General features: G+C 64.0%; 36 protein-coding genes (1 of these 36 cut by a window edge). 16 read left to right on the plus strand and 20 right to left on the minus strand.

Features of this window, described 5'->3' with window-relative positions; genetic code table 11:
- The 9 genes from KPL81_RS20340 to uxuA form a co-directional block, all read left to right on the plus strand.
- Positions 1–46 carry the 3' end of a TRAP transporter large permease gene (locus tag KPL81_RS20340; protein ID WP_219793675.1) on the plus strand. Its footprint begins 1244 nt before the window's first position, so only the last 46 of its 1290 coding nucleotides appear in the window; its start codon lies beyond the left edge, outside the window; it ends in the stop codon at positions 44–46.
- 33 nt (positions 47–79) lie between these two features.
- Complete coding sequence (gene uxaC / locus KPL81_RS20345) at positions 80–1501, plus strand: glucuronate isomerase (protein WP_219793676.1); 1422 nt, start codon at positions 80–82, stop codon at positions 1499–1501.
- Positions 1502–1590: 89 nt separating this feature from the next.
- On the plus strand, positions 1591–2802 hold the full coding sequence (manD, locus tag KPL81_RS20350; protein WP_219793677.1) for a D-mannonate dehydratase ManD: 1212 nt from the start codon (positions 1591–1593) through the stop codon (positions 2800–2802).
- 13 nt (positions 2803–2815) lie between these two features.
- Positions 2816–3847, plus strand: coding sequence for a zinc-binding alcohol dehydrogenase family protein (locus KPL81_RS20355; RefSeq protein WP_219793678.1), 1032 nt, complete (start codon positions 2816–2818; stop codon positions 3845–3847).
- 86 nt (positions 3848–3933) lie between these two features.
- Entirely contained in the window at positions 3934–4902 is a 969-nt protein-coding gene (locus KPL81_RS20360) for a TRAP transporter substrate-binding protein (RefSeq protein WP_209477099.1), read from the plus strand.
- 142 nt (positions 4903–5044) lie between these two features.
- Entirely contained in the window at positions 5045–5569 is a 525-nt protein-coding gene (locus KPL81_RS20365) for a TRAP transporter small permease (protein WP_240549420.1), read from the plus strand.
- Positions 5560–6840 (plus strand): TRAP transporter large permease, encoded by a 1281-nt coding sequence (locus KPL81_RS20370; protein ID WP_209477102.1) that lies wholly within the window; start codon positions 5560–5562, stop codon positions 6838–6840. The genes KPL81_RS20365 and KPL81_RS20370 overlap by 10 nt, the downstream gene beginning before the upstream one ends.
- 47 nt (positions 6841–6887) lie before the next feature.
- Positions 6888–8360: a mannitol dehydrogenase family protein gene (locus tag KPL81_RS20375; protein ID WP_219793680.1), complete on the plus strand. Its 1473-nt coding sequence runs from the start codon at positions 6888–6890 to the stop codon at positions 8358–8360.
- A gap of 16 nt (positions 8361–8376) precedes the next feature.
- Complete coding sequence (gene uxuA / locus KPL81_RS20380; RefSeq protein ID WP_219793681.1) at positions 8377–9552, plus strand: mannonate dehydratase; 1176 nt, start codon at positions 8377–8379, stop codon at positions 9550–9552.
- A 160-nt stretch (positions 9553–9712) separates the two neighbouring features.
- On the opposite strand, the gene KPL81_RS20385 is transcribed toward uxuA, so the two are convergent.
- The 16 genes from KPL81_RS20385 to KPL81_RS20460 form a co-directional block, all read right to left on the minus strand.
- Positions 9713–10516, minus strand: coding sequence for a hypothetical protein (locus KPL81_RS20385; protein WP_219793682.1), 804 nt, complete (start codon positions 10514–10516; stop codon positions 9713–9715).
- Positions 10517–10526: 10 nt separating this feature from the next.
- The gene (locus tag KPL81_RS20390; protein WP_219793683.1) at positions 10527–10925 is read right to left on the minus strand and encodes a hypothetical protein; all 399 of its coding nucleotides are present in this window, start codon (positions 10923–10925) and stop codon (positions 10527–10529) included.
- On the minus strand, positions 10922–11608 hold the full coding sequence (locus KPL81_RS20395; protein ID WP_219793684.1) for an SEL1-like repeat protein: 687 nt from the start codon (positions 11606–11608) through the stop codon (positions 10922–10924). The genes KPL81_RS20390 and KPL81_RS20395 overlap by 4 nt, the downstream gene beginning before the upstream one ends.
- 18 nt (positions 11609–11626) lie before the next feature.
- Positions 11627–12622 (minus strand): tetratricopeptide repeat protein, encoded by a 996-nt coding sequence (locus KPL81_RS20400; protein WP_219793685.1) that lies wholly within the window; start codon positions 12620–12622, stop codon positions 11627–11629.
- Positions 12622–13530 (minus strand): tetratricopeptide repeat protein, encoded by a 909-nt coding sequence (locus KPL81_RS20405; RefSeq protein WP_219793686.1) that lies wholly within the window; start codon positions 13528–13530, stop codon positions 12622–12624. The genes KPL81_RS20400 and KPL81_RS20405 overlap by 1 nt, the downstream gene beginning before the upstream one ends.
- 84 nt (positions 13531–13614) lie before the next feature.
- Positions 13615–14580 carry a tetratricopeptide repeat protein gene (locus tag KPL81_RS20410; protein WP_219793687.1) on the minus strand — a complete coding sequence of 322 codons (966 nt, stop codon included), beginning with the start codon at positions 14578–14580 and terminating at the stop codon, positions 13615–13617.
- Between the two features lie 17 nt (positions 14581–14597).
- Complete coding sequence (locus KPL81_RS20415) at positions 14598–15563, minus strand: tetratricopeptide repeat protein (RefSeq protein ID WP_219793688.1); 966 nt, start codon at positions 15561–15563, stop codon at positions 14598–14600.
- A 16-nt stretch (positions 15564–15579) separates the two neighbouring features.
- On the minus strand, positions 15580–18873 hold the full coding sequence (locus tag KPL81_RS20420) for a hypothetical protein (protein WP_219793689.1): 3294 nt from the start codon (positions 18871–18873) through the stop codon (positions 15580–15582).
- Entirely contained in the window at positions 18870–19721 is an 852-nt protein-coding gene (locus KPL81_RS20425; RefSeq protein ID WP_219793690.1) for a DUF4123 domain-containing protein, read from the minus strand. Before KPL81_RS20425 ends, KPL81_RS20420 begins: the two co-directional genes overlap by 4 nt.
- Positions 19706–21802 (minus strand): type VI secretion system Vgr family protein, encoded by a 2097-nt coding sequence (locus KPL81_RS20430; RefSeq protein WP_219793691.1) that lies wholly within the window; start codon positions 21800–21802, stop codon positions 19706–19708. The genes KPL81_RS20425 and KPL81_RS20430 overlap by 16 nt, the downstream gene beginning before the upstream one ends.
- A gap of 241 nt (positions 21803–22043) precedes the next feature.
- Positions 22044–22562: an Hcp family type VI secretion system effector gene (locus tag KPL81_RS20435; protein ID WP_209477115.1), complete on the minus strand. Its 519-nt coding sequence runs from the start codon at positions 22560–22562 to the stop codon at positions 22044–22046.
- Between the two features lie 267 nt (positions 22563–22829).
- Positions 22830–24407, minus strand: a complete 1578-nt coding sequence (locus KPL81_RS20440) for an aldehyde dehydrogenase (NADP(+)) (RefSeq protein ID WP_219793692.1) — start codon at positions 24405–24407, stop codon at positions 22830–22832.
- Between the two features lie 19 nt (positions 24408–24426).
- Entirely contained in the window at positions 24427–25413 is a 987-nt protein-coding gene (gene araD1 / locus KPL81_RS20445; RefSeq protein ID WP_219793693.1) for an AraD1 family protein, read from the minus strand.
- Between the two features lie 27 nt (positions 25414–25440).
- Positions 25441–26742, minus strand: a complete 1302-nt coding sequence (locus KPL81_RS20450; protein WP_219793694.1) for a TRAP transporter large permease — start codon at positions 26740–26742, stop codon at positions 25441–25443.
- Complete coding sequence (locus KPL81_RS20455) at positions 26742–27338, minus strand: TRAP transporter small permease subunit (RefSeq protein WP_219793695.1); 597 nt, start codon at positions 27336–27338, stop codon at positions 26742–26744. Before KPL81_RS20455 ends, KPL81_RS20450 begins: the two co-directional genes overlap by 1 nt.
- 68 nt (positions 27339–27406) lie before the next feature.
- Positions 27407–28426: a TRAP transporter substrate-binding protein gene (locus KPL81_RS20460; protein ID WP_219793696.1), complete on the minus strand. Its 1020-nt coding sequence runs from the start codon at positions 28424–28426 to the stop codon at positions 27407–27409.
- 136 nt (positions 28427–28562) lie between these two features.
- Between KPL81_RS20460 and KPL81_RS20465 the strand changes: the two genes are divergently transcribed.
- The gene (locus tag KPL81_RS20465) at positions 28563–29489 is read left to right on the plus strand and encodes a Gfo/Idh/MocA family protein (RefSeq protein WP_219793697.1); all 927 of its coding nucleotides are present in this window, start codon (positions 28563–28565) and stop codon (positions 29487–29489) included.
- A 12-nt stretch (positions 29490–29501) separates the two neighbouring features.
- On the opposite strand, the gene KPL81_RS20470 is transcribed toward KPL81_RS20465, so the two are convergent.
- Positions 29502–30458 (minus strand): LysR family transcriptional regulator, encoded by a 957-nt coding sequence (locus KPL81_RS20470; protein WP_209477123.1) that lies wholly within the window; start codon positions 30456–30458, stop codon positions 29502–29504.
- A gap of 157 nt (positions 30459–30615) precedes the next feature.
- Here KPL81_RS20470 and KPL81_RS20475 point away from each other — a divergent pair, with 157 nt between their 5' ends.
- From KPL81_RS20475 to KPL81_RS20500, 6 genes are all read left to right on the plus strand, one after another.
- Positions 30616–31842, plus strand: a complete 1227-nt coding sequence (locus KPL81_RS20475; RefSeq protein WP_219793698.1) for an aldose epimerase family protein — start codon at positions 30616–30618, stop codon at positions 31840–31842.
- Positions 31843–31894: 52 nt separating this feature from the next.
- Positions 31895–32890 (plus strand): arabinose ABC transporter substrate-binding protein, encoded by a 996-nt coding sequence (locus tag KPL81_RS20480; protein ID WP_209477127.1) that lies wholly within the window; start codon positions 31895–31897, stop codon positions 32888–32890.
- Between the two features lie 2 nt (positions 32891–32892).
- Positions 32893–34386 carry an L-arabinose ABC transporter ATP-binding protein AraG gene (gene araG, locus KPL81_RS20485; protein ID WP_219793699.1) on the plus strand — a complete coding sequence of 498 codons (1494 nt, stop codon included), beginning with the start codon at positions 32893–32895 and terminating at the stop codon, positions 34384–34386.
- Between the two features lie 68 nt (positions 34387–34454).
- Positions 34455–35465 carry an L-arabinose ABC transporter permease AraH gene (araH, locus tag KPL81_RS20490; RefSeq protein ID WP_219793700.1) on the plus strand — a complete coding sequence of 337 codons (1011 nt, stop codon included), beginning with the start codon at positions 34455–34457 and terminating at the stop codon, positions 35463–35465.
- A gap of 24 nt (positions 35466–35489) precedes the next feature.
- The gene (locus KPL81_RS20495; RefSeq protein ID WP_209477133.1) at positions 35490–37235 is read left to right on the plus strand and encodes an IlvD/Edd family dehydratase; all 1746 of its coding nucleotides are present in this window, start codon (positions 35490–35492) and stop codon (positions 37233–37235) included.
- Positions 37232–38146: an SMP-30/gluconolactonase/LRE family protein gene (locus KPL81_RS20500; protein WP_240549421.1), complete on the plus strand. Its 915-nt coding sequence runs from the start codon at positions 37232–37234 to the stop codon at positions 38144–38146. Before KPL81_RS20495 ends, KPL81_RS20500 begins: the two co-directional genes overlap by 4 nt.
- Here the strand turns inward: KPL81_RS20500 and KPL81_RS20505 are convergent.
- The 3 genes from KPL81_RS20505 to KPL81_RS20515 all read right to left on the minus strand — a co-directional run.
- On the minus strand, positions 38136–38915 hold the full coding sequence (locus tag KPL81_RS20505; RefSeq protein ID WP_209477135.1) for a FadR/GntR family transcriptional regulator: 780 nt from the start codon (positions 38913–38915) through the stop codon (positions 38136–38138). The two genes, KPL81_RS20500 and KPL81_RS20505, sit on opposite strands and share 11 nt — an antisense overlap.
- A gap of 126 nt (positions 38916–39041) precedes the next feature.
- A complete protein-coding gene (locus KPL81_RS20510) occupies positions 39042–40211 on the minus strand; it encodes a fumarylacetoacetate hydrolase family protein (protein WP_219793701.1) in 1170 nt (389 codons plus the stop codon).
- A 3-nt stretch (positions 40212–40214) separates the two neighbouring features.
- A partial coding sequence (locus KPL81_RS20515; RefSeq protein ID WP_219793702.1) for an aldehyde dehydrogenase family protein occupies positions 40215–41160 on the minus strand: 946 nt, incomplete at its 5' end.

Consider the following 41160-nt stretch of genomic DNA (forward strand, 5'->3'; position numbering starts at 1 on the left):
CTTCCCCGACATCGTGCTGTTCCTGCCCAACCTGCTGATGGGTTGAAGTTCGAACGAGCCAAGATAAATGGAGGGTTCAATGGCCTTCACCGACAACATCGCGTTCATGGGGCCGGATTTTCTGCTCGAGAACGAGCCGGCGCGACGGCTCTACCACGAGCATGCCGCGGCCATGCCGATCTGCGACTACCACTCGCACTTGAGCCCGGAGGAGATCGCCGGCGACGTGTGCTTCGACAACCTCACCCAGCTGTGGCTCAAGGGCGACCATTACAAGTGGCGGGCGATGCGCATCGCCGGCATCGACGAGCAGCGCATCACAGGCGATGCCAGCGACCGTGAGCGATTCCAGGCCTGGGCGGAGACGGTGCCGCACTGCCTCGGCAACCCTCTCTATCACTGGACCCACCTGGAGCTGCGCCATCCGCTGGGCATCGAGGATACGCTGCTCTCGCCGGCCACCGCCGAGGAGATCTGGACCGCCGCCCGCGAGCGCCTGGCTACTCCCCGGCTGAGCGCCCAGGGCATCCTCGAGCGCTTCCATGTGCGCACCGTCTGCACCACCGACGACCCAGTCGACGATCTCGCGCTGCACCGCCGGCACGTTGAGAGCGGGGCGACGCCCGCCATGCTGCCGACGTTCCGCGCCGATGCCGTGCTCAAGATCGCTGAGCCCGGTTTCGCCGATTACCTCGGCGAGCTTGAGGCGGCCAGCGGGGTGGACATCCGCGGCTACGACGACCTGCTCGCCGCGCTGTACCAGCGCCTCGAGCACTTCGCCGCCCATGGCTGCTGCCTCTCCGACCACAGCCTGGAAAAGCCGGTGTTCGTCACGCCGCCGAGCACGGCCGAACTCGACCGGCTGATCGAGCGCCGCCGCCAGGGCAGGGCGCTCAGCAGCGACGAGAGCGCCGCCTTCACCAGCGCGGTGCTGCTATGGCTGGGGCGCGAGTACGCCCGCCGCGGCTGGGTGATGCAGCTGCATCTCGGCGCGCTGCGTAGCCTGAGCCAGCGCGGCCTGGCCGAAATCGGCGCCAACAGCGGCTTCGACGCCATCGGCGACGTGACCTACGCTGAGCCGCTGGCGGCGATTCTGGATGCGCTGGACCGCGACCGGGCATTGCCGCGCACGGTGGTCTACAACCTCAACCCCCGCGACAACGAGATGCTGGCTAGCCTGGTTGGTTCGTTCGCCAGTGACGGCATTCCCGGCAAGCTACAGTTCGGCGCCGCCTGGTGGTTCAACGACCAGCGCGATGGCATCGAGCGCCAGCTCGTCACCCAGATGAACTTCGGCCTGTTGCGCCATTTCGTCGGCATGCTTACCGATTCACGCAGCCTGCTGTCGTTCTCCCGCCACGACTACTTCCGCCGCATCTTCTGCCAGATGCTCGGCGCGCAGATCCAGCGCGGCGAGCTGCCCGGCGATCTCGATCGCATCGGTGAGCTGGTGCGGGCGGTGTGCTACGACAACGTGCAGCGCTATCTCTTCGAGCGATGAACCGAGCGCTATGCCAAGCCCCTAGGACCAAGCCCTGATGCCGAGCTTCTAATCCCAAGCCCTTATCCCATGACAGCGACGGAACACTCATGAAAATCAGCGACGCCTATGTGATCGTCACCTCGCCGGGGCGTAACTTCGTCACCCTCAAGATCGTCACCGAGTCGGGTACCTACGGCATCGGCGACGCCACCCTCAACGGCCGTGAGATGGCAGTAGTGGCCTATCTCGAGGAGCATGTCATTCCAGCCTTGATCGGGCGTGATGCCAGCCGCATCGAGGATATCTGGCACTACCTCTATCGCGGGGCGTACTGGCGCCGGGGGCCGGTGACCATGGCGGCGGTGTCGGCGGTTGACCTGGCGCTGTGGGACATCAAGGCCAAGGCGGCCTGCATGCCGCTCTATCAGCTGCTCGGCGGCAGGAGCCGCGAGCGGGTGATGACCTACGCCCACTGCACCGGACGCGACATCGAGGGCTGTCTCGCCGAGGTGGAGAAGCACGTCAAGCTCGGCTATCGGGCGGTACGGGTGCAGGCCGGCGTACCCGGCATTCCTACCATCTACGGCGTAGCCAAGAACGCGGGCGAGCGCTACGAGCCGGCGGATGCCGAGCTGCCCGCCGAGCACGTGTGGAGCACCGAGAAGTACCTCAACCACGTGCCCAAGCTGTTCGCCGCGGTGCGCGAGCGCTTCGGCGACGAACTACACGTGCTGCACGACGTGCACCATCGCCTCACGCCCATCGAGGCGGCACGCCTGGGCAAGGCGGTGGAGCCCTATCACCTGTTCTGGCTGGAGGACTGCGTGCCGGCCGAGAACCAGGAGAGCTTCCGCCTGATTCGCCAGCACACTACCACGCCGCTGGCGGTGGGGGAGGTGTTCAACTCGATCCACGACTACCGCGAGCTGCTCGAGAACCAGTGGATCGATTACATCCGCACGCCGCTCTCCCACGGCGGCGGCATCACTCACGTGCGTCGCATCGCCGACCTGGCCGGGCTCTATCACGTGCGCACCGGCTTCCATGGGCCGACCGATCTCTCGCCGGTGTGCCTGGGCGCGGCTATCCACTTCGACACCTGGGTGCCCAACTTCGGCATCCAGGAGCATATGCCCCATACGTCCGAGACCGACGCCGTTTTTCCCCACGACTACCGCTTCGAGGATGGCCATTTCCTCGTCGGCGAGGCGCCGGGCCATGGCGTCGACATCGACGAGGCCTTGGCCAAGCAATATCCCTATAAGCGCGCCAGCCTGCCGGTCAACCGGCTGGAGGACGGCACCCTGTGGCACTGGTAAGGAGAAAGCACCGATGAAAGCCTTTCAGGTAAACGCGCCGCTGGATTACACCATCGCCGAGGTCGAGGTGCCCCGTGCCGCTGTCGGCGAGGTACTGGTGAAGGTGGCCTTCGCCGGCATCTGCGGGTCCGATATGCACATCATCCATGGCGACAACGCCTTCGTGCGTTTTCCGCGCATCACCGGCCACGAGTTCGCCGGCACGGTCGAGGCGCTCGGGGAGGGCGCCGAAGGCATCGAGATCGGCGACAGGGTGTGCATCGACCCGGTGATCAGCTGCGGCAAGTGCTATCCGTGCCGTATCGGCCGCCCCAACGTGTGCAGCGCGCTGCAGGTGATCGGCGTGCACCGTGATGGCGGCTTCGAAGAGTGGGTCAACGTGCCCGTCGGCAACGTTCATCGCCTGCCCGAGGGGCTGGGGCTGGAAGCCGGTGCGCTGGTGGAGCCCTACTCGATTGCTGCCAACGTGCTGGAGCGGATGCTGCCGCTGCGCGGCGACCGCCTGCTGGTCTATGGCGCGGGCGTAATCGGCCTGACAATCCTGCAGATGGCCCGTGCTCAGGGCATCGAGGACATCACCGTAGTCGATCTGATCGACGAGCGCTTGACCACGGCTCGCGAACTCGGCGCCACGCGCACCTGGCACGGCAAGGAGGATATCGAGGGCGCGGTGAGCGAGCTGACTGGCGGAGAGGGCATCCCGCTGATAGCCGATGCCGCCTGCGTGCCGGCATTGCTGCCGCAAATGCTGCGCATCGCCTCGCCGGCGGGGCGTATCGGCCTGCTCGGCTTCAATCCCACTCCCAGCGACCTGGTACAGCTGGAAGTAATCAAGAAGGAGCTGACGCTGGTCGGCTCGCGGCTCAACAACCGCAAGTTTCCGGATGTGCTCGACCGCATGGCCTCCGGACGTCTCGATCCGTTGGCGCTGGTCAGCCATCGCCTGCCCTTCGACGAGATGCCGGGAGCCATCGACATGCTCGATCACCATCCCGAAAGGGCTCGCAAGGTGCTTATCGACATAAGCGTCGATATCGGTACCTGAGCCAGTATGACGCAACAGCCGCATCGCAATGATGCGATGCACATAACAGCAACAACAGCCAGTACAGCAAAGACAGGAGTTACGCCATGATCAAACGACTCGTCACAGGCGCCGTCCTCGGCACGGCGCTGATCGCAAGCCAGGCCACCCTGGCCGCCGACGTTACGCTGAAATTCGGTCACTTGGCCAATGAGCAGAACATCTGGCACCAGGCCGCCGTGAAGTTCAAGGAGGAGGTAGAAGCCAACTCCGATGGCCGCATCGAGGTACAGCTCTACCCCAACGAGCAGCTCGGCGCCGAGATGGATGTAATCAACAGCATTCAGCTCGGCACCGCCGACATGACCATCACCGGCGAGAGCCTGCAGAACTGGGCGCCCAAGGCGGCGATGATGGCGGTGCCCTACGCCTTCCGCGATTCCGAGCATTTGCGTCAGGCAGTCGAGGGCGAGATCGGCGAGCAGATCGAGGCGCAGATCACCGAACGTACCAACCTGGTGCCGCTTGCCTGGTTCGAGCGCGGGCCGCGCCACCTGACCTCCAACCGTCCCATCACTCAGCCGGATGAGCTGGATGGCATGCGTCTGCGGGTACCCAACGTACCGTTGTTCGTCGACACCTGGGAGGCGCTGGGTGCGCGGCCCACGCCGATGGCCTTCAGCGAGGTATTCACCGCTTTGCAGCAGAACGTGATCGATGGGCAGGAGAATCCGTTGAGCCTGATCGAGAGCGCCAGCTTCTATGAGGTGCAGGACTACGTGAACCTGACCGGCCATGTGCGTAGCTGGATCTATGTAGTGATCGGCCGCAACCAGCTCGAGAGCATGCCCGAAGAGCTGCAGCAGGTCGTGCGCGATGCGGCCCAGGAGATGCAGACCTACCAGGCCGAGCTGTTCGAAGAAGATCAGCAGCGCCTGGAGCAGGCTCTTCAGGAGCGCGGCATGGAACTTGTCGAGGTCGACACCGAGGCGTTTGCCGACAAGGCGCGCCCGGCCGTCGAGGAAGCGTTGTCCGAAGAGCAGCGCGTCCTGTTCGACGCAATCCAGGACCTGTAAACCCTAGGGGCGTGGCGGTGAGCCACGCCCGTTTTCCATGCTTGACGGGGGCACGCTCTCCCAGAGGTTGATTATGGATTCCCCTGAAGGACAGTCGCAGGCGGAGGCTCCGGACTCGCGGCAGGTGCCTAGCCTGGATGCAATGAGTGAGGTCCCGAAGCTCGGGGGAGCGATCGGGCGCGTGATAGGGTGGATTGATACGCTGTTCATCGTCCTGGCCAACCTGGCGCTGGTGGCGATTGCTGCCACGGTAATGCTGCAGATATCCGGCCGCCTGTTCCTGCCTTATTCGCCGGCCTGGACCGAGGAGCTCTCGCGCTACCTGTTCATCTACATGGTGGCGCTTTCGTCCGGGGTCGCAATTCGACGCAATCGGCATGTCAACGTCGAGCTCTTCCATCATCGGCTGGGGCTGCAGGCACGTGCGGGTTATCAAGCCTTGATCAACCTGATGATCGGTGCCTTCGCCGGCATTCTGCTGCCCTATGCCTGGCTATATGCCCAGAATGGGGCATGGCAGACATCGCCCACCCTGAAGGTCCCGATGCTTTACATCTTCTTCTCCACCGTCGTGCTCTATGCACTGGTGCTGTTCTATAGCGTTGTCGGCGTCATCGAGGGACTGATGGCCATGCAGCGCAAGCCGGAGACTGGCTCATGGAAGTGATCGTGCTTTTCAGTGTCTTTCTGGTATTGCTGGTCGTGGGCATGCCGATCGCTTTCGCACTGGGTATTTCCTCGCTCGCCTATCTGCTGCTCGAAGGCATTTCGCTCACGATCGTGCCGCAACGGATGTATGCCGGCATCGATACCTTCGTTCTTCTGTGCATCCCGGGGTTCGTGCTGGCGGGCAACCTGATGAACGTGGGTAACATCACCGAACATATCGTACGCTTCTGCAATGCCTTGATGGGCCACATTCGCGGTGGCCTGGGGCTGGCCAATGTCGGCGGCTCGATGATCTTCGGCGGTATCTCGGGCACGGCCGTGGCCGATGCCGCCAGTATCGGCTCGGTGATGATTCCGGGGATGGCCAAGTCGGGTTACGACAAGCCGTTCGCTGCCGCAGTGACGGCGGCATCCTCAACCATTGGCCCGATTATTCCGCCCAGCGTGCCGATGATCATCGTCGGCTCGCTGGCCGGCGTTTCGGTCGGTCGAATGTTCCTGGCAGGTGCCGTTCCCGGGCTGCTGCTGGGGGTGGCAATGATGATCACCGTCTACCTACTGTCGGTGCGGCGGAGGTATCCCAAGGAGCGCCGTGCCAGCCTGCGCGAGCTGCTGCGCGAGGGGCGTACCGCCTTCTGGGCGTTGTTGATGACCGCGATCATCCTCTACGGCATCATCGGCGGCTTCTTCACGCCCACCGAGGCTTCCATCGTCGCCAGCCTCTATGCGCTGGTGGTGGGGATGTATGTCTACAAGGGGCTGACCTGGCGCAAGCTGCCGGCGATTCTCACCGACACGGTGCTGACCTCGTCTGGCCTGTTGCTGTTGGTGGGCCTGGCCAACCTGTTCGGCTGGATCCTGACCAGTCAGCAAATCCCACAAATGGTAGCCGCCGGGATCCTGACGATCAGCGAGAATCCAATCATCGTCATCCTGATTCTCAACCTGATCCTTTTGTTCGTTGGCGCCTTCATGGAGACGATCGCTGCGTTGATCATCCTGTTCCCGGCGCTGCTGGGCGTGGCCACCGGCATCGGTATGGACCCGATTCATTTTGCCGTCATGGCGGTGCTCAACCTGATGATCGGCCTGACGACGCCGCCCGTGGGCGTGTGTCTGTTCGTCGTCTCGGGCATCGGCAATCTTCAGATGCTCAGTGTTGCTCGTGCCATCGTGCCGTTTCTGGCGTGCAATCTGATCGTATTGCTGCTTGTCTCTTACGTCCCGGCTTTCTCGCTCTGGCTGCCCAACCTGCTGATGGGCAAGTAGGCGCCCAGACCTGGCGGACCTGTATTCAGTGACGAAAAGGATGAATCATGTCTACAACTCGCTTCGCGGCTGCCGCTCAAGAAGGACAAGTATCGATCGTGCACCTTGGCCTGGGCGCGTTTCATCGTGCCCACCAGGCGGTCTACCTGGAGCGCTATCGGCAGCGTAGCGGCGACGCCACCTGGGGGGTGAGCAGCGCCAACCTGCGCGGCGGCGTAGCACTGGTCGATGCGCTGCGCAACGCCGGCTATCACTATCATGTCGCCGAATACGCCGACCGCGACCATGTCACCCTGCGCGCGATCGGCGTGATCGAGGAAGCCCTGTTCAGCGGTCGCGATGACGGCGACCAGTGGGGGAGGGACCTCGAGGCGTTGCTGGTGCGGATGGCCTCGCCCGAGACGCGCCTCGTTACCCTCACGGTGACCGAGAAGGGCTATTTTCTCAATCCCAGCGATGGCCGCCTGTTGCGCGACGACCCGCTGATCGCCCATGACATCGACCACCCGCATTCGCCTCGCACGGCACCGGGAATCCTGGTCGAGGCACTGGCCCGGCGGCGCGCAGCGGGAACTCCTGCGTTCACCGTGCTGTGCTGCGACAACATGCCCGACAACGGGCGGCGCACGCGAGCGGCCGTGGTGCAGCTCGCCGCCTGTCGCGACGCCGAGCTGGCCGAGTGGATCGAGCGGGAGGTGGCGTTCCCCTGCAGCATGGTCGACCGCATCGTGCCGGCCATGACCGCGGACGACCATGCGCGGCTGGCCGAGCTGGGCGTCGACGACCCCAACGCGGTGGTGGGCGAGGCCTTCTCGCAATGGGTGGTCGAGGATGACTTCCCCCTCGGCCGGCCGGCCTGGGAAGCCGAGGGCGTAGAGATGGTCGCCGACGTGGCGCCATTCGAAACCATGAAGTTGCGCATGCTCAATGGCAGCCATTCCCTGCTCGCCTACCTGGGTGCGCTGGAGGGGATCGAGACGGTGTTCGACGCCGTGAGCCGCGATGACCTGCGTGATCTGCTGCGCCGCTATATGCTGGAGGAGGCGGCGCCGACACTCAGCATGCCCGCAGGGACTGACCTTGACGCCTATGCTGATTCGCTGCTGGCGCGCTTCGCCAACGACAGCCTGCGTCATCGCCTGCAGCAGATCGCCATGGATGGCTCGCAGAAGCTGACCCAGCGCTGGCTTCACGGCGCCCTGGCACGACTCGAAGCGGGAGGTGAGGTGCCGTGCACCGCACTCGGCGTGGCGGCATGGATCCGCTATACCTTGGGAGTCGATCTGCACGGCAATGTCTACCCCGTCGATGACCCCATGGCGAAAACCTTTAGACTGCTGCACGAGGCCCATGGTGAGGATCCTGAGAATCTGGTGTCCGCCTTCTTCGGACTCGACGCCGTGATTCCCCCGGCGCTTGCCGAACATGCCGGCTTCGTGGCGTCGGTAGTGTCAGCCTACCGCTGCCTGGCTACCCAGGGCTTCGACGCCGCGCTCGCGCAGCTCGATGCTCCCACCTGATACCGCGAGGACCGTCATGGAACACACCTGGCGCTGGTTCGGCCCCAGCGATCCGATCACACTCGACGAGATTCGCCAGACCGGTGCTACCGGCATCGTCACGGCGCTTCACGAAATACCCAACGGCACGGCCTGGCCGGCGGATGATATCGCCGAGCGCAAGGCAATGATCGAGGCCGCGGGGCTCTCCTGGTCGGTGGTCGAGAGCGTGCCGGTACACGAGTCAATCAAGCAGGGCACGCCCGAACGCGAGCGATACATCGCGGCCTACCAAGAGACCCTGCGCCACCTGGGCGACTGCGGCATCGACACCGTCTGCTACAACTTCATGCCGGTGCTCGACTGGACCCGCACCGATCTCGCCTGGCGTCTGCCGGACGGCGGCCTGGCGTTGCGTTTCGACCAGGCCGCGCTGGCTGCCTTCGACCTCTACCTGCTTGGGCGGCGCGGCGTCAAGGCGGAATACAGCGATGCCGAACAAGCCGAGGCCAGGCGTTACATGGAAGGGCTGGATGAGGTGTCGCGCCAGCGACTGGTCAACAACGTCATCGCCGGCCTGCCCGGGGCCGAGGAACACTACACCCTGGCGCGGTTCCGCGAGGTGCTGGCCGCGTACGACGGCATCGACGCCGCGCGCCTGCGCGAGAACCTGGGGTATTTTTTGCGCGCCATCGTGCCGGTGGCCGAGGAGGCCGGGGTGCGACTCGCCATTCATCCGGACGACCCGCCGCGCCCTCTGTTCGGCCTGCCACGGGTGGTCTCCACCCCCGAGGACGCCCAGTGGATTCTCGATGCAGCGCCCAGCGAGGCCAACGGCCTGACCCTGTGCACCGGCTCCTACGGCGTGCGGGCGGATATCGACCTGGCTGAGATGGCGCGGCGCTTCGGCCCGCGTATCTACTTCGCCCACCTGCGCTCGACCCGGCGCGAGGCCGCCGATCCGCGTACCTTCCACGAGGCGCATCACCTCGGCGGCGACGTCGACATGGTGGCGGTGATCCAGGCGCTGGTGGAGGAGGAGCGACGCCGCGAGCGCGAAGGCGGCCCACGCCTGCCGCTGCGGCCCGACCACGGCCACCACATTCTCGACGACCAGCGCCGCGACACCCGCCCCGGCTATCCGCTCTACGGACGCCTGAAAGGGCTGGCTGAGCTACGTGGGGTGGAGCTGGCAGTGCGGCGATTGACGTGATGGTAAATGAACCAGGCAGCCCCATGCGAAAGGCGGCCAGTCCGAGATGAGGCACTGCCTCGAGCAGAAAGCCGAGGTTGTAGGCGATAATGCTCTGGTCCTTGGTGACCCAACTTCCCGTTGAAGTCGATAGGACAAGATATTCATGGCGCAGCAACGCTCACCGTGTGCCGTTCTGCGATGAAGCATCCCGCGCTCGCTCGGAGGGTGTGACCTCGGAGCGCTCCACGAAGCGAACGTTCTTGGTGGGAGCATGCGCGTAGGCGTTGACGTCTTCAGGCTCGGCGGTGTAGCTGTCTTCGTAACCCGGCACCGACTGAGCCATCAGGTCGGGGCGGCTGCCCCAAGGGGCGGTATTCACTTTCTCGTGATGTTCGTCGCGAAGACGATTCAGTTCCTTCTCATCCACCTTGGCGTAGAGGTCACGCCAGTAAGTCGCCGAGCGGCCACGCTTGCCGGCCTCATCAAAGGCCCGGGTGGTCGGGTCGAGATGGCGAAACGGCTCCAGCCGGGGAATATCCGGCAGCGGCTGGCTGACGTCCATGAAGCGGCTCAGCATGTCCCACATGGCATAGCGCTCGGCGATGCTGCCGGTATCGGTGGGAAAGGTAAATTCCAACGGCAGGCCGCTACGCTTGTCCTTGCTGAACTGCGGATAGCGATGGCGCACCTTGAGGGTGTGACGCTGGTTGCCCTTCATGTCCGCGGCCATCTCGATAAAGGCATCGAACTCATAGAAGGGAAAGTTGCCCTGGAAGCTCTTAACCAGCCCGGAGCGGCGGCAGAAAGCGACATCGTCCGACCAATTCTGATTACTCTTGTAAAAATGGATACTATATTTCTCAAACAACCATTTCAATGCCGTAGCCACTCCACAAACTGCAAAAACCGAAAGCGGAACAGCCAAGACTTCATAAAAAGACCCATCTCCAGGATTAAATATTTCGGCAACAACAAACAACAATACAAAAAAGCTATCCCAGAAATAAACCCCCCCCCCCCCCTTTCCCTCCACCAGGGTCTATATAGCTTAAGCCATGCGTCCAGAACACGAACCAGAAACGAAAGAAGCGATAGAGCAAACCAATATCTTCATCGACGAACTGCGACCAACGTATCTCATTGATCATTGTATAGTCGTGAAAATCCGTCTCCCCCATATACTCGTAGTTACGATACCAGGCTTCCGCATACTCATATTCGAACTGAGAAGGATTGACGCCGATATAATGCCCCCAAGGCAGGCGCGCCATATCGAAGGCGTCACCCAGCTTGCCGAGCTTGCCCTTGGGCGGCGGCGGCGCTTGTCGGGGGATGCGATCCGCCGTGAAGGCCGTCTTCTCGTACCCTTGCTGCTGCGTAGACTCGGTCATCGCCTGCCTCCTTGCTTGTTCCAGCGCCAGGTCAGGGTCGCTGGTTGCGCCAGCAAACTGACTTGGTCTTCCAATTGGTGGTGCTTCCGCTCAGCGGGGTTCCAGTATTCGATGGTTCCCTTGCCCTCGACGTCTTCCAGGCTGAGGCGTACCAGATGCTCCCCCCGATGGTAAGCACGCTGAAAGTCGGGCTCGTGGCGGAAACTCGTCTGATTGGCCGCGAGCCAGTCGGCGGCACGGCGCGGCTGATCGAACATGCGATAGATATCGAACATCAGCAGCATGGCATCAGGATCGCCGGCCTCGGCCTGGGGCTGAGCCACGGCCAAGGCGGCGTGATGCCAATCTTCATATCCCTCGGGGCAATGGTCCCCTGCAGTGCAGGCGCCACCTCGAAACAGTTGCAGCATGGAGTAAACGTCGTCTTTTGCTGCGGCCTTCAAATACCAAGCCATGGCTGCTCGGGTCAGGCCCATATGGCGTAGGCGATGGATTTCGCCCAGGTAATACATGGCATCGACATCGCCGGCTTCAGCGGCTGGTTCCAGAAGGGGAATGCTTTCAGCCGCAATGCCCAGGCCGTATACCCGCATCCCCTCATCCTTGGCGGCCTGCACCTCGGGCTCCAGGGCCCAGGCGCTTATCGGAAGCACCAGCAGGACAATAATCAACATGCGTGGCATAGGCGCTAACATGATGGATCAGTAGCCAAAGCGCGAGGGAAATCTCGAAAGCGGCGGTTCGCGGCCGATCCATTCAGCCCCGGCTAACTCCTCAGCCTCTCGCCTTTCCTCAGCGGGCAACTGCTCTTCATTCCACTCCATGACACTTCGAGCGGAGGTGTCATCCATTTCAATGCTAAGCGCATGAAGAATAGCCCAGCCTTGAATTTTCTCCTGCTCATTTTGGCATCTATCATCTCTTTGCGGATCTAAATAACACCACCCAACGCCAAGGCGACTGTCATAGTTTCCACTTAGGGAGGCTTTTTTCATCCATTCCCAGCTTAGTTGATAGTCCCCTTGTCGCCTTAGCACATCAGCCATTCTGCTAATTGCGGGAACATATCCCTGCTCAGCCGCTTTGTGGAACCATTCCTCAGCGGCGCTAAGTCGGCGGCCATTGGTCAGGTACCAGCCGCGCCCATCAAGGATTTGATTGCCCAGAATGGTCTGGGCTTCGGGCTGGCCTGCCTCGGCGGCCCGCTCCAGCCAGTCGCCGGCCCGGCGCGGCTGATCGAACATGCGATAGATATCGAACATGGCCAGCATGGAATCGGGATCGCCGGCTTCGGCCTGGGGCTGAGCCACGGCCAAGGCGGCATGATGCCAATCTTCATATCCCTCGGGGCAACGGTCACCGGCGGTGCAAGCGCCACCTTGGAACAGGCGCAGCATGGCGTGCACATCCCCCTGTTCCGCAGCCTGCAAGTACCACGCCATGGCTCTTTGGGACAGGCCGCGATCCAGCAGGCGGGTGGCTTCCCCAAGGTAGTACAGCGCCTCCACATCACCAGCTTCAGCGGCTTGTTCCAAGTAGGGCTGCATCTTGATCCACTCGGAAATACCCCAAAGCCGCATCCCTTCGTCCTTGGCGGCTTGCGCTTCCTCATTCAAAGCCCAAGCTGCTGACGTTGCGATAGGCGAAATCGCCAAGGCTACCAACGCCGCCGCGGCTTTGCGTCTGCTTATCGACATCAGTAGCCAAATTTGTCCGGAAAATAGGAGAGTGGCGGCTCACGATTGAGCCATTCTTCCATCATTCGCTCGCCTTCTTCACGTTGCTCAGGAGTGACCTTGTCTCCGTAAATCCGAAGGGCTCGTTCAGAAGTAGTGCCGGATACCTCTTCACTGATAGCGAGAAGAATAGCCCAGCCTTTAGCGGGATCCTTCTCTGTTTGACAAATTTCACGCTCTTCAGCATCAGGGACGATATAACAAGCTGCTTGCCAGCGTCTGCCGTTAATATGACCGGCCTCAGAGGCTTGCACCATCCATTCCCAGGCTTCTTCACGACGCCCAAGATTGTTCAATACAGATGAAAGATCATTCATGGCCGGGGCATAACCGGCTTCGGCGGCCCTGCGATGCCATTCCGCTGCAGCTTCCAGGCGTTCGGTCTCCGTGGCGTACTTATCCTCATCGTCTCGCGCTAAATGACCTAGCCAGTTAATGGAATCCAGATTGCCGGCTTCGGCCGAGCGCAGAAGCCACTCCATGGCCTCATCGTGCCGGTCGAGGTAGGTATAGATATCGTAGAGCGCGCCCATGGCCTCGGCGTCGCCCGCCTCGGCCTTGGGCAGGGTGGCGACGAGAGCCGCTTCACGCCAATCGTTGCCCTCTTCGGGGCAAACGTCACCCAGCTCACAGGCACTGCCATCATAGAGGCGCAGCATGGCATGGGGCTCGCCCTGTTGTGCGGCCCGGTGATACCAATCCAGGGCGGCTTGACTCATTCCCCCCATAACCAACCGGCGGTTGGCCTCACCTAGATAGTACATCGCCTCCACATCACCAGCTGCTGCGGCTATTTCTAAATAGGGTATGGCAGTTTGTGTCCTGCTAATACCATAGAGTCGCATCCCTTCTTCTTTGGTGGCTTGCACCTCGGGCTCTAGTGTCCAGGCGCTTATTGGCCGTACCAACAAAGCAACGACCAGAAGGCGTGGCACGGGGCACATCATGACCGACTAGTAGCCAAATCGCGGTGGATATTTCGAAAATGGCAATTCCTTCTCACGCCAAACTTCTACCAAAACCTGCGCTTCATGATGCTGCTCTAAAGTTAAGGAGTTTTCATTCTCTTTCATAAATGAATCAAGAAGAGAATTGTCTATTTTTTCCGCCAAGATGCTCAGCATTGCCCAACCTTTAACGGGATTCTCTTCTGGTGGACATCTCTCTTCTATTTCTGCATCAAAGTAACACCACCCTACACTTAAGAATCGATCCGCATGGCCAGCCTCTGCCGCTTTTACCAACCAATCCCAAGAAGACGAGTAATCTTTCTTTTCATTTAGCACCCTGGCGAGCCCACTCATCGCAGGTACATGCCCTTGCTCCGCTCCTTTGCGGAACCATGACTCGGCAGCACTGAGCCGGCGGCCGTTGGTCAGGTACCATCCACGACCATCGAGGATCTGGTTGCCCAGAATGGTCTGGGCCTCGGGCTGGCCCGCCTCGGCGGCGCGTTCCAGCCAGTCGCTAGCCCGGCGCGATTCCTCGAACATGCGGTATATATGAAACATCGCTAGCATGGCATCGGGGTCGCCGGCCTCGGCCAGGGGCTGTGTAATATTCAGCGCCGCATGGTGCCAGTCCTCGAAGCCGTCGGGGCAGCGATTGCCAGCGGTACAAGCCCCACCCTGGAACAGCCGCAGCATGGCATAAGGGTCGCCCTGTTCCGCAGCCTGTAGGTACCACGCCATGGCTCTTTGGGACAGGCCACGATCCAGCAGGCGAGTGGCTTCGCCAAGGTAGTACATCGCTTCTACGTCGCCAGCGTCAGCAGCTTGTTCCAAATAGGGCTGCATCTCGATCCATTCGGAAATGCCCCATAGTCGCAAGCCTTCTTCCTTGGCGGCTTGCACCTCGGGCTCCAGGGCCCAGGTGCTTATCGGCAGCAACATCAGGGCGATGCTCAGCAAGCGTTGCATAGGCGCTAACATGTGGATCAGTAGCCAAAGCGCGGCGGGAAGTTTGAGAGCGGCGGCTCGCGGCCGATCCATTCTTCGGCGACTTGCTCCGCGCCTCGACGACGCCTATCTACTAATAAGTCATTATTTTCCTCAAGCACCCACCTTGCAGTGTCATTGCTGGTTTCTTCTATCACTGAAAGTGCAAGTCCCCAGCCTTTCTCTATATCCTGATCGACCAAGCATATTGGGTCGTATTCCGGGTCCAGGCTGCAAAAGGCTTCCCATAAACGAGAATCCAGATGACCAGCTCGGGAGGCATGTCTTGTCCAGGGCCAAGCTTCCTCATAACGCTCCTGATTACTCAAAACCTCTGAGAGCTTAACCATCCCAGGCACATATTCCTGTTCTGCCGCTTTGCGGAACCATTCCTCGGCGGCGCTGAGCCGGCGGCCGTTGGTCAGGTACCAGCCGCGTCCGTCGAGGATCTGATTTCCCAGAAGGGTCTGGGCCTCGGGCTGGCCCGCTTCGGCAGCGCGCTCCAGCCAATTGCCGGCCTGGCGCGATGCCTCGAACATGCGCTGGATATGGTACATCGCCAGCATGGCATCGGGATCGCCGGCCTCGGCCTGGGGCTGGGTGATGGCCAGGGCGGCATGGTGCCAGTCCTCGAAGCCCTCGGGGCAACGGTCGCCGGCGGTGCAGGCGCCGCCCTGGAAGAGCCGCAGCATGGCATAAGGGTCGCCCTGTTCGGCGGCTTGCAGATACCACGCCATGGCCCTTAGAGACAGACCGCGATCCAACAGGCGTGTCGCCTCCCCCAGGTAGTACATGGCCTCCACATCGCCCGCTTCGGCGGCGGGTTCCAGATAGGGCTGCATTTCGATCCACTCGGAAATGCCCCATAGCCGCATCCCCTCGTCCTTGGCGGCCTGAGCCTCGGGCTCCAGGGCCCAGGCAGCTATGGGTAAACTCAACACCGCTACTAGCAGGCTGGCTTTCATCGTTTTGCGCATAAGATCAATGGTCCCTATCGGTATAGACGGCAAAGGTCCCTCTGGGTGAGGTGCGTAGCTGACAGTAATCATCGACCTCTAGACCCAATCGATAAGAGATATGGCCATATCTCTCTTTGGCGTTACGAATTTGAAGGGTCCTATTTCCGGTATCGCGTTTCATAAACTGATCCAGCCGATACCGGTTCTGACAGTAGGCCACACCCCAACCGCGCGCCTCGTCATAGGTGCCGTCCAGCGACATTCGCGCCACTGCGCGCTCAAACAGGTGCCGGGCCTGGGCGAGGTCGTAGTGGCCGCTGGTTGTGTAGCCCTCCTCCAACCAACTCAGGCATTTTGCGATGGCGATCTGCTGCAGGTCGGTGGCCCGGTTGCGATCGAAGGGCTCGCCGTCGATGGTGTAGCCGCTCCGGCTAGGCGGGAACGTCAGGGTATTGAGTAGCGGCCCCAAGGCTTCCGGAGACAAATGCTGTATCCAGGCGCGCATTTTATCCTCCCGGGGGTCATTGACGATGGCATGAGCAATCATCCCCGCCCGCTCGCTCTGGGTCATCAGGTCGTAGAGGCGTTGGATGCCGTCCAGACCCCGGGCGGCGAGCAGGCTGATATCGAGCAAGGTGGTGGCGGCCAGGTAGCCAAGCCGGCTCATGAACTGGAAGGCGTCGCGGTCGACCCAGTCGACGAAGGCGTAGTCGTTGTCGCGCAGTGCCTGGCTGAGCATCATGAACCAAAGGTTCAGTTGCTTGAGGTCCAGCTCCATGGCGATCTGTCCGCCCGCGCCTTTGCCAGCTACGACCTTGGCTCTGAAGTAGGCGACGAACTTGCCCTGATGGATACCCAAGCGCAGACCGAGCTCGCCGCCGATCCCGCCGGCCGCCTCCAGACCCAGCACGGCATGACCTAGTGTGCGCCAGGCATTGAGCTCGGTTTGTTGATTGCTCATGGTCAGCCAGTCGCGGTCGGCCAGCTGAGGCAACTGCCGGGTGATATCGGCCGGTGGTTCCCAGCGCATGCTGCAGCGCGTATTGACACCCACTGTGGCGCCGGCAAAGGCCTTGAGGGCAGCGCCCTCTGCTTCGCGCTGTGCCCACTCGAGCCCGGTGAGCTTGAGGCCATTATGATCGAAGCCCAACCCGGCCTCGGCAGTCAGTGCCAAGGAGGCGCCGGCAAATCCCTTGGCCACAGCCGCCACTTGCAGTGAGTAGCGGCCAAGATTGCGTATCTCATTCTGGCGCTGCGTCAGCACGGCTTCGAACGGCAGAGCTTCTCTTTCGCTGGGCAACTGCAGCGTACCCAAGCTGATCTCACCGCGAGCCAGGCTGTACGTGCCTTTAAGTTCCAACTGGTACTTGGCGCCAGCTTCAAAGCTCGTGCCGTTATCTCCCTCCGTAGCCTGCCAGGGGCCGCGTCGAGGGCCGCCAAGGTTGCGCTCACCCGTCGCTTCTCGACGGTGCTTCACTTCCTGTGTTACCGATCCGCCTGCTTCGGTCTCTTGCTCCCATTCGAAGAATGCCAGAGAGGCTTCGCGTTCGACGAGGGTGACCGGCTCGTCGAGGTGAGTACCCAGCGCCTCGTTCAAGGCGGCGTGGGGCATGCCCACCAAGCGTAGCATTTGGGCCTGAGCGCTGGCATCGAACAGGCGCAGGCGCTCCCGGCTGTGGCCGGTGAATAGGATGCGCTGTAGTGTTTCTGCCCAGGCACTCCTGGCACCATCTTGCTGAAGGGACAGCACCTCATGTCCTTGAACATCGAGATAATCGAAGAAAGCCTCGGGGATGAAGAAGCCCAGGCGCTCCTCGAACCAATCGGCACGTCGCTCGATACGCTCGCAGCCACGCCGGGCCAGCCAGTTGGAGAGTGCGGTTTCGTTGGCCTCCCACATTGTGGCGGGCAGCACGCCATCCTGTTCGAGGTCGCGCAGCAGCGCTCGGCGGTCCGCTTCACGCACGTCGCGCAGCAGGTGGCGAAGACTGACATGGCTCAACGCCTGCTCGGCACGGGGCGAGCTAAACTCACGTAACGGAAAGTCCTTGCGGACCAATACGTCGATTGTCTGTCGGCGATAACCCAGGGCGTGGCGCTGATCGGTGATATCTGCCTGCCAGAACAGCACCCGCTGCGGGCGCATGTTCGCTACCTGGGCTTCGGCCAGTTGATAGAGCACATCCAACTGCGCCACCAGCTTCTGGAAAGCTTCGCGCTCCTCCTCGAAGAGGTGAACGGGCAGCGCTGAGCGGCGCGCAGTGGCGGTAGCCCACTGGTTGAGCTTGTCCTCCACCGCATCGAATATCGTGACGGCCTCCTTGAGCCGTTGGTTGTAATGGTCGTAGGCTTCGATGCCACGTTCCAACCCGTCGGGAGCCGCACTCATCGGCACTGCAGCCAAAGCCCACTCCGGGGTGGCCACACCGAGGGTGGCAAGGGCAAGTATGCTGTCGCAGTAGGCTTGCAACTCAGCGTCAAGCCGTTCAGCTTCGCCATGAATAAAGTCGCCAATGACGCCACAGCGCGAAGAGTCCTTGGGCGACATCGACTCACAGTCGGCAAGGAAGGCTTGATATTCCACCAGGGCCTGTCGTACCGGTAGCAGGGTACCCGGTTGGTCGACGGAGGCATTGTTCTGGAGAACGGCGGCCCGGCATTGGCGATAGGTTTCCAGTGCCCGCTCGATCTCCGCTTCCCAGGGGCCATAGTAGCTGCTGCCTTCGATCACGTACTTTTCCGCCTTGGCACGCTCCATGCCTTGGCGGTATAACCCGTGAAGCTCTTCCAGTAGGCGAGCCTCTTCAGCGTTCCAGATACGATTCCAGAGGCGAGGAGCACCGACAATCAGAGGAGAAACCCAGAACCATGAGTCCTCAGTGAGCGGGCTGTGCTCGCTTACGCGTTGAGCTGGGTCAGTTTCTTCATCGCCGCGCTCCTGCATCAGCTCAGCTAACCGTTTCAGTTTGTCTCGGGCTTGATTGCGCTCGGCTTCATTCAAAAAATTTTCCGGCCGCGCCGGCAGAAAGCATTCCAACAGGCCGGCGTCGTTATTGAGATATTCCAAGCGCTGATGGGGGTCCTCCACTTTTACCCATTCGGCAAGCTCGTCGGCGGCTTCGTGCAGGGCCTTGGCCACCTCCTCGGTGAGTAGCCAGAACGTTCCAGTGCCGGTGAGATAGATAATGTCGGCCCAGGGAGCTGTCTCGCAGACCATCGGCACAGGGCATTCCTGACCGCCTTCAAAGGCGGGTGGCTGGAACTCGGGCAGCAACAGCGGGACGTATAGGCTGCCGGGGCGTGTATCGGTGGTCATGAGAGGCGCTCCAGTTCGCCGATTTTCTGCGCTTCGGTGAGGCTCATGTCGGACAGAATGTGTCGTGCGTTATACCAAGTGTCATCGCCAGCCTGACGAATCAGCGGCAACAGGCGCTTCCTGTCCCGTCCGTGGGTGATACCCACCTCGGCGAGCTGCCCCAGCCTTTCCAACCACTCCGGCGGCAGTGCCTGCAGCGGCGTATCGGTTGCCCGGCTCAGCCACCAGGCGCGTGGACTCTCCTTGAGGGCCTGTTCCAGCGCTTGGGTCAGCGGCGGTGCCTTGGACTCGTTAACGGTGTCGCCCGTGGTCTCGCTAGCAACATCGACGAGCTGCCACGCCTGCCAGTGCGGCAGCGGCGTGGGCGTGACGACCTGCCCCAACGGCCCGATGAGTTGGGCGTAGGCGGTGTCGCTGACGGCGGCGAGCAGTGCCGTCCAGGCCGCGCCATCCTGAAGGTTCACCAGCGACTGGCCGCCGTGGGGGTCGTCGAGCACGAACAGGCGGCGCAGGTGATCGGCCAGATCATCGGGAGAGGTCGCTTGTGTTGGCTGAAAGGCCCAGCCGAAGCGCTGCCCCGTGCATAGCGAACGGATGGCCTGCCAGGCCTCGCTGCCTGGCGTGAGTTCGACCAGCCAGGGGCTGGCGTCCAGCAGCGGCGCCAGAGGCGTGCCGGCGAACAGGGTCAGGAAGTCGTTCCAGCCGGGCTGGCCCACGAGGGCGGCGCAGCGTTCCGGGGCACGGCGCTGGTCGAGCACCGCATAAAGGGGGCGGCGGCCATCGAAACCGGCCGCCGGGCTCTCGACCGGGTGGCTGCGCTCGCCGATTCGGTTCAACCAGCCAGGCATGGGCAATCCCCCCGGCTGCAGGTGGTCTCGCTCAGCTTGCCGCACAGCGGCAGCAGCGTCGCCTCGGAGAGCTGATAGTCCTTGAGCTTGGGCAGCGAGGTAGGCGGTATTGCCTCATGAATTTCCGCCACCGCCCGGCCCGGCAGCAGCGGCATCTCCACCGCCTGGCCGGAGCCGGAGCCGGGGCTGCCGCCGGCATTGACCTTCACCGTGGGTCCGACCAGGGTCACGCCACCGCCGTCGAGCTTGAGGAAGCTGCCGCCGGCGTTGAGGGTCATTTCGCTGCCGGCTTCGAGCACCACCTTGTGGCCGGCCTTGATGTGCAGCTCGCGGCCACATTCACTGAGCCAGGCCTGGCCGGCCTTGACGTGCAGCGTGCCCTGTACCGTGAGGTGCTGGTTGGCGTCGGTCTGCTCGTGCCGGTTGCCGCGCACGGTGTGGTGCTCGTCGGCGTCGACTTCGCCGATGCGGTCGTGATGCACGGTGAGGAAGCTGTCGTGGCCGATCTCCTCGGTGCGGTCGTTATTGGTGAGCAGTTCCAGGTCCTTCTGGGCGTGCAGCCAGATCTGCTCCTCGCCGGCCTCGTCCTCGAAGCGAAGTTCGTTGAACCCTTCGCCCTTGTGGCTCTGGGTGCGGAGGACGGTACGGGTCTTGTGTTCCGGCAGTTCGTAGGGCGGGGTATTCACCGCGTGGTAGGTGCGCCCGGTGATCAGCGGCTGGTCGGGATCGCCCTCGAGGAAGCTGACCACCACTTCATGGCCGATCCGCGGGATGGCGATGCTGCCGTAGCCGCCGCCGGCCCAGCCCTGGGAGACGCGCACCCAGGCGCTGGCCGTTTCATTGGGTTCGGCGTAGCGATCCCAGGGGAACTGGACCTTGACCCGGCCGTGCTCGTCGCAATAAATCTCCTCGCCCTCGGGGCCGACGACGAAGGCGACCTGCGGGCCGTCGACTCTTGGCTTGGCGTTGGGTTTGGGACGCCAGGCCTGGTCGGCGGGTATCAGCACCAGTTCGTTGTCGAACTTGGTCATGCCCATTCCTTCCCCGTCACGCTGAGTGACACCATCCTCTTCCAGCGCCTGGGGCTGGCTGCCGGTGTGCGTGACCGACACTACCTGCCAGTCGCGGTTGAGCTCGTCGAGATCGTGGTCGGTGAGGGTGAAGCGCGTCCCCGGAGCGAGTTCGGGCAGGTCGCTCTCGGCGCTACAGGTCAGGGCGTCGCTTCTCAGGTGCTCCAGGCGAATGCGGGTGAAGGCCTCGCCGGAGGCGTCGGCCTTGTAGCGGCCGGGGTAGTCGTAGTGTTCGTAGTCGTCTCTTTGGGCGTGTTCTTCCAGGCCGTCCGCGGCGTGTTCATGGAGTTGGGCGTAGGCGGGGTTCTTGAACGAGGTGTCCTTGAGTGTGACCGAAGCCGGGGCGACCCGGGCGAGTTGTTCGAGCTTGCGCACGTGGCGGCTCGGCGGGGTGCCGCCGGCGCGGCCGTGGTAGGTGCGGCTGCCCAGGTGGTCCAGCACCTGGGGCGCGTCGGCGAACACCAGGCGGTGAGTGCCACCGGGAGCATCTTCAAACTCATGAAAGTAGAACAGCCCCTCCTCGGCGGCCAGGCGCTGGATGAAGGCGAGGTCGCTCTCGCGGTACTGGGTCAGGTACTCGCGTTCGACCGGTTCGCGGGTGGCGGCGAAGGCCACGTCGGTGAGGCCGCGCTCGTCGCACAGGGTGTTGATGACCGTGAGCGGCGAGACCTGCTGGAAGATGCGCGAGTTGTGGCGCAGGCCCAGGCGCCAGATGGCCGGGCGCGCGACCAGCGAGTAGATCGTGCGCCGGTGGCCGCGGTCGCCGCGACCGAACTCACTGACGATGGCATGCACCCGGCGCAGCACCTCGCCGTCCTGCCAGATCGTCAGGCTCACCGGGCGGTCGAGGATGTCACTCGCGGCGAGGCTGCCGTCACGGCTGGCGAAGCGTAGCGTGAGGGTGAAGGGCGCGGAGAGCGCCTCCTCCAGGGTGAAGTCGACCACCGCCAGGTCGGCCGAGTCAGCCCCGGCGAGCGCGAGGGTGAATTGGAGTCCGGTTTCAGCGGCCATGCTTCCCTCCTGGAAGACGAATATGCGGTGAGCCACCGCCACGGCGAAAGATGCCGCGACGGTAGGTTACGTGCCGTATCCGACAAGACAAGAGCGAAACGGCACGAAGGGACGAACGCTGACAACCCGTGTCGGCGATCTCTTACACGCCGCGACGCCAGCGCTCGATGAAGAACGCTGGCGTCGCGAGGCGAATCGCCCCCGCCCGGCGAGCGGTCGGGCAGGGGCGAGGGCGAGCCGATCAGGACTCGATCGGGGCGCGCCAGTCGTCGGAACCGGAGGTGCCGGCGACGGTGTGTTCCCAGTCGATCTTGCGGTAGGCCAGGGAGACGTCCATAAGTTGAGTGAACTCGGCCTTGGTCACGTCCTGGGCGTGGGGCATGCGCAGGTTGATGTCGACGATGGTGGCGTCGGTCAGGGTGGTGGTGAAGAAGTGCTCCTGCTTGCCCTCCACGGAAGTGCGGTACCACTTCAGCTCGACGTTGGGCAGCATCTCGCCGGAAGCCAGGGCGTTGTACATCAGCGGCACGGCCTTGTTCAGGGCCACGGTAAAGACGAACGGCTTGTGGGCGCGCTGGCCGGAAGGCTGGCCGGACTGCGGGTCGGTGGGCACGGTAACGACGTGCTTGAACTCCTGGACCAGCATCTCGTCTTCGTGGCCTTCCACGTAGATGTTGCCCACGGAGTCCGGGGTGAAGGCGCCGGCGGTGATGTTGCCCTGGGTCTGGCCTTCGATGCTGATATAGCAGGGAGTCGGCATGGTCTGCTCCTTGACGATGTGAATGAAATGTCCCGATGGACGGTTCATAAGGAGCAGGAGGTGTGCCGCTTTTTGCTAACTCATTTTGAATCAATCAATTAGACATTTCTCAAGGCGTAATGCTAATTAACATTAGGCAAGAAGTTGCCCAGGGCGGGCAAGATCTTGCCCGGCGGGCAATAAATTGCCTAATTCGAATTGGGTTCTTGGGAAGGAAAAGGCGGCCGTAGGCCGCCATAGGTTTTAGAAAGACGCTGCGGCAGAGCGCTACACCTCGCGCTCGCCATCCACCAGCCGCGACACACCCCAGGGGTTGCCGTCACGCAGCACCTCGGGCAGCAAGTCTTCAGGCAGCGCCTGGTAGCACACCGGGCGCAGGAAGCGGAAGATCGCCGCGCTGCCCACCGAGGTGGTGCGGCTGTCGGAGGTGGCCGGGTAGGGCCCGCCGTGGACCATGGCGTGGCATACCTCGACGCCCGTCGGCCAGCCGTTGGCGAGAATGCGCCCCGCCTTGCGCTCGAGGATCGGCAGCAGCGCCTTGGCCGCGTCGAGGTCGCCGTCGTCCATCTGCAGCGTGGCGGTAAGCTGGCCTTCGAGCTCGGCAGCAACGCGGCGCACCTCGGCCTGGTCGGTGCACTCGATCACCAGCGAGGTAGCACCGAACACCTCCTCCTGCAGCTCGGTGTCAGCCAGGAAGTCCGCGGCCGCGGTGACGTAGAGCCCCGCCTGGCACGGGTGGGCGGATTCACCGGCCTGGCCGCGGGCGATTTCGCGTACCTTGCCGTTGCTCGAAAGCCGACCCACGCCCTGCTGGTAGGCGTCGTGGATGCCCGGGGTGAGCATGGTCTGGGCGGCGCTGCCCTTCACGGCCTCGCCCGCCGCCTCGACGAAGGCATCGAGCTCGGGGCCCTTCACCGCGATGACCAGGCCCGGGTTGGTGCAGAACTGCCCGGCGCCCATGTTGAGCGAGGCGACGAAGCCCTCGGCGATCTGCGCCCCACGGGCACGTAACGCCTCCGGCAGCAGGAACACCGGGTTGATCGAACTCATCTCGGCGTAGACCGGGATCGGCTGCGGGCGCGATTGTGCCGTCTTCATCAGCGCGGTGCCGCCGCCGCGGGAGCCGGTGAAGCCGACGGCTTGAATGCGCGGGTCGGCCACCAGCGCCTGGCCGATCTCGCGGCCCGAACCGAACAGCAGCGAGAACACGCCCTCCGGCAGGCCGCTCTTCTCGACGGCACGCTGCATGGCACGACCCACCAGCTCCGAGGTGCCGGGATGGGCGGAGTGGCCCTTGACCACCACCGGGCAGCCGGCGGCCAGCGCCGAGGCGGTGTCGCCGCCGGCCACGGAGAAGGCCAGCGGGAAGTTCGAGGCGCCGAACACGGCGACGGGGCCGAGCGGAATGTGACGCTGGCGCAGGTCGGCGCGGGGCATCGGCTCACGCTCCGGCAGGGCCGGGTCGAGGCGCAGGTCGAGCCACTCGCCGGCGCGCACCACCGAGGCGAACAGGCGCAGCTGGCCGCAGGTACGGCCACGCTCGCCCTCGAGGCGCGCCCGGGGCAGGCCGGTCTCGGCCATGGCGCGCTCGATCAGTTCGTCGCCGATGGCCTCGATCTCGGAGGCCGCAGTCTCGAGAAAGGCGGCGCGCGCTTCGAGGGTGGTCTCGCGGTAGCTGGCAAAGGCCTTCTCGGCGAGTTCGCAGGCGCGCTCGACCTCGGCGGTCGTGCCGCCGCCATAGGTGGGCGCGAGGGTCTCGCCGGTGGCGGGATTGACGGCGTTGATGGGCTGGGAACTGCCGCTGACGGCTTCGCGGCCGATCAGCATCTTGCCTTCCAGGGACATGTCGAACTCCTTGCTGCTCTCAGAGCGATTTCACTTCGATGGCTGGCTGGTCTGCCTCGAAGCGTAGTGGATTGCGCAGGGGGCGACCGAATTCGCTCAGCGCGATCTCGAAGCGGTCGCCGTCGCGGGTCTGGACGCCGTCGGCAAAGCTCAGGGTGGCGGTGCCGAAGAAGTGCACGTGCACGTCACCGGCACGGCGAAAGCCCGCATACTTGAAGTGGTGATGCTCCAGGTTGGCCAGGCTGTGGGCCATGTTGGCCTCGCCGGTGAGGAAGGGCTTCTCCCAGACCGTCTCGTTGCCGCGCACGATGCGGCTGGTGCCTTCCAGATGTTTGGGCAACTCACCGATCAGAAGCTCCGGACCGAAACTACAGGCGCGCAGCTTGGAGTGGGCCAGCCACAGGTAGTTGAAACGCTCGGTCACATGATCGGAGAACTCGTTGCCGATGGCGTAGCCGACCCGCCAGGGCTGGCCGTCGTCGCCGATCACGTAGAGCCCGGCCAGCTCCGGCTCCTCGCCGGCATCCTCGGCAAAGGGCGGCACGGGAATCTCCGTCTCGGGCGCGACGACACAGCTGCCATCGCCCTTGTAGAACCATTCCGGCTGGGCGCCAACGCTGCCTGCCGCGGGCTTGCCGCCGTCCACACCGAGCTTGAACATGCGCATGGAGTCGGTGAGCTCCGCTTCACTCACCTGTGTTTTCGCATGCATCGCCGAGCGCGTATCGGCGCTGCCCAGATGAGTGAGGCCGGTGCCGGTCACCAGGCAGTGGGCCGGGTCGGGGTGGGTCAGCGGCGGCAGCAGGCGTTTCTCGTCGACCAGTCGCTGGTAGTCGAGGCGGGTCTCGGTGAGTGCCGACTCGACGGTGGCGGCCAACGATTGCCCCGCGCTGATGGCGCGGCGGGACAGTGTGTAGGTGTCGCTGTCGAGCAGGCGCACTTCACGGTCGCTTTCGACCCGGGCCGCGTGGATACGGCCATGGTGCTCGCATTGAATCAGGCGCATGGCGCGATTCCTCGTATTGGAAATTGGTTAGAGTGGCCAGATCGCCAGTTGCGGCCACAACAGCAGGGCGGCCAGCACGCAGAGCTGGATGAGCATGAACGGCAGCACCGAGACATAGATATCCTTGAGGCTGATCTCCGGCGGCGCCACGCTCTTGAGATAGAACGCCGCCGGGCCGAAGGGCGGCGACAGGAACGAGACCTGCATGTTCACGGCGAACAGGATGCCGAACCAGATCGGGTCGAAGCCCAGCTCGGTGACGATGGGCAGGAAGATCGGCAGGGCGAGCATGGCGATGCCGATCCAGTCGAGGAACAGGCCGAGCACCAGCATGATGCCCATCATCACCAGGATGATGACGATCGGTGCCACCTCGAGGCCCAGGATCAGGCCCGAGACGAAACGGTTGCCGCCCATCAGGTTGTAGACGCCGACCAGGGCGGCGGCGCCGATACCGATCCAGATGATCATGCCGCAGGTGTTGAGCGTCTGGCCCAGGCTGTGATGCAGCATGGAGAGCGAGAATTCGCGGCGCACTATGATCGCCAGGATGACACCGAACACGCCCATGGCCGCCGCTTCGGTGACCGAGGCGATACCGCCGTAGATGGTACCGAGCACCAGGAAGGCGATCAGCCCGGGGAGCAATATTGCCTTGGCGGCGTCGAGCCTGCCGGTGAAGGGGTTGTCCTGGCTCTCCTCGGTCAACGGCGGTCCCATGTCGGGATTCTTGAGGCAGCGCACCAGTACGTAGGCGATGTAGGAGCCCATCAGAATGACGGCAGGCGTGATCGCCGCGGTGAATAGCTCGGCGATCGAGACGCTGGCGATCAGGCCGTAGATGATCAGCACGATCGACGGCGGCATCATGGTGCCCAGCGCGCCGCCGGCACATACCACGCCGATCGACAGGCGCTTGTCGTAGCCCAGGCGCAGCATTTGCGGCAGCGCCAGGATGCCCAGCAGCACGATCTCGCCGCCGATGATTCCGGACAGCGCGGCGAGGAAGAACGCCACCACGATGGTCTGCACCGCCACGCCACCGGGCAGGCGGCCGGCGAACACGCGCATGGCGTTGAACAGATCCTTGGCGATGCCGGAGCGGTCGAGCAGCGAGGCCATAAGCACGAACATCGGCACCGCAACCAGCGAGTACTCGGTGATGAAGCCGTAGACGCGGCTGGTGATCAGCGGCAGCGCGGTTTCGCCGAACCAGCCGAAGGTGAAGGCCATCGCCACCAGGCCGGTGATGAAGGCCAGCGGCAGGCCTGTCACCAGCAGCGCGAAGATGGCCCCGACCATCAGCAGGGTAGCGGTCGAGATATCCATCAGCGCACCTCCCGGCGGGGGCGAGCCCGCAACGACTGGATCAAGTGCAACAATGCCTGCAGTGTCATCAGCGCCAGGGCGAACAGGATCATGCCCTTGACCAGGGCCGGAAATGGGGGGTTCCAGGAGGTGCCGGAGCGCTCCAGGCGCCATTCGCCGAGCGGACTGTGAGACGCTGTCCAGAACATGGTGAAGGCGGCGTAGCTCATGGCCAGGCAGAAACCCAGCGTCACCAGGTCGTTGAAGCGATCCATCCAGCCCCTGAGGCGCGGGCCGACGTTGTCGTAGAGCACCTTGACCCGGATGTGGCTATTGCGTGCCATGGCGGCAGGGCCGCCCAGGGCGAAGCTGATCGCGATGAGGAATACCACGCTCTCATGGACCCAGGAGGTGGGGGAATTGAACCCATAGCGCAGGAAGACCTCGACTACGCTGATGGCCATGGCCAGCAGGATCATCCAGGCGGCGCCCCGGGCGCCTCTCGACACCAGCCGATCAAGACCGTTGCGCTCGGGCGAGACATCCTCGACATGCTCTACGATGTCGGCGAGTTCCTGTTCGGGCAGGGGCTTGGGGTCATGCTGTTGCTGCGACATGGCGTATCTCTAGTGGCGCTGCGGGCCGCCAGACGCCTGGCGGCCCGCAGCGGTTGCCGGTGTGTGGTTCAGAGCAGGTTGCGCGAGCGCAGGAAGGCGGTGGCGGAGTCGTAGACCTTCTGGGTCATCTCGTTCTCGTCGGCCCACTCCTGCCATTCCGCTTCCGCAGCGGCGCTGAACTTGTGACGCTCCTCGGCGGGCAGGTCGTAGGGGTGAACGTCCGGGTCTTCCTGCAGGCGCTGCAGGGTCTCGATGTCTTGGGCCTTGAGCCGTGCGATCAGGTCGTAGGCCATGCCGTCGAAGGCGGTCTCGAGAGTCGTCTGCAGCTCTTCCGGCAGCTCATCCCAGATCTGCTTGTTGATCGACACGGCGATCATCGGCATCGAGTGGAAGCCGGGGTAGAGCGGGTAGGGCGCGAAGGCGTGCAGGCCCATGGCGTCGTTGTTGGAGAGCACGGTGGAGTCGGCGGCATCGATGACCTTCTTCTCCAGCGCGGTATAGACTTCGGAGCCGGGCAGGTTGACGGGGCTTGCCCCGATGCGCTCGAAGACGTTATAGACCATGCCCTGCGGGGCGCGGATCTTGAGGCCTTCGAAGTCCTCCAAGGACTCGATCGGCACGGTGGAGGGGACCGACTCCAGCGGGAAGGTGGCCGCACCGATCAGGTGCACGCCGTAGGGTTCGACCAGCTCGTTGTAGAGGTCTTCGCCGCCGCCGTGCTTCATGTACTCGAGAAAATCGTAGGGGTCCTGCCAGGCGCCGACCAGGTTACCCAGCATGCCGAAGGCGGGGTCGCGCCCCGAGAAATAGCTGGGGTCGGTCATGTGGCCCTGCAGGATGCCGGAACTCACCGCATCCAGCGTCTCGGTCGGGCCGACCACGGCATTGATCGGCATGACCTCGATCTCGACGCGGCCATCGGTCATGCGGGAGATGCGCTCGGCCCACTCCTGCTTGATCTTGAAGCTGGGCTCGCCGGAGGTCTCGGAGGCCTGGAAGGTCCACTCATACTCGGCGGCGTGGGCCGTGGAGAGGCCCAGCAGCAGAGCCGAGCCGATGAGGATATGACGGGGTGCGAGATTGAGCATACGGGCTCCAGGGGTTGTTAATTGTTACTTGCCGCCTATATGTTGAACATATGCTGTTCATGTTCAACATAGACTTTAGTCGTGACTTCCTCAGGCGGGACGTAGCGTCTCGCCATCCGAACCAAAGGAATTGGCCATGCAAGAGATCGAAATCGGCCTGGTAGGAGTGGGCAAGATCGTCCGCGACCAGCACCTCCCGGCCCTCACCGAAAGCCGCGACTTTCACTTGGTTGCCACCGCGGACCCCCATTCCCGGCACGCGCCGGTACCCGGCTACGCCGCCCTGGGTGAGATGCTCGAGGCGCATCCCGAACTGGAAGCGGTGGCCATCTGCACGCCGACGCACCTGCGCTATTCTCAGGCGCGCATCGCGCTGGAACAGGGCAGGAGCGTATTGCTGGAGAAGCCGCCCGGGGCGACCCTGAGCGAGGTGGAGGATCTGGTCGAACTGGCTGAGCGGCAGGGTTGCACGCTGTTCGCCGCCTGGCACTCGCGCTTTGCCCCGGCCGTGGAGCAGGCTCGTGAGTGGCTGCGGGAGCGGCGCATCCAGAGGGTTGAGATCGACTGGCGGGAGGACGTGCGGGTATGGCACCCGGGCCAGGCGTGGATCTGGGAGCCGGCCGGGATGGGGGTGTTCGATCCCGGCATCAATGCGCTGTCGATTGCCACAGAAATCCTGCCTCGCGCCTTTTTCCTGCGCGATGCGCGGCTGTGGGTACCGAGCAACTGCCAGGCGCCGATCGCCGCGGCGCTGACCTTCAACGATACCGAGGGCACGCCGATCGTGGCCGACTTCGATTTTCGCCAGCCGAGCCCGCCGATATGGAGCATTCACGTCGAGACCGAGGTGGGGCGGCTCAGCCTGCTGCAGGGCGGTTGCCGGCTGGAGCTCGACGGCGAGTGCCTGCTTGATGCCGAGGAGCGCGAGTACCCCGGCCTCTATGCCCGGTTCGCCGAGCTGATCCGGGAGCGTCGCAGCGACGTCGACCTGGCCCCGCTGCGGCATGTGGCGGATGCCTGCCTTGCTGCCTGGCGCGAGCCGACGGAGCCCTTCATCGAATGAGTTGGAAATGGGTTAGATCAGTCCTTGCTGGCGCTGATGGGCTACCAGCTCCCTTATCATGCTCGTCAGCGTCGCCGCGCCCGGGGAGAGCCGGCGGCGCCTCAGGCTCACAAGGCCGAACGGCTGCACACTGAGCCGCTGATGGAAAGGCAGGACGCGAAAGCGCGTCGGGGCGCATAGCAGGTCGGCCACCTGGCGCGTGGTGGCCGTGATCGTATCCGATCGATCGATCAGCGCCAGTGCCACCAGGATGTCGGTGGTATCGACGACCTGCGCCGGTGGGGCGATGGCGTGATAGAGAAACAGCGCGTCGACCCGTTGGCGCATCAGCGCCCCCTGGGGCTGAAGTGCCCACGGATAGGCGGCCATGGCCTCCAGCGTCAGCGGTTCAGCTCCCGACAGCGGGTGACCCTCACGGCACACGAAGCAGATCTCCTCCTCGCCGATCTCCTCGAACACGAACGGGTCGGTCGGGAACCCGGCCGGGATTCGCGTTATGGCGAAATCCAGCTCGCCCTCCAACAGCCTCGGCACCAGTCGCTTGCTGACGTCGACCTCGACGCTGACCTTGAGCCTGGGGTGGGTGCGGTGCACCCGCTCGATGGCGCTGGCCAGCAGGGTCACCGCCGGTGCCATTACCGTGCCGATGGCCACCTTGCCGGCATTGCCCTCGAGCAGGGCATTGAGCTCTTTGCCGGTGTTGCGAAGATCCGACAGCATGGCTTGCGCATGCCGTACCAGCACCTCTCCATACCAGTTAGGCACGAGCCCGCGTGAGTGGCGATCGAACAGCTTGACGCCCAGTTGGGCTTCGATGTCGCCGAGGAGTTTAGAAGCGGCCGGCTGACTGATGCCCAACTGCGCAGCCGCGCGATGCAGGTTGCGCTGCTCGTCGAGCGCCAGGAAGAGCTGGAAATGGCGCAACTTTAGTCGTGCTTGCAGGAACCAGTCGTCATCCAGCGTGCGCATGGTGCCTCTCCGTTCTCTTTTTTGATAACAGTTTATATATCAAAAATAACAAGTTTGCGTATTGGTTGGTTATGTCAGGCCTGGCTACTGTAGCGGCTGTATCCGCGGCGAATGCGTCGCACCGACAACAACAATTCCAGGATCAAGGAGATAGATCATGCCACTGACGTACGCTTCGGCGCGCGGTGCCGGCTTGCATCTGCCGCTGAGTGCGGCGGCTGCCGTACTGTTGCTGGGCGTGGCCGAGGTTCATGGCAGCGCCGAGTCGCCTTCCGACGACGCGCACGGTGTCGAAAAATCGGTGTTTGGCCAGTTGCCCGACGGTCGCCAGGTTGATGTATATCGCCTTACCAATGCCAATGGCATCGAGATGCGTGTCATCAACTATGGCGGCATCATCCTCTCGCTGAAGACTCCCGATATGCAGGGCGAACTCGACGATATCGTGCTGGGCTTCGATGCGCTGGACGAGTACCTCTCCGACGAATATCGCCAGGCCAACCCCTACTTCGGTGCCCTGATCGGGCGCTACGGCAATCGCATCGCCGACGGCCAGTTCTCTCTCGACGGGAAAACCCATACGTTGGCGAGCAACGATGGAGACAACCATCTTCATGGCGGTCAGCAGGGATTCGACAGGGTGCTGTGGCAGGCCGAGCCGTTCGAGAACGACGAAGGGGCCGGCCTCGTCCTGCGCTATACCAGCGAGGACGACGAGGAGGGCTATCCGGGGCGGCTGGAAACCGAGGTGACCTACACCTTGACCGACACTGATGAGTTGCTCGTCGACTACCGGGCAACTACCGACAAGGCGACGCCGGTCAACCTCACCCAGCACAGCTACTTCAACCTCGAGGGCGAGGGCAGCGGCAGCATTCTCGATCACCATTTGATGATCAACGCCGAAGCCTTCACTCCGGTGGACGACACCTTGATTCCCACCGGCGAGATTCGCCCGGTCGAAGGCACACCATTCGATTTCACCCAACCGACGCCGATCGGCGAGCGCATCGAGCAGGACAACGAGCAACTGACCTTCGGCAAGGGCTACGACCATAACTTCGTTCTTGCCGAGCAGGCTGCTTCTCCCAGTGAGCCCGTGCTGGCCGCCAAGGTGTGGGAGCCCGACAGCGGACGCCTGCTGGAGATCGCCACCACCGAGCCGGCAATCCAGTTCTATTCGGGAAACTTCCTGGCCGGCGACCTGACGGGCAAGCGGGGCCAGGCCTACGAGCATCGCTCCGGGTTCGCGCTGGAGACCCAGCACTACCCCGACTCCCCCAACCAGATCGACTTTCCGTCGACGATTCTCGAGCCGGGGGAGACCTATCGCACGCGCACGATCTACCGGTTCTCCGCCCAGGAAGAAGCCCCGGGCACATGATCCAAGAGTCTGAACATCAACAACAACACATGCAGAGACTTAGGAGTACGTCATGACTTTCACCACTACCTTCACTCGTCTGGCCCTGAGTGCCGGCCTGGCGCTCGGAACCGTCGGCGCGGCTCAGGCGGCCGAAGAGGACGTCAAGATAGGCTTCATCGTCAAGAAGCCTGAGCAGGCCTGGTTCATCAACGAGCAGGAGGCCGCCACTCAGGCCGGAGAAGAGCTGGGCTTCAGCGTCGTCCGACTGGGCGGCGAGGATGGCCAGGAGGTGCTGAGTGCCATCGACAACCTCAACTCCCAGGGTGCCCAGGGCTTCGTCATCTGCCCGCCCGACGTGCGCCTGGGCCCCGCTATCATGAACCGTGCCAACCAGTACGGCATGAAGGTGGTCACGGTAGACGACCGCTTCGTGGGCAGCGACGGCGAGCCCATGGAGGAGGTTCCGCACCTGGGCATGTCCGGCTACAAGATTGGCCAGCAGGTCGGCGAGGCGATTGCCGCCGAGATGGAGGCCCGCGGCTGGGATCCTCAGGAGGTCGCCGCGCTGCGCATCACCAACTATGAGCTACCCACCGCCAAGGAGCGCACCGACGGTGCCACCGACGCGTTGTTGGAGTGGGGATTCCCGGAAGACAACATCTTCGACGCACCCCAGCAGAACACCGATACCAGCAGCGCCTTCTCGGCCGCCTCGCCGGTCATCTCACAGCGCGGCGAGTTCGAGCACTGGATCATCTACGCCCTCAACGAGGAGAGCGTGCTGGGCGGCGTGCGCGCCACCGAGCAGTACGGCCTGGGGGCCGAAGACGTGATCGGCGTGGGCATCAACGGCTCGGGTGCCGCCTTCGCCGAGTTCTCACGCAGCAACCCGACGGGCTTCCACGGCACCGTGGCGGTGAGTTCCACCCAGCACGGGCGCCAGACGGCGGAGGATCTCTATCGCTGGATCACCGAAGGTGAAGAGCCGCCGGCCAACACCGAAACCTCCGGCACCCTGATGACGCGCGACAACTGGCAGGAAGTGCGCGCCGAACTCGGACTGTGAACATGACCGAACCCTATCTTCGATTCGACGGCATCAGCGTGGTCTTCCCCGGCGTGCGGGCGCTCGACAGGGTCAGCTTCGGTGTGCACGCCGGCCAGGTACATGCGCTGATGGGCGAGAACGGTGCCGGCAAGTCGACGCTGCTCAAGGTGCTCAGCGGGGTCAACCGCGTCACTGAAGGAGCGCTGTGGATCGACGGCGAGCGTCATGTGTTCGCCAACGCCCGCGAGGCGCTCGGCCAGGGTATCGCCATCATCTACCAGGAGTTGACGCTGGCGCCAAACATGTCGGTGGCCGAGAACCTGCTTCTCGGCCAGCTTCCGGTCAGCCGTGGCTTCATCGACCGACGCCAGCTGCGCGAGCGGGCATTGCGCATCCTCGAAGAACTCGGCGAGAGGAGCATCCACCCCTCGACCAAGGTGCGCGATCTCTCCATCGGCCAGCAGCAGATGATAGAGATCGGCCGCGCGCTGCTGCGCGATGCGCGCATCATCGCCTTCGACGAGCCGACCAGCAGCCTGTCGGTGCAGGAGACGCGCCAGCTCGAGCGCATCGTCGCCCGGCTGCGTGACGAGGGCCGCGTGGTGCTCTACGTCACCCATCGCATGGAGGAGGTCTTCAAGATGTGCGATGCGGTCACCGTGTTCCGCGACGGCAAGCACATTCGTACCCACCAGAGCCTAGAAACGCTCGATCACGACACCCTGGTCAGCGAGATGGTCGGCCGCGACATCGAGGATGTCTACGGCTACCGCGAGCGTAAGCAGGGCGAGGTGATGCTTGAGATCGACGCCATCGAGGGTCGAGGGCTCAGGGCGCCCGTGAGCTTCGCGGTCAAGCGCGGCGAAGTGTTCGGTCTGTTCGGCCTGGTGGGGGCGGGGCGCAGCGAATTGATGCGACTGGTATGCGGCGTCGAGACCGCCCAGGCGGGCGAGGTGCGCCTCCAGGGTGTGGCTCGGCGCTTTGCCAGCACTGGCGAGGCCATCCGCCGGGGCATCGCCATGTGCCCGGAGGATCGCAAGTCGCAGGGCATCTTTCCCGTCGCCAGCGTGGCCGACAACCTCAACGTAAGCTGCCGGCGCTTCTTCAAGCGCTGGGGGCTGCTGCGCGACCCGCGCCGAGAACGTGCCAACGCCGAGGAGTACATCAAGCGGCTGAGTATCAAGACGCCGGGGCCGCGTACGCCCATCGGCACGCTCTCCGGCGGCAACCAGCAGAAGGTGATTCTGGCGCGCTGGCTATCCGAGAAGATCGACTTGTTCGTGATGGACGAGCCGACACGCGGTATCGACGTGGGCGCTCGGCGGGACATCTACAACCTGCTCTTCGAGCTGACCGAGCAGGGCAAGAGCGTCGTCGTGATCTCCAGCGATCTGGCTGAGGTGAGCTCCATCTGCGACCGCATCGGCGTGATGCGCGACGGCGCGCTGATTGACATCGTGCCCCGCCAGGAGGCCACCCAGGAGCGTCTGCTGGGGTTGGCGCTGCCTGCCTGAGACTGTCTACAAGTGCATCGTCAAGCGCATCGACAAATACATGACAAGAGGCATCTGAGGGATACGACATGACTACCCAAAAACTCGCAGGGGCAGACCGCAGTGCGACGGCTGCGCCCCCGCGCCGAGGGCTGCCCAAGCCCCTGCGCACCCTGCTCGACACGTCCGGATTGATCGCCATCTTCCTGATCCTGTTCATCGCACTGGCGGTTTTCATCCCGGGCTTCTTCACCGGACGCAACATGGTGGGCCTGCTGCTCTCCATCACCCTGATCGGCACCATCGCCACCACCATGATGATGGTGCTGGCGCTGGGCGAGGTCGATCTCTCGGTAGCCTCCATCGTCGCTTTCGCCGGCGTCGTCGCCGCCGTGGTCACCTCGGCTTCCGGCAGCGTGGTGATCGGCGTACTCGGCGGCGTACTCGCCGGGGGCGCGGTAGGGGCCTTCAACGGCTTCGTGGTGGCGAAGTTCGGTATCAATTCGTTGATCGCCACCCTCGCCGCCATGGAGTTCGTGCGCGGCCTGGCCTACATCACCTCCGGCGGCGACGCGGTGATGATCACCGTGCCCGAGTTCTTCGACCTCGGCAGCGCCTCCTTCCTCGGCCTGACCCTGCCGGTATGGACCATGATCGCCTGCTTCGTGATCTTCGGCGTACTGCTAAACATGACCGCGTTCGGGCGCAACGTGCTGGCCACCGGCGGCAACCCCGAGGCGGCGGCGCTGGCCGGGGTCAACGTGCGCCGGCTCAAGGTAATCGTCTTCGGCCTGCAGGGCGTGGTGGCCGGCATTGCCGGGGTGCTGCTCACCTCGCGCATGGGACTTGGCGATCCCAATACCTCGATGGGGTTGGAGCTCGCCGTCATCTCGGCCTGTGTGCTGGGCGGCGTGGCCCTCTCCGGCGGCGTGGCAACCATCACTGGCGTGCTGGTGGGCGTTCTCATCATGGGCTGCGTGCAGAACGCCATGGGCCTGCTCAACGTTCCCACTTTCTATCAGTACCTAGTACGCGGCGCGATCCTGCTGCTGGCGGTAATGTTCGACCGCTGGAAGCAGACCCGACGCCAGCGTGCGTGATCCTTCGGTTCCAGGAGACCTCGTATGACCGACCGCAAGCGTCCCTTGCGCAGCGCCGAGTGGTTCGGCACCGCCGACAAGAACGGCTTCATGTACCGCAGCTGGATGAAGAACCAGGGCATTCCGGACCACGAGTTCGAAGGCAAGCCGATCATCGGCATCTGCAACACCTGGTCGGAACTCACGCCCTGCAACGCGCACTTCCGCAAGCTGGCCGAACACGTCAAGAAGGGCGTGCTGGAAGCGGGCGGCTATCCGGTGGAGTTCCCGGTGTTCTCCAACGGCGAGTCGCTGCTGCGCCCCACGGCCATGTTCACCCGCAACCTGGCGAGCATGGACGTGGAGGAATCGATCCGCGGCAACCCGCTGGATGCGGTAGTGCTGCTGGTGGGCTGCGACAAGACTACGCCGGCACTGCTGATGGGCGCGGCGAGCTGCGACATCCCCACCATCGTGGTGACCGGCGGGCCGATGCTCAACGGCAAGCATGAGGGCAGGGACATCGGTTCCGGCACCGTGGTCTGGCAACTCTCCGAGCAGGTCAAGGCGGGCAAGATCTCGATTCATGATTTCATGGCCGCCGAGGCCGGCATGTCCCGTTCGGCGGGCACCTGTAACACCATGGGCACGGCCTCGACCATGGCCTGCATGGCCGAGTCGCTGGGCACCTCGTTGCCGCACAACGCGGCGATTCCCGCGGTGGACGCGCGGCGCTACGTGCTGGCGCATCTCTCCGGTAACCGCATCGTCGAGATGGTCGACGAGGATCTCACGCTCTCCAAGATCCTGACCAAGCAGGCCTTCGAGAACGCCATTCGCACCAACGCTGCCATCGGCGGCTCGACCAACGCGGTGATCCATCTCAAGGCGATTGCCGGGCGAGTCGGGGTCGAGCTCGATCTCGACGACTGGAGCCGGGTCGGCCGTGGTACGCCGACCATCGTCGATCTGCAGCCCTCCGGACGCTTCCTGATGGAGGAGTTCTACTATGCTGGCGGACTGCCCGCGGTGCTGCGCCGGCTGGGCGAGGCCGGCCGCCTGCCGCACAAGGAGGCGCTCACGGTCAACGGCAAGACGCTGTGGGAGAACGTCAAGGATGCGCCGCTCTACAACGACGAGGTCATCCGTCCATTGGACAATCCCCTGCGCGAGGATGGCGGCATGTGCGTACTGCACGGCAACCTGGCGCCGCGCGGGGCGGTGCTCAAGCCCTCGGCTGCTAGTCCCGAACTGATGACCCATCGTGGCCGGGCGGTGGTGTTCGAGGACTTCGACGACTACAAGGCACGCATCAACGACCCCGAGCTCGAGGTCGACGCCGATAGCATACTGGTGATGAAGAACTGCGGACCTCGTGGTTATCACGGCATGGCCGAGGTCGGCAACATGGGCCTGCCGGCGAAGCTGCTCGAGCAGGGCGTGACCGACATGGTGCGTATCTCCGATGCGCGTATGAGCGGCACCGCCTACGGCACCGTGGTGCTGCACGTGGCCCCCGAGGCGGCGGCCGGTGGGCCGCTCGCCGCGGTGCGCAACGGCGACTGGATCGAACTCGACTGCGATGCCGGCAGGCTGCATCTGGACATCAGCGACGCTGAACTCGAGGCACGCCTGGCCGAGAGCGATCCCACCGCCAAGTCGCGGCATATCGCCAGCGATGGCGGCTATCGCCAGCTTTACATTGAACACGTGCTGCAGGCCGATGAGGGGTGCGACTTCGATTTCCTGCGGGGCTCGCGTGGCGCCGAAGTGCCGAGACATTCGCATTGAACCGGTTGGGAGGCGAACGGCGCATGGTCGACGGCTCGATGATCCAGTGCGCCTGGTCGGGGCGGGCCCGGCTGGGGGAAGGGCCGCTGTGGTGCCCCGTGCGCGGAGAGGCCGGTCAGCTGCTGTTCGTCGATATCCTGGGGCGCAGCCTGCATGAACACGACTTCGCCAGCGGTAGAACCCGCCACTGGACGCTCGACGAGGCGTGCTGCTGGCTGGTGCCGCGCGATGACGGCGATGGCTTCATTGCCGGGCTCGCCTCGCGGCTGGTGCACCTGCGTCTCGACGAGGACGGGCCGAATATCGTCGGCGGATGGACCACGCCCGACGAGCCGGAAGGCAACCGCTTCAACGATGCGGCTGTGGATGACCGGGGGCGGCTCTGGTTCGGCTCGATGAAGGAGAGAGAGGGCGGGAAGGGTGAGCCGGGCCGGGGTGCCCTCTATTGCCTCGACGGGACGAAGCTTCGCCGGGTCGATGATGGCTACGGTGTCGCCAACGGTCCTGCCATAAGCCCCGATGGCAGGACGCTCTACCACAGCGATACGGCGGCCGGCCTCGTCTATGCCTTTGATCTTTCGCTTGATGGGCTTTCCGGCAAGCGCGAACACCTGCGCTTCGACGGTACTCAGGGCCTTCCTGATGGCATGACCTGCGATGCGGAGGGCGGCCTGTGGATCGCCCACTGGGGCGGCGGGCGGGTCAGCCGCTTCCTGCCCGAGGGAACACTGAGCGAGACCTTGATCCTGCCCGCCTCGCGGGTGACATCCTGCACCTTTGGCGGACCCGAGCTGGATCAGCTCTTCATCACCACCGCGGCTGATGGCCGCGATCAGGAAGCGCTGGCGGGCAGCCTGTTCCGCGTGAAGCCTGGCGTTCGCGGCCTGCCCTCGCCGGCCTTCAAGGCGTAGCGGTGGGTGCCACCTCGAGCCAGCTGCCCAACGTCCCATCTCCCGGCTCGATGCCCAGTGCCTCGGCGGTACCCTGCAGTACCTCGCGGGCAGCCAGGAAGGCCTCGCGGGGCCGGCGGGCGCGAATCGCCTCCATCACCTGGCGGTGACGCTCGAAGCTGGCCTCGGGGTCGGCGGTACTGTCGTTTGAAGTTTCCACCAGCAGATGGATTGATGGGCGCAGGATATGCGAGAGCTGCGCCCAGACGATGTTATGGCTGGCCTTGAAGATGGCCACGTGGAAGGCGACGTCATGGTCGCTGTAGCGCTGCTTCTCTTCGGCACTCTCGGCATGCAGGTGACGGCTCATGCCCTCCAGTGCCTCCTCGATGGCGACCAGATCGAGCGCCTTGGCGCGCCGCGCCGCCGTCATCGCCACGTAGGGTTCGACGTCGAGCCGGAAGGCCAGGATCTCGCGCTGGATGCGCGGGTTGGGCGAGGCGTAGCGGGTCATCCACTCGGTCACCGAGGGATCGAGGATGTTCCACTCCTCGTAGTCGCGCACCTTGGAGCCGTGGCCGGAGATCCGCGCAATGATGCCGACATCGACAAGCTGACGCAGGTCGCTCCTCACCGCCGAGCGATTGATCGCAAACTGCTCGCAGAGGTCGATCTCCTTGGGCACGAAGTCACCGGGCTGGTAGCGACCGGAAAAGATGGCTTCGGCAAGGTACTCCACCACGCTGGGGCGGGCGGGCTTTACGGGGCGCTTGGGCAGTGTCGCGGTCATGGCAGCTCATGTCGATGATTTGCCACATAAAGTGCCATATGTTCAACATATGGGCAATGCGGCCTAGGTCGCAATGCCAGGGCGCCACGCCCTGCCACTGCGACCTAGGGGGCCCTGTTCTTGATCTCAGCGCTGATGAGCCCGCCACTGGCGTATCCCGAAGGTCCAAGGCGGCAGCTTGTCGGAGCGGTCGACCCGATTGACCAGTGCGCCCAGCGCCGGCGTGGCGATGGTGACGCTGTCGCCGATATGGTGGGTGAAGCCCTGGCCCTCGCCGTCGCGGTCTTGAATCGGCGAGAACATGGTACCAAGGAACAGCATGAAACCGTCCGGATACTGGTGATGCGCACCGACGGTCTGGCGCACCAGGTCCAGTGGGTCGCGGCTGATCTCACGCATGTCGCTCTCGCCTTCGAGCAGGAAGCCGTCGTCCTCGCCCTCGATGCGCAGTGTCACGTGGGCCTGGCGCACGCTGTCCAGCGTGAAGCGTTCGTCGAACAGGCGAATGAACGGACCGATGGCGCAGGAGGCGTTGTTGTCCTTGGCCTTGCCCAGCAGCAGGGCGCTGCGGCCCTCGACGTCGCGCAGGTTGACATCGTTGCCGAGCGTGGCGCCCTTGGGCGCGCCCAGGGCATCCACCGCCAGCACGATTTCCGGCTCGGGGTTGTTCCATTGCGACGCCGGATGCAGGCCGACGCGGGCGCCGAAACCCACCGATGAGAACGGCTGCGACTTGGTGAACACTTCGGCATCCGGGCCGAGGCCCACCTCCATGTACTGGGACCAGGCGCCACGTGCCTGCAGCGCCGCTTTGAGCGCCATGGCCTCGTCGGAGCCCGGTGCGATGCGCGACAGGTCCTGGCCGATCACCTCGTTGAGCTCGGCGCGCAACTGGCTGGCCTTGGCGGCGTCGCCGCCGGCCTGCTCCTCGATCACTCGCTCCAACAGGCTCACAGCGAAGGTCACGCCGCAGGCCTTGATCGCCTGCACGTCGCAGGGTGCGAGCAGGTAAGGAGTGATTTGTGGTTCGGCCAGCGAGTTCTGCAGCAGGGTGGCGACGGGGCCCAGCGATTCGCCTTCGGCTCGCCGCACGAAGGCGGCGGCATCGTCGCGATCGAGCAGGTCGGCCATGCAGTCGCACTGGGCGGAGATATCGATCACCTCGCCCTGGCGTACCACTACCAGGGCGGGGCCGGCGGCCGTGCTCGGTCCGCCGTCAGCGCGCCATACGCGGCCCACCAGCAGGGCCTGCTCCACGTCGTGGGGAAGATAAACGTTCGTCTCGTTGTCGTTCACGTCTCATGCCTCGCGTTTGCCATCGACCAACCGTGACACACCCCAGGGGTTGCCGTCACGCAGCACCTCGGGCAGCAAGTCTTCAGGCAGCGCCTGGTAGCACACCGGGCGCAGGAAGCGGAAGATCGCCGCGCTGCCCACCGAGGTGGTGCGGCTGTCGGAGGTGGCCGGGTAGGGCCCGCCGTGGACCATGGCGTGGCATACCTCGACGCCCGTCGGCCAGCCGTTGGCGAGAATGCGCCCCGCCTTGCGCTCGAGGATCGGCAGCAGCGCCTTGGCCGCGTCGAGGTCGCCGTCGTCCATCTGCAGCGTGGCGGTAAGCTGGCCTTCGAGTTGGCTCGCCACGCGCTTCACCTCCGCCAGGTCGGTGCACTCGATCACCAGCGAGGTAGCACCGAACACCTCCTCCTGCAGCTCGGGATCGGCCAGGAAATCCTCGGCCGCGGTGACGTAGAGCCCCGCCTGGCACGGGTGGGCCGATTCGCCGGCCTGGCCGCGGGCGACTTCCCTGACCTTGTCGTTCGACGAGAGCCGGCCCACACCCTGCTGGTAGGCGTCGTGGATGCCCGGGGTGAGCATGGTCTGGGCGGCGCTGCCCTTGAGCGCATCGCCCGCCGCCTCGACGAAGGCGTCGAGCTCGGGGCTCTTCACCGCAATCACCAGCCCGGGGTTGGTGCAGAACTGCCCGGCGCCCATGTTGAGCGAGGCGACGAAGCCCTCGGCGATCTGCGCCCCACGGGCACGTAACGCCTCCGGCAGCAGGAACACCGGGTTGATCGAACTCATCTCGGCGTAGACCGGGATCGGCTGCGGGCGCGATTGTGCCGTCTTCATCAGCGCGGTGCCGCCGCCGCGGGAGCCGGTGAAGCCGACGGCTTGAATGCGCGGGTCGGCCACCAGCGCCTGGCCGATCTCGCGGCCCGAACCGAACAGCAGCGAGAACACGCCC

It is taken from the genome of Billgrantia antri (genome assembly GCF_019430905.1).
In the GTDB taxonomy this organism is placed as follows: domain Bacteria; phylum Pseudomonadota; class Gammaproteobacteria; order Pseudomonadales; family Halomonadaceae; genus Halomonas; species Halomonas antri.

Bases quoted from the DNA above. Each gene is read 5' to 3' on its own strand.
- araD1 (WP_219793693.1), bottom strand. From the start codon at position 25,413: ATGCGCCTGATTCAATGCGAGCACCATGGCCGTATCCACGCGGCCCGG.
- KPL81_RS20465 (WP_219793697.1), top strand. From the start codon at position 28,563: ATGCAAGAGATCGAAATCGGCCTGGTAGGAGTGGGCAAGATCGTCCGC.
- KPL81_RS20365 (WP_240549420.1), top strand. From the start codon at position 5,045: ATGAGTGAGGTCCCGAAGCTCGGGGGAGCGATCGGGCGCGTGATAGGG.
- araG (WP_219793699.1), top strand. From the start codon at position 32,893: ATGACCGAACCCTATCTTCGATTCGACGGCATCAGCGTGGTCTTCCCC.
- KPL81_RS20430 (WP_219793691.1), bottom strand. From the start codon at position 21,802: ATGGCCGCTGAAACCGGACTCCAATTCACCCTCGCGCTCGCCGGGGCT.
- KPL81_RS20450 (WP_219793694.1), bottom strand. From the start codon at position 26,742: ATGGATATCTCGACCGCTACCCTGCTGATGGTCGGGGCCATCTTCGCG.
- KPL81_RS20455 (WP_219793695.1), bottom strand. From the start codon at position 27,338: ATGTCGCAGCAACAGCATGACCCCAAGCCCCTGCCCGAACAGGAACTC.
- KPL81_RS20355 (WP_219793678.1), top strand. From the start codon at position 2,816: ATGAAAGCCTTTCAGGTAAACGCGCCGCTGGATTACACCATCGCCGAG.
- KPL81_RS20420 (WP_219793689.1), bottom strand. From the start codon at position 18,873: ATGACCACCGATACACGCCCCGGCAGCCTATACGTCCCGCTGTTGCTG.
- uxaC (WP_219793676.1), top strand. From the start codon at position 80: ATGGCCTTCACCGACAACATCGCGTTCATGGGGCCGGATTTTCTGCTC.
- KPL81_RS20360 (WP_209477099.1), top strand. From the start codon at position 3,934: ATGATCAAACGACTCGTCACAGGCGCCGTCCTCGGCACGGCGCTGATC.
- KPL81_RS20480 (WP_209477127.1), top strand. From the start codon at position 31,895: ATGACTTTCACCACTACCTTCACTCGTCTGGCCCTGAGTGCCGGCCTG.
- manD (WP_219793677.1), top strand. From the start codon at position 1,591: ATGAAAATCAGCGACGCCTATGTGATCGTCACCTCGCCGGGGCGTAAC.
- uxuA (WP_219793681.1), top strand. From the start codon at position 8,377: ATGGAACACACCTGGCGCTGGTTCGGCCCCAGCGATCCGATCACACTC.
- KPL81_RS20440 (WP_219793692.1), bottom strand. From the start codon at position 24,407: ATGTCCCTGGAAGGCAAGATGCTGATCGGCCGCGAAGCCGTCAGCGGC.
- KPL81_RS20375 (WP_219793680.1), top strand. From the start codon at position 6,888: ATGTCTACAACTCGCTTCGCGGCTGCCGCTCAAGAAGGACAAGTATCG.
- KPL81_RS20435 (WP_209477115.1), bottom strand. From the start codon at position 22,562: ATGCCGACTCCCTGCTATATCAGCATCGAAGGCCAGACCCAGGGCAAC.
- KPL81_RS20475 (WP_219793698.1), top strand. From the start codon at position 30,616: ATGCCACTGACGTACGCTTCGGCGCGCGGTGCCGGCTTGCATCTGCCG.
- KPL81_RS20410 (WP_219793687.1), bottom strand. From the start codon at position 14,580: ATGCAACGCTTGCTGAGCATCGCCCTGATGTTGCTGCCGATAAGCACC.
- KPL81_RS20400 (WP_219793685.1), bottom strand. From the start codon at position 12,622: ATGTCGATAAGCAGACGCAAAGCCGCGGCGGCGTTGGTAGCCTTGGCG.
- KPL81_RS20460 (WP_219793696.1), bottom strand. From the start codon at position 28,426: ATGCTCAATCTCGCACCCCGTCATATCCTCATCGGCTCGGCTCTGCTG.
- KPL81_RS20470 (WP_209477123.1), bottom strand. From the start codon at position 30,458: ATGCGCACGCTGGATGACGACTGGTTCCTGCAAGCACGACTAAAGTTG.
- KPL81_RS20390 (WP_219793683.1), bottom strand. From the start codon at position 10,925: ATGACCGAGTCTACGCAGCAGCAAGGGTACGAGAAGACGGCCTTCACG.
- KPL81_RS20495 (WP_209477133.1), top strand. From the start codon at position 35,490: ATGACCGACCGCAAGCGTCCCTTGCGCAGCGCCGAGTGGTTCGGCACC.
- KPL81_RS20415 (WP_219793688.1), bottom strand. From the start codon at position 15,563: ATGAAAGCCAGCCTGCTAGTAGCGGTGTTGAGTTTACCCATAGCTGCC.
- KPL81_RS20395 (WP_219793684.1), bottom strand. From the start codon at position 11,608: ATGCCACGCATGTTGATTATTGTCCTGCTGGTGCTTCCGATAAGCGCC.
- KPL81_RS20370 (WP_209477102.1), top strand. From the start codon at position 5,560: ATGGAAGTGATCGTGCTTTTCAGTGTCTTTCTGGTATTGCTGGTCGTG.
- KPL81_RS20425 (WP_219793690.1), bottom strand. From the start codon at position 19,721: ATGCCTGGCTGGTTGAACCGAATCGGCGAGCGCAGCCACCCGGTCGAG.
- KPL81_RS20505 (WP_209477135.1), bottom strand. From the start codon at position 38,915: ATGACCGCGACACTGCCCAAGCGCCCCGTAAAGCCCGCCCGCCCCAGC.
- araH (WP_219793700.1), top strand. From the start codon at position 34,455: ATGACTACCCAAAAACTCGCAGGGGCAGACCGCAGTGCGACGGCTGCG.